Here is a 57,671-nt window from a genome sequence, read left to right as displayed (position 1 = left end):
GCAAACCATCTTCGTTTCCCACTTCCTTCAAGTATAGCACTGCAGGCGGTAGAAGTAAGGAAACAAATTGAAGGGGAATGCTGGCCGAACACTCCCCCTTTATTATTCTCTTCCTAGATCGGCAAAACCTGCACAGCCGCCTGTTTGCCGCTGACTTGGATGCCCGACTGCTTCTTGCCGCTTTCCGCCAAATCCTTCAGCATACGCTCTAGAAGCTCCTTCGCCTTCGGTCCTTCCTTGCCCTTCAAACGGACGACAAGCTGCACGGCGTTGCCGGAGCCAAGAAGCTTCGCTGCTTGCCGCAGCTTCGTATCGTAGTCATGCTCCTCAATATGTGGAGTGAGACGCAGCTCCTTCACCTTACTTGGCTGCTCCTGCACTTTCGCGCCTTTCTTCTCTTGGCCCGCCTGCTGCTTGGCCTGCCCTTTGGCTACAAGCTTGCAAGGCGGCGGGCTGCTCATCAGCGAAGTGCAGACCAAATCCACCTTCAGCTCACGTGCCTTAGCCAGCGCTTCATCGCGCGAGACAATGCCTAGATCCTCGCCTCGCAATCCCGTCAAATGCACCTCGGAGGCGCGTATCTTTTCGTTCATAACAACCAATGCTGCCATTCCAGTATCGCTCCCTTACCCCAAATACGGAAAACAGCAGCCTCTACTAACTAAGCCGCTGTCTTTTCCTATTTCTATTATACGCTTTTCTCTAGCATCAAGCTCGAATTCTAAACATTTCTTACACTTCCAGCGCAGTTTTCTTATGAAGTGCTCCACCGTTATTCTCGGAGGATGCCTTGGCTTTGGCTTCATCCTCGATTCGTTCCGCTTTGCGCAGAAACTTCTGGCCTTTCCACCGGATAAGCGACAGCGTGCCACGTATATACTCATCCAGGATCATGCAGGCATAAATGCCGATCAACCCCCAGCCGAGCTCAATGCCAACCCAATACGCAAGGGCTGTTGCGACCAGCCACATCGAGAATACCGAGGTCCACATAGTAAAACGGGTATCGCCCACCGCATTTAGCGCATTCCCTAGCGCCATATTGATCATTTTGCCCGGCTGCAGAATCAAGTTCATGCCAAGCAACGATACGCCCAGCGCCACGATTTCTTTGTTTTCCGTGAACATACCTAGCAATTGCTTGCCGAATAGGAAGATGATAAAAGCATTCACCGTGACCACGCCCAATCCAATCAACATCGCGCGGTAAGCGAGCCCGTAAGCCTCCTTGACACGGCCTGCACCGTATAGATGCGCAATCTGTATTTGGACCGCTAGCGCAATCGAATAACCAAGCAGGAAGCAGAATGACTCGAGCGTATTCATATAGGTTCGCGCCGCCAGTTCATTCGAGCCGAGCATCGCCAGAAAGCTGAAGATAATCAGCTGCGTAAATACCCAGCAGGACATATTCACGCCAAGCGGCCAGCCGATGCGAATGACTTCACCGAACAGCTTGCGATTGAACACATTGAGATCGCGCAAGCCAATGGTCCGCTCGAAGGAGCTGAGAAACATAATGAACAGCACAACCGTTGCCAGCAAGCGGCATACGACTGTCGAGATCGCTACGCCCATCAAGCCCCATTTTGGAAAACCGAATGCCCCGAAAATAAACGCATAGTTGAGCAATACGTGTACGACATTCATGCCGATCGCGGTATACATCGGCCCCTTCGTGTTGCCTGTGTTCCGAATAGAGGTGCTAAGCGCCGACATCAAGGCAATCAACACCATGCCGCCGCCTACAATAGAAATGTACGTTTTGGCTAGCGGCAGCAAATCCTCAGGCAATTGCAGCAAAGCCGCAATCTGCTCGGGAATTAGAATCAGCAGCGCGCTGAGCGCAAGGCCGATTACCGCACTTACATTGACCGCCATAATGGCGATGGTGCGGGCGTCCTCGCCGTTGCGCGAGCCGATTTTTTGGGCGATGAGAATCCCCGCCCCGCTCGCCACAGTAATAAATAGTGTCGTTAATGCTTGAAACAGCTGATTGGAGAATCCGACCACCGCAACCGCGTCGTCCGAAATTCGGCTTACCATTAAGGTGTCCGCCGCCCCCAGCAAAAACTGCAAGAAAAGCTCAATAAATATCGGCCATGCCAACATCCAGAGCGATAATTTTTTGTTAGCTAAAGCCATCCCCATGTCCCCCTGCGCAGACCGCCTTAACGCTGCCTGCATCCGTTGTTTGATCATCCATCGTCATTTCAAATTATAGATGCTATACTGAGCTTGATGTATCACTTTTACAACCGAAACTATAACGATACAAACTTCAATAGAGCAAGGGGCAAACCAGGCCATGACGATCATTCATATGACGATTCCTCCGCTCCCCCACTATATAATCGGAGGTTATACGGTTGCTCCCTCGGGGCGGAAACATCCAAGCAGACGCAATATCGAAGTATTTGACCTGCTTGTGGTTACGCGCGGCTGCTTGTACATGGGCGAGGAAGAGCAGCATTACGAAGTGCGAGCGGGGCATTCGCTTATTTTGCGGCCGGATGCCCATCACTACGCCACTCTTGCCTGCCAAGAACAGACCACTTATTATTGGGTTCACTTTCAGACCACAGGTACCTGGAGCGTATCTGACCAAGCTGCTGTACCAGAGCAAGCGGAGCCGTCCAAAGAGAAAGCGCTTTCTGCTAGTTTTTACACAACACAAACCTTCACGAAACAACTGCCCCAGTTCGCCAAGCTGCTGCAGCCCTCCAAGCTGGACAGCCTGCTGCGGCAGCTCGTCCAGCTCAATATGAATGATCATATCCCAAGCGTGAAATGGAAGCAGCAGCTCGTATTTCAGGAGGTGATTGAACAGCTGTCCGCTTCGATGGAGATGCAGGGACCCTCGCCCTCCGCCCTCTGCGCGGAACAGGCAGCCTCCTATTTGCGGGAGCATTACCGTGAAAATATAACCGCTCAGGAGCTGGGCGAGAGCATTAACTTCCATCCCGTCTATATCGCAAGGTGCATGCAAAAGGAGTTCGGCTGCGCCCCATTCGACTATTTGATGAGGTTCCGCATCGAGCGCGCCAAGCTGCTGCTCCTTCAGACGGATCTTCCTATCGCCCGGATTGGGGAAGAGGTCGGCTTTAACCACGCTGCCTACTTCACCTCCTGCTTCGCAAAATACGAGAGCATCTCACCGCGCAAATACCGTCAGCGCTTCTCGCACGGTTGAGGCTGATTATAATATAAATGGGCCATTCCATAATATCGCAGCCAAAACAGCCCCACCGAGTGAACGGTGAGGCTGATTGGGCTGCGAACGCTCTAGCGCCCGTCAAGCTTGGCACATTTGGCTGCTTAACGGAAGCACACCTCCCAGCGCTGATGATGTACCTGGGCGAGAACCTCCGAATAGCTTACCTTTTTATTTTTGTAGCGAATACTTTAAGTGAACAATTTTGCTATTAGATTGGCTGCCATTCCATTCCGTATAAGCCAGCGCTTTGCCGGAAGGACTCCAAGAGGTTACTGCATTTTCGACGTCTGCTGCTAATTGAGTAGACTTGCCTGTTAACATATCATAGACATAAATCCCTTTAACGGTTATTCCGTTTGCATCGCCCTTCTCGTTGTATGCAATCATCCGCTGATCCGGCGACCATGAAACACCGCCAAGCTCCGTCCCTTCTGCAATCGTTTTCGAATTCCCCCCATCCGCGTCACAAAGAATCATCACGCTTTTGGAGCCGTTGGTTTGCATGACCAGCATTTGATTCCCATCCGGCGAGGGTACTACCTTGTAAACATGGTCAAACTTTAATTTAGTCTTTTCCTTGGTAGTGAGGTTCAGCGCCATTAAGGATTCATCGGAATTGGTATTGTAATAAACCGTATCCTTCATTTTTTCAACGATAAACAAAGCTTCCTCACTCAATTCGGCTAATGGAGCAATGCTCCCACCCGTACTTGCCGTATAGGCGCCACCGCTGTAAGCTGCGCCAATAATCGTATCTTCATCCGCCCATTTGGCACTGACCGCTCCGCCAATATTATTGCCGATGATACCGAAGGATTGGAGCGTTTCCAGGTTCAACACATAATAAACAGGGTCGCCTAAATCGAATTCATGATACAGCAAATGCTTTTTATCCGAAGATAAGGCTGCGCCTCCCAAAAACACATTATCCTGTTCTTTTAGCAGCTTGTATTGTTTGGTATTGATGTTGTACAAATACAGGCTTCTAGGATATGAATCCGACAATTCTGCCAGCTTCATTTTGTCTAATGACGTATTTTCTTTGGACACAATAACAGTTTCCTCATCCAGCCAATCCGTCATTTCTACCTTCTCATACGATTCTACTTTTTCCACGGATACATTTGGGTCGCCGGCTTCCTTGCCTGCATTATCAATGACCGTTATCGTTTCACCGGGCTCTTTGATGGTCACCTTGTCAACATTCTCTCCCGAGCTACAAGCTGTGACAAATACAAGCATTGCTGCAATAGACCCCTTAATCACCATTTTTGTTTTCTTCATATTGCTCGCCTCCTCGATACCTACAATATCAAGAAATTGTTCCAGAAATACAAACGGATGTTTCCAAGATGTAAACAAAAGCATCGAAATTGTTCATCATGCACTCGTCTCCACTGGCTTATAAGTTGGAAAAGAGATTCGGAATACAGTTCCTGCCGCATCTGTGCTTACAAGAGCGATAGAACCCCCTTGCGTTTCCGCATACTGCTTAGCTAGAGAAAGCCCAAGCCCTGCGCCGCCGTTTTCTCGGGATCTGTTTTTATCAACCGTATAGAACGGATCAAAAATCTTGTGAACGACTTCTTCCGGGATGCCAATGCCCGTATCGGCAATTTCAATCGTAACCAGGCCATCCTTCACATCATTTTTCACAAAAATATGGCCCTGCGCTTTGTTATACTTAATGGCATTATCCATGAGATTCACAAGCACAATGGTCAAAATATCTTTATCGGCTTCCACATAAGCCTCGGTTAAATCGGTCTCCAGCTGTATCCCGAACTTGTCCATTTTACCTTTCAGGCTGTTCAGCACCAATTGGATAGCCGGCTGCACATCGACCTTTTCCTTATTAAATTCAAAATCATATTTTTCCAAGGAAGCGAGTTGCAGCACCTTTTCAACCATTTCATACAGCCGCTGGGTTTCACTTTGAATATTGATTTTGGCTGTTTCCAGCAGCTTCTCATCATCTGGATACATGTCAAGCAAGTCGATATAGGCTTTGATTGATGTTAACGGCGTTTTAAATTCGTGGGTGACGTTGCCAATAAACTGCTTTTGCTGCTGATCTAGCAGGGATAGCTTATGAACCGCCAGTGTTAGCTTTTCCCGTTCTTGATCCTTATCCCGCATCGTTCTCATCATTTGCTCGCTCATCTCGCGAATGCCTTTGCTTAGTTCACCGATTTCATCCTTACGCGAGAGCGTTTCTGTCTTAAAATGCCCTTCCCGAATCCTGCCCACCGATTGGTTAAGCCTGATGATGCCGCTGGCAAACGCATTAAAATATAAATAAGCCAGAACAAAGCTGAGTAAAAATACACCCGTGCCTATATAGATAAACAACTGCTTGATCTGATTGTAAAAGGCAAGGTTTTTCGATAGCGAGTAATTGAACTGTACAACGCCCACTTGCTCATTGCCTGTTCTTAATGGCGTCATGTAAAATAACGAATCTTTAGCCGTCAAATAGGCCGTTTTATTATTTAGCGCAAAGGCTAACGTTTTTTTCATGCTGTCGGAGGTAGCAGGCGATCTATCCTTATTCACGACGGTTCCTTGCTGATCATACAGCACGACCGATTGTCCGCTGATTAATTCCAATTGCCCGGCAAACTCCTTACCTTTGGATGCCAGGAACGTTTGAGGCACCTTATTAGACTCAGCCATAAGGGTCTGAATAAAATAGACGTTTGCAGTTGTCGCTTGCTGGGCCAAGTATTGCTCAACCTCTGCTTGTTGATTTTGCTTAATTCCCTCGAGCACCAGCAAGCTTAGGACAAATACAGTAAGAAGCAATAGCGCAGCCAAAAAAATACTGAATTTAATTTTTATGCTGATTCTCACCGTAACCTCCCAAGACTTTATATCCGATACCGTGAACGGTTTGTATCATTTCACTGATGTCCGGCCCCAGCTTTTTTCTCAGCCGCTGAACATGAATATCCACGGTGCGCGTACCGCCTATATACTCCATTCCCCAGACCAAATCGAGGAGCTGCTCCCTGGTATATACCCTATCGGGGCTGGATATTAACAAAGCCAACAGATCGTATTCTTTAGGCGTCAAGTCAAGCTTCTCATCGCCTGCCCAAGCCGTACGTTTATTTATATGCAGCACGATTGCACCCAGCCTAATCTCATCAAGCTCTGGCTTTTCTTCCGCAGCCTGCATTCTTCTTAGCAATGACTTTAAACGCGCAAGCAGCTCCCGCATATCAAAAGGCTTTGTGATATAATCGTCGGCTCCCAGCTCGAGCCCTAAAATTTTATTAACAATATCTTCTTTGGCAGTCAGCATAATGACGCCGATGCGCCCTTTATCCTGAAGCTTCTTTAAAATGTCATAGCCATCCATGCCGGGAAGCATCACATCCAAAATAATCGCATCTGGACGAAACGCATAAAACCTTTCGATAGCTAAAGCTCCATGATCGACAACCTCGACGGTATATCCTTCTCTTCTTAAGGCATAAGCGATTGCATCCGCAATTTTTCGTTCATCTTCAATGACCATAATTTTTCCGTTCATCGATTCACCAACCTATTCTTTCTGCCTCTATTCAGTTTATCATCCTTGGATGGAAAGCCAAAGTAGCCATGTTTAAAATGGGGGCTTGTACAAAGGTTTAAATAAACAACGACAGCCATGGACGTTACTTTCCCGTCCATGGCTGTCGTTGCTTTCATGCCGCGATATAAAGCTTCCTATTCATCGAGTACCCCGTTTATGAGCTCTCCGAAACAACTCTTTCCCCGCCACTCGCGGCTGCCAATGCTGGTTTCTTCCTAAATCCGGTCAGCCATTTGCCCAAACGAATCGATGGCAGCTCAACAAAATAATAGCTGAGCGCCCCCGCTCCGAACGAAGCGGCAAAGGCAATTACCACGATAAACGTCTTATCCATTTCACCATTGAGCAAGTGGATAAGAGACAATAAAACGATCATATGGTATAGATACAAGCTATATGAGATTTTGCCCAGAAACAGCAGCGGTCTGCGCTGCAGTTGACGTGATAAACGAACGGACGATAACGCAGCTATAATGAAGATCGATGCGCCGAGCGCCGTCATCCAATCCCCGCCATGGGGCATGAACATATCATGGAAATCTTCACCGTAGCCAATCCACTTGAAGCTGTAGCAGCACAGCGCAACGATCAGAAGCAGCGCTCCCCACCAGCTGTTCATGCGAGCGAAGATGGCTCTCAGCTTGCCCTGATACTTCGCCAGAAGCGCTCCCACAATAAAGAAGGAAGCGTAGTGCAGCGACACGATAAAATTGGTCATGAAGCGCGTCTCGAAGATATCCAGCATTACCGTTGCGCCTACGGATAGGGCGATTGCGAGCGGGAGTCCGATTTTCCAGCCGCCTTTGACAATCGCTAGCATAACAAACGGAAACAATAACGAAATGCGCATCTCATGAACAAGTGTCCATAGAATGGGATCATACCTCGTCGTATTATAATTGCCTACAAACAACAAATGATGAAGGATCGACTTCATATCCGGCGGAGCTACCCATAGGTTATTGTAGTAAGTTGTTAAATCCGTCAGCTTCGAAACGAAGAGAATTTCCCGCAGCGCAATCGCAATGAACAACGCAACGATGAACGGAATGTAAATCCGGCAAATTCGCTTGATGACATACTTGGTATAGTTCTGCTGGCGATCGCTGAAGAACGGCAGCGAGAGCACGAAGCCGCTAAGCAGAAAGAACATAATAACGGCTTCATGGCCGCCCCAAATCGCATGCAATGGCGTATATTTTAACAAATTAAGTGGGTAATCCAGCAAGCCGAGGCCTGATGTATTTTGTACGATTGGCGTAAATACCATCAAAAAATGACCAACCATAACCGCAAGAGCGGCCAAACCTCTTAGTGAATCCAATTCCTCATAGCGCTGCACGCCGCGACTCCCCCACATTTACCGAATCTTTAAAGTAACAAAACGATTATAAGGGATAGCGGCCTGCTTTGTCCGCAACTATTTTTTGAGACGGTTCGAAGGCCGTACGCGCCTCCAGAGCTTCACCAATCCAAGCAAGCACAAGCACACAAGCAAGCCCGTACAGCCCCCGATAAAATCAAGCAAAACATCCGTCGCATTGCCCGTCCGCTCATCCGAGCTAAGCTGATTCCATTCGTCCAAAGCGGGAATCGCAACAGCCGCAAGCAGCGTGATTACAATTGAAATGAACCACCGGCCGCGGCTAAGCGCGCGCAGGAACATAAACAGCATCGCAGCAAACGTGGCATATACGAAGAAATGTGCCCCTTTGCGAAAGAAAAATTCAATAAAGGCATACGGCCGCTCATGTGCGTTGATAACGCTCGTCCGATATTTAACCGTAACGTCCGGCAGCCATCGCACAAGCTGGTCAGCACTAAAGTGGCTGCGCAGGAAAGGCTGAATGCTCTGCTGATCATACGTCTGAGAAGAAAATACGAACAAGAGCGTCAGCCATCCCGCAAACAATAGTCCCCATACAAGGGTTGAGATCCAAGTTGATGAACGATTCACTGCATCTTGCGCCTCCTGCCAAACAAACTGTGATCCCTCTATCATACTTGAAACAAAACTCGCAAACAAAATTGGCGTATAACCTAGAGTGGAGGCCAGCAAACAAATGAGGTCCCGAAAGGAACGAGGAGTAAACGAGTAAATGCAGAAATAAGAACAATAAGGACCTTAGTCCAATTCTCTGAATGAGGGAATACAGTATATAAGTCCCATTTTTATATAGTCAATAAGTCTTAAGTTTGGTATTATATTTAAAAGGAACACAAATAAGGAGGTTGCCATGTCTAGCTATTTAATGTTTACCGAGCTCTCCACTCCTCTCAAAATATTCGGCATCCGATTATTTAAAGACGAGGACGGACATTTTTGGTATAAATTTAAAAGTAATAAACGCAAACGAATGTTTAAATAAGCATATAGTCCGCTGGCGAGCATACAAGCGATTCACAGCTCAGCTTCTTGTCGCATGCTCTCTCATAACGCAAGCAGTCATAGCAGTTCAACACGCGATCCAAAGCCTGACTCGCCCCCAATACATCGTCGGATTGATAGGATTGGCTCATTAATAGCTTCTCAACCATCTCTTGACGCAGCAGCTCGATTTTTTGCTCCAGCTTTATTTTATGCAACGCGATATCCCTATTAATGTAACTTCTCCCCTCTCTCAACCAGAATCTAATCCACCCGGCGACGCTATCGCAGCAGTACTCAGTTATTTTACCGACGACGAAACGACATGCTTACAGAATAACTGAGTAGCTGCTTCCCTTAAACATATATTAAGCTCGGCACTGATGGCCAAGCCTCTTCTACTTCCAAATATATATACCTTTGAATAGAAAATTAAACAGCAAATGCTAATAAATCAATTAATAGAGACTTAAGTCCCTCCTATCTCCTACAGATGTATGTTTTTAGGAATACACCTCTAGATATTGTAAAGTAAAACTCTGTGCTAGGGTAGGTCAATTTTTTGCAGTATAGATTTTTTAGGTTTTTCGAGTAGAAAAACGAACAAAAAAAGACAGGTTTTCGCCACATTCTTCCTTCTTCATCATGAAATTAAGGTATATTCTACTATTCGATTAATGTAAATTCTGGTACTATGGTAGGGGTCCTGAGATAATATATACATTTCAAGAAGATTCAACCATTTGAAGCAAGGAGAGGCTAACATTGCAAAATAAAACGTTCAAACGCAGCTTTTTGCTGCTAATGACCCTGTTACTAGCGCTAGGCCATGCTTTCACCGCTATGGCCGCTACAACAGTGGACATTGTATCTACAGTTAACCAGCAGAACGGTTCAAAAGATGTTATTTTGAAAAGCGTCATTGATGTCGAAAAAGAGGATTATGCTTACCTTATGGGTGGTAAATCAATTGAATTCACACTCGTCGATGCCAACAATACAATAGTCGCCCCTGCCATCCAGAAGCAAATCGAAGAACATAAGGTTAGTGTTACCGGATCTACATACTCCATTCCGTTTACAGACCTTGCCTTTGAAGGCTTGAAGCCTGGTACGGCCTATAAGCTAAAAGCAGCCTTCCATAGTGAGACTCGACCGCTTCAATGGGAACAAACGGTTAATATCTTGCCAACCGCATATACCTTCAAAGTTGAACGTACGGCGAAAGAAGGCGGAAATGCTACCCTCGTTACGAACGCAACCATTCGTACAGATGACAAGAACATTACTGTTACAGTACTTGATGAATATGGCAAACCAGCCGTAGGCAAGTCCATCAGCATGGTTTATTACAATTACCTAAACAGCATTAAGCTGACTACAAATGAAAACGGACAAATCGAGCTGAATGGTCAGAACGGAGTTCCTATTCATAACAGCTGGAATCCCGTGTTGTTTCTTCAGGTAGATGAGAACCTACCTTCTTATACGGTTGAAACTCTCTATGTTCAGGATATTCTCGAAAGCCGTTATGAAAACCACAGAACGGTCGAGCTGCACTATTTGGATAAAGACAGCAGACTGCTCTCAGAAGTCATGAATACTTCCTTTGAGAATAATGAAGGCAACTACGAATCCTTTAAAACAGCTGGCGTGGGCGTCTACTTAACCAATGGCAGCTTTGGCACGCTCAGATCTACCATTAAGTCATCAATCAGCAATGAAACTTATCTTTATGAACTGAGCGCCGAAGAGCTTGCGCCTACATTAGATGGGCAACCTAAACAACTAATTCTGAATGCAGCGGAATATAGCAAAGTCTCCTTTCAATATAAGTGGGATGATCAGCCTGTCCGTGTGAAGTCTCTCATACTGAATAATAATAGCGGCAGCAGACAAATTTTCAAGAATGAGAACGCAAAGCTAGAAAATGTAGAAACACTATATATGGCTAAAGGAAAAACTTTTCAATTTGCGGCTGAACTTGAGCTGCCAAATGGAGATAAAGCGGTTGTAAGCAATGTCATTGACACAATGCAACCAACCCTTACCTTCTCTGACAACCTTAACTCTGGTCATTTTTCGGCCATTAGCATGGATGCGGACTATAGAAATGCCAAAGGAGACGCTACTCTTCTGGTCTCGTACGTAAATAACAAATACAACTACTATCAACTATCTACTCAGCTTGCAGCGGATAAGCGTGTTTTTGTGGAAACGAATAAAACCATTTACAAAATGAATGCCACAATTAATGCTGCAGGGGATCAAGCGATTATTGCCGCTGATTTTCTTCCAATAAAAAGCAGCTATACCTTTAAATCCGGCAAATCAGTAGTTACTACTGTCGAGGTAGGGGTAGAAAAGCAAGGTCAGCTAGAACAAAGAAATGAGCTGATTTTGGGAGAATCCATTAAACTGAATGCCAGATATAAAGACGAGAACGGTCACGCTCTTGATCCTAACAGCGCTACTAAGTTAGTTATTTATAAAAACAATGAAGTCTATTCTGACAATAACTACTTATACAGTTCTTACAGTAGTGAGAGCGGGATTTTAGATCAATACTACTATTACAGTTTCCTGCCAACAGAAGTAGGTAGTTATTCGATTAAGCTTTTGCAAATGAATGATAAGTACCAATGGGCTGAGCAAAACAGCACCAGCTTCATTGTCGCTCCCAAACGTGAATTGGATGTCGAGATTCGTGATCAAAACGGTAATCTTATTGATCTAGTAAACAAGCCATATATTACAGACTTCAACTCTAATCAATTAAAAATCACAGTCAAAGAGCATGTCACAGGCCAAACAGGTAATCCAGTCGCAGGCGTTACCCTCCTAGAATACGATGGGATTGCTACACGCTCCGATGACAATGGACAAATAACGCTAGCAAATGTTTATTTAAACGGTCATAACCAGTTCACATTTAGTAAATCGGGATATTTGGACAAAAGCATTCATTTCTATGGAATCGATCCACAGACTGAAGCTATTGTCAGGGTTTCTGGACTTGATAAACCTGAATTAAGCGATCAGTCGAATGTTCCTGGCGGCATACCTATGCAAAACGCCTCCGTGTATGCCACTATTCAAGAAGGCACTACAACGACATGGCAGCAGAGCTCTATGTACAATAATGATACCGTGAGCTATATGATTGTTCCATCGCCTTCTAAAGTGAAAATCGATCTTATTCGCAGCAATGATTGGTATAACAATAGCAGCAGCTCACCTTTTGGTTATTACATGATAGGTAATGTAAACACAGAACCTGGTAAAAATTACAACCTAGTTTTAGATGCACGCCAGCCTTTACAGCAAGTTTCTACCGTTAACGTAAGCCAAAGAGTAAGCCAGGTTTCCATTATCGGTAAAGACCTCGCTGGTGTATACGACAGTAGCAATATTCTTTCTGGCTATCGTGAAGACCAGAACAAATTTTACGCAACAAAGGGCATTTACAATGTACTCGCAAGAACAATAGAAGGAAATCTCATTTACTTAGAAAATATTGAATTAAATCAAGATGTGAATGCGCTGGATATCCCTAACAACTCCAATTCGCTTGCTACTATTAAAGTAGTTGGGGATGCCTACATTAATTCCATCACTTACGTGACAGATAACCAATCTCATCTGCGCGGTTCTACTAATTACCAAAGCAAGCTTGTTAACGTAACGCCAGGAAATATTCGGGTATCTTTAAGCGCCTTTGACGGCTCAAGGCAATACTATTATGAGATGCTATTGACCAAGGATGAGCTTAAGGCGGGCCAGCAAACCGATATCGCTTTGTCACCGCTGAAAGGAATTGACATATTAAATCTAGATTCATCCGGCAAGCTTACGCTCCCTCCTGACAGAAGATGGATTCAGCTAGGACTTGTCAATGAACATGGCGATAGCATTACTCAATATGCGACGCCTAAGCTGCTCGTATTCAACAGATCATGGGGCATTGGATCTCAAGACATCCTACCCGAGAGCGTTAAAATAACCATTAAAGATAGTAAAGGCAATGTTATAGAAGAAAGAGATCAACTGTATTATTTCCCTGAATATTTCTATGTGGAACAAAGCGGAGAATATACGGTAACAGCAACGCTTACTCTAGACGGAAAAACTTTTACTCTGAATAAAAAAATTAAAGTTGTCTTCTCCGAAGAGGAAGGTACTGATCCTGGAACAAACCCAGGTGCGACACCAAGTCCAACGCCTTCCCCAACCCCTGCACCAGGCACAGGCACGGGTCCGGTAACTGGCGGCGGCGGCCCTACTCCAACTCCAACAGCTGCTGCGGCTGACAAAGGCCTGCAAGAGCTATTAGAGAACAGTAACTCAGACAAAGAGAAAGCTGACAAAGCTGCAGGTCTCATTAACAGCGTGCTAGCAACAGTGAAAGAGATCAAAGATGCGAAGGAAGCCGAGAAGTCTGTACAAAATGTATCGTCAACGCTTGCGGCTGCTTCCAAGCTGCTTGAATCTATGAAAACCGCAGATGAGAAGGCAAAGATTACTGCCTCCATTACGCAAATGGTAAACAACACAAAATATGCATTCGAGCAAATTGAAGATGGGCCGAAAGCGATCGAGCTTGCGAAATCCATCATCAAAGATACAACAGCAGTATTGCAAAGCCTAGGCACCGCAGATTCTGTTCAATTAAATGAATTAAAAAATTCGCTTGTTCTGCTTAGCAAACAAGCAGTCGAGAAAGCAGCTTCCATAACACTTGATAGCAAGAACATCAAAGTTGAAGGCAATGCCTTAACAACTACACTTGACGCACAACAAATTGCTCAACAGCTGGAAACAACAAAAATAGCTTTGAGTGAAACGGTAAAAGAGTTAAGTGCAGCAGTTGGAGCGGATAAAGCTGCTAGCATTAACCCAGTTATTACAATTCATATTCCTAAACAAAGCGAGAATGTGACGAAGCTGGCAGCCGACTTACCTTCCGAGATCTATCAGGCTGTTCAAGCCAGCGGTCTCGCAGGCTTGAAGCTTAGCATGGGCAATATTGGCTTTATCGTTGAGCCAGATACATTCGGAAACGTGACAAGCGGCCAAACGATTACGCTTGCAGCTGAGACGGTCCATAATCTAACCGTTACAGCGCCGGCTTCTGCATCACAAGTAGCGAACATTCCAGTCATGGAATTCCAAGCAACCATAGGCGGTAAGAGGGTTGAGGCGTTCCAAAAACCGATGCCGGTGACCTTTGACGTGTCAGCTATCGATACTTCCAAGTACACTGAGGCTGATCTAGCTAACCTTACTGTATATCTGTTGAATGAAAAAACATTGACATGGGAGCCGGTAGGCGGGCTTTATGATCCGGTAACGAAGACCGTAAACGTCAAACGTGGCCATTTTAGCAAATACACCATAATGAAATCAACGGTAAGCTTCAAGGATATTGCAGCTACACACTGGGCGGCTACTGCCGTAAACACCCTTCTTGCCAAGGGCGTGCTTGATCAAACAGCATCGTTTGGCCCAAGCTTGAAAGTGACGCGTGAACAATTTGCAGCTTGGCTCGTTCGCTCTTACGGTCTGGATGGTACTGGCCTTAGCCTACCATTTACAGATGTAGAGAAGAACAGCGAATATTATGATGAAATAGCTGTTGCCTATGAGCAAGGCCTAATCCAAGGAAAATCAGCAGCAGCATTCGAGCCAAAGGCTGAGATTACTCGCCAAGAAATTGCTACGCTTCTCTCAAGAGCATTACAAGCGTACAATAGCAAGAAACTATCAGCAACGACTAGGGATAATCAGCTGAAAGGCTTTAAGGATGCTTCCTCCATTGCCGTATGGGCCAAAGATGGCGTTGCCCTACTCAAACAAGAGAACCTGATTACAGGCTACGAGGATGGTACCTACAAGCCAAAACAAACAACAACGAAAGCCGAAGCGGCTGCACTCATTTACCGCATTTATAGCGGCCATTAAACGAAATAGAACAAAAAAAGGGAGAGCAGGAAGTCATGATGACTTCCTGCTCTCCCTTTGACTTTATGGAATTAGGCCATGCTCTCTGCCAAAGCTCTTCCATCAGCAAGCTCTTTTTGGAATGCCTCGCGATAAGTAGCGATAATATCGGTCTTGAATCCGTTCGCTGTCAGCTTGCTCGTTGTGTCGGACATGATCGTCTCGAACTTCGCTGAGCAATTATCCACTTCTTGAATGCCTTTCGCCTTCAGCTTCACCTTATCCGCATCGCTCGCCAGCACATACTTCATGCCGATATCTAGCAGCGTCGTCTTGCAGCTCTCTCTTAGCGCCGCAAGCTTGGCTTCTGCTTCAGCCGTAATTTGCTCATATGTTAGCGTTACTGTACCTCCGCCGGTACCGCCTGTATTGCCTCCGCCCGTATTTCCAGTGCCGCCGCCTGTTCCTGGAAGAACAACGCCGCCACCGCCCTGCTCCGCCCGGTAAGCTGCTGATTCACCGCTAACCGTCTTCGTCACGGCATCATAGCCGATTTGTGTGCCAACCGACTCCGACAAGAAACGGATCGGCGCATAGATCGAGCCTTTGTAACCATAGAGTGATTGCCCAGCCGGCAGAACTGCCGCTTTCCCATCAAATACGAGCTTAGCCTTTACAGGCTGAATCGTGATCTCTACGCTTGCCTGAGGCTTCTGTGTCCCAGAAGTTGCGGACTGTAGGTGCTTCTTAAGCGCCTCTAGCTCCTTATCTGTTGGCTCTGATACTGTTGCTGTCGCGCCATCCCAATTCACAGTCTTTTGAAGTGCGTAGGAGATATAACGAATAGGTACGTAGGTACGACCTTCATAGATAAAAGCATATTGACCATCCGGCAGCTTAAGTGACTGCCCGTCAAATTTCAGTTGAACCGGTTGAGTCTTGGTCTTAATCGTTGTCGTTGCTGCCGAAGCGGCAGCCGTCCATAAAGAAGAAAGCATCATCATGGCTAGAAAAACAGATAATACAGGTGACTTTTTCATAAATCCTCCTTGATATCGTAGAGCTGATTACTTAATCGATTCTGCAATAACAGCCAGTGCATCGGCTCTGGCCTGGGCCTTCGCGCTCTCGTATTGCGAGCTCCAATCAGGGAAAGCTTGATCCCCAAGGTCGGCGGCCTTATACTCGCTCTTGGCATTACTTATTAATTCATTAAACTTAGCATCACAATCTGACTCCGCAGAAAAAACCTTATTCAGGTATTTGCTCTGAATATCCGCAAGTGTAGTATCCTTATTACTGCTCAATTCACCTGCGATCTGCTTCACTAGACTATTGCTTGTTGCTTGGCAGGAAGATTTCAGACTGCCCAGCTTGGCCGTGACTGAAGCATCAATTTTCTTCTTCTTCCGGGACTTTTCTTCCGAATTGGTAGATTCACCCTTGGAATTATCGTCCTTCTCTACGTTATCAGACGTTGGTCCTGGTGTCAAAGTTGCAATCGGGCTAGAAGTAGCATCCCCGGGCTGAGTAGAAGGCACTATCTCCGGAGTCTGTGTCGGCTCATTAATCATAGACGCTTCCGGTTGATCATCGTTAGATGCTGTTGGAGACAGCGATGGCGATGGAGAAACGATTCCCGTATTCCCCTCCGCGGATTCCTCCAACTGCCCATTCAACTCTTCTACTTGATTTATCTTGGAAAACAAGCTCATACTGCCATAAATAATGACTCCAATGATTACGAGTGCGCCTGCTAAAATAAACAGATACTTATTTCGATTTTTCATAGTGTTGGTTTCATAAGGACGATTGCACGAACAATGGCCTCTTATGATTCTCCTTTTTGGACTAGAATAAAATAATTACCCCAAAATTCTCTCATTCGAAATAAGTATCCATTTCGAGGCTTAGTACCCTATCTCGCTTCTTGAGATAATCCCTAAACATAGAATAGCTGGATTTAACTTCATGGAGCTGGTCAAAACCGTTACCTATTAAATATAATGTTGTAGGATATTGAGTCATATATTATTCTGCCCCCTACTTATCAATCTATTTACTTTTGTTCAAAGTTATGATTAATATGTAATCTCAGTTAGTTTACATAAGTAAATTAATGCATTGAAGTATAAAGACGAAAAAGTACAAGCCAAGCTTTCAAATAATACAGCCCAGTGGGTAATATAATAAAAAACACTACTCCCCATATCCCTTTTCAAATCGCCAAGCATCCCGACACATAGCAATAATGTCACGCTTTGCTGTCCAGCCTAGTTCCTGCTTTGCTGTTGAAGCATCTGCATAGCATGAAGCAATATCCCCAGGTCTTCGATCCACGATTTCATAAGGGACTTCAATATCATTAGCTTCTTCAAAAGCTTTCACTAATTCTAGTACACTAGTACCTTTTCCGGTTCCCAAATTATAAACATGGACACCTTCAGTTAGGTTTTCCAATGCAGCAACATGCCCTTCAGCCAGATCCACTACATGGATATAATCACGAACTCCTGTACCGTCTACTGTTGGATAGTCATTTCCAAACACACGTAATTTCTCAAGTCTACCTTTCGCCACTTGAGTTACATACGGCATAAGATTATTTGGAATTCCATTAGGAGCTTCACCAATTAAACCGCTCTCATGGGCTCCTACTGGATTAAAGTATCGTAGGAGTGAAACTGAGAAAGCAGGATTTGCTTTGACTATGTCAGTTAAGATTCGCTCAATCATTGCTTTCGTTTCACCATAAGGATTAGTCGTTGGTAGAAGATCCATAGTCTCGACAAATGGAACTTTATTATCCCCGTAAACTGTTGCAGATGAGCTAAAAACAAATCTAGTTACACCATATTTTTGACAAGCTTTTGTAAGAACCATTGTACTTACGATGTTATTGTAATAATATTCCAGAGGCTTCTCTGTTGATTCACCTACTGCCTTAAGGCCAGCAAAATGAATAACTCCATCAATCTTGTAATTTCTGAATATAATATCAACAGCTTCTGCATCTGTTACATCAATCTCGTAAAAAGTAACTTCTCTATCAGCTATATCCATGATTTTCATTATAGTCTCATGCTTACTATTGCAAAGATTATCGGCAATAATCACTGAATGTCCTGCTTCAAAAAGAGCAATACAGGTATGTGACCCTATATATCCGGCGCCGCCGGTTACTAATATATTCATGAAATTATCCCCCCGTTCAAAAAACTTACTGCTTAGCACTTTAATACGTTATTGTACCAAGGGCCCAGAATTCCCATAGCAAATAAAGCACCTAGTCATTTACGCTTCCCGTCTAGTATCTAATTTCAAAGCTTAACATCAAAAGTTACACGATGGTGTCCAAGACTCGCTATGAGTTATTTGTTAAACATTTTTCAGCGGGAATCTCACCTACTTTATGACACGGCAATATCACGGCAAACCTCATGTCAACGATGACCTCTTAATCTGGTCCCAGCAACTATTTTTTTTATCGCCTTTTTAAATGCGTAAGTTATTCCATTATATTTACATTGTGCAATGAAATGAGCCATATAACCAGAAAAACGTTTCGGTAATATTTTCGGAATTTTCTTTTTCAAATCAAAAGCATATGTCTCTACAGGAGAATACCATGAAGAATCGTAGTGATGAATCGTATGCGTATTAGCAGTAATAGTTAATTTCCCCGTTTCAAAATCTTGTGGACAAAAATATTCACTAGGGAATACTGTTAGTTCTCCACAATTAAACACACCCTCCTTATAGTTATATCCTAAGGAGTACAATGCTTTTGTATTAATTTTAGGGGCTGGAGTCAAATCAGGCTCCCCATCCTTAATAAAACTCATCGTGTTATATGCATCCAACATACATTTTAGTGTCTTATTCCCAATGGTACCACCAAAACCAAGTCCAAGCGCAACATATTTAGAATTTTGTTCTACTCCACAAAACGCGTCCAATTTCAGCAAGTCATCAAACGGTTTTAATAATTCAACATCCGTATCTAAATAAATACCTCCATGGGTGTAGACTATATCTAATCTTGCATAATCCGGAACAAATCCGTACTTCTTATTTTGATAAGCTTCATACATATATCTGTTTTTGGTAACATCATAATTTGTCTCATTCCATTGAATGATTTCATAATCCGGGCAATATTTCTTCCAACTCTCGATACATTTTAAGGCACTTTCTGGCAATGGATTTCCACCAAACCAGCAATAATGTATTATCTTAGGTATCAATTTCTCTCCTCCGAATCATTTTCCCGCCATTTTTGTAAAGAGCACTCAACTATCAAAACACATCAAAACTAATAGAATAATCTTCGTATATTATTATTACAACTATATCCTAGTCTTAAAATCACTAATTTTACAGTTGAAATACTCCAAATTCTTTCCTAACACTTCAATATCATCAAACCACCAATTCGTTTGCATGATTTTATTGCGCTCAAATTCAGTAAATCTCCAACCAATGTGCTTAGATGGTACTCCACCTACAATTTCATACGGCTCAACATCCTTAGTTACAACTGCGCCTGCTGCTATTACCGCTCCATTACCAATGTTTACTCCTTCTAACACAATTGCATTAAGACTAATCAGCACATCGTGTCCTATTTTAACTTTATTTCTTTTTTCTGTAGGTCCCCCAGCAAAAGGATGCGTTGTTCTTTTATAAAGATCATGTTCAAAGGGATTAATATATACACCACTGGAAATTGAACAGTAGTTACCTATTTCACAGTTTTCTAAACTTGAATTTTTATTTATATAACTATTCATTCCTATTGATACATCATCAGTAACTATAGAATTTTCTGCTATCAATACTCCTTTTCCGTATGTTGCTTTAAGACTAGCTTTAGTACTATAAATCTTTGTTCCTGCTTTTCTGTTATATATTGAAAGTAAAAAAACCTTTATAATATATTTCATCATTTTTTTAATATCTCTTAACATATTTTACTCCCCCCTTTTATTGGGTAAAATCAAATTTTTAATATATTTGAAGTATTCACGCATACTGAAAACAAACATTAATATAATAATGAGAATTACTACTATTATTTCTACATTTGAATCTAACAAGAAGAATGCCAATGTTGAAATAGCAATTACCGAAAGTAGCGATGCTAATTTTACTACTTTCAGATTTATATCATACATCCTTTTTAGTTTAGTCAATCTAAGAACCATAAGTATAACAAAACTTAAAGCTAACACCACGGCAGCTCCATAAACGCCATAATACTTGGTAGCAAAATAACCTAATATAATATTAACCAAACTTGAAAGTAGTGTACTTATGAGGATGTAGTTGGTTTTTTTTTCTGTCATAAATAATGTTCCTAAAAAACCTGCCAAAGAATTTGCACCTACTCCTATCACAGTTGCAGGAACTAGATATATAGCCTCGTGATATTGATCGCTTATCACATACGGAAAAATAACTTTAGATACAAGGATAAACACTGCGACTCCATATGCCACACCCGTTGTCATAATATCTATAAATATAGGATAATTTTTTTTTCGTTCACTTTCATTTGTCATTAAATACGCAGTTTCATTCCAGGCAAATTGCAAAACGGATACAAGCAGTGTAATCATAGATGAAAACTTATTTGCTATTGCATATATACCATTTGCAGAATCTCCATTAAAATTTATGACTAAAAACTTTGTATATCCGCTCAAAAGCCAGTATGAAATCGTTGCAATACAAAGGGGGAATGAAAACTTAATCATTTGCACTATTAGTGCATAATCCGTTTTGCTTATTCTAAAATGGCGCAGTACTCCAACTTTCAATTCTATTATGAGTAATTGAATAATAATACCAATGATTGATGAAACATAAATAGATTTAATATCCCAACCTAAGCCAACAATAAACGCTATGTTCAGCAAGGCTGTTGTTAATGTTCCAATAACACCTGAAAACACAAATAGCTTATTTGCCAAGAATATTCTTGCTGTGTATGTGTACAAATAATTTAGAGCATACAACAAACCATAAATAATAATATACTCAAAATACTGAAATTCAAAAAAATATTGTACCAAAGAAAATAAAGCAAAATAGATAACACAACCGAATAAGCATACGACAATTGAATTAGTAATTACATTTTGTTTATCTTGTTTCTTGTCGTAATCAAACGCATATCTATACATCCCATCCCATATTTGAAAGAAAGCGATAGGTGCAATCAAATTGATAATGGTCATTACAAAATCATAGGATCCAAACTGATCAGGACTTAAATTATTTGTATATAACGGCAATAACAAAAATGAAACAAGCTTAATAAGAACATTACCAGTTAAAAAAACCAATGCGGTTTTTATAAATCGTTTAAGCCTCAATATTTTACCTACCTTTCCCTTTAGCTTGTTTCAGTAGAATCTATAACTTAGACTATTAATGTGATCTAAATGCTCATAATGGAATCTAAACATAATGTTTACTATTTTTTCTGGACAGTGGGAAGTTCTCATAGAAAAATAACCCAATCAAGCGAAGACATGATAACCTAAGGTTCCCACACCAAAAAACGAGATCAATCGCCGAAAAGATTACATTTAGTAGTTCACCTGATTCTTAAGCGATTCACCAAACCGTGTTAAAATATATCGATTCTATCTTGCATCAATTTCGCCCTTGCTGCTACAGAGGAACTGCTTACCTATGATTTGTTGTTACCACCATCGGCCTCATGTTGCGCTCAGATCGTCTGGGTATGACCTCCTTAATCCGTGATTTGTCTTTGCAGCCCCATTACTGTGAGAGCCTTATCCATTTCTTTTGTTCTTCAGCGTGGTCTTTGGAGTCTCTTCGGTTAACTTGGCTTCAGGTCGTGATGCAAATGGCCTCACTCCTTTATATTAACGAAACGGCTGTACTTATCGGCGATGGGATGAAGCAGACAAAGGAAGCTCGGCGGATGCCTGGTGTCAAGAAACTTCATCAGGAATCTGAGAATTTCTCCAAGGCGGAATACATCTTTGGTCATCTGTTTGGCGCTGTTGGCATTCTTATGGGAACACCACAAAAGTGGTTTTGCTTGCCGTTGTTCATTAATCTGCAAAATGACGTGAAAACCATATTCAGCTAGAACGAACCCTCTGAGTCCCAGCATTCGCTTGTTGTACAGATGATCGAACAGGGCTTTTCGGCTGCCAAGACACTCGGGAAAGCCCTGTTCCTGTTGGATCGCTATTTCCTGTCCGTTCCTGCGCTGGAGCGCTTGAACGAGCTAAACGCGCCTGGAGACTCGGACGCACATCGTTTCGAAAAACAAGTCAAACGCAGTCGCGTATGAGCATCCTTCAAAAGAGAAGAAAGAACGAGGCAGCTCACGAAAAAAGGGAGCTGCCGTCCAACTGAAGTCCCTGTTTCAGAGCCGTGCTGCAGAGTTTCAAACAGCTACAGTGACGATTTATGGGAAGGAAGAAACCATCCAATACATGTGTCTAGATATGCTGTGGGGACAGCGGCTGCACCAGGAACTGCGTTTTGTCCTGGTTCGGTTTGGTGACCAGTTGTCCATCCTCGTGAGTACCGACCTGACTTTGGAAGGGACGGACATCATTCGCTTGTACGGATACCGCTTCAGGATCGAATGCACATTCCGTGAAATGAAACAGGTAATCAGCGGATTCAGCTACCAGTTCTGGAGCAAATTTATGCCGAAGCTGATGCGCTACTTGAGAAAGGGAGAACCTCATCCTCTGGAGTCCGTAACCGATGAGCGGGATAAGGAAAACTTTCGATTAACGGTCAAAGCTATTAAATGCTACGTCATGTGCAGTTGCATTGCCATGGGTCTGTTGCAACTGGTGACAGTACGTTATTCGTCCCTCGTTCCAAGCCTATTTTTCCGATATCTGAGAACGCCTTCCAACACCATTGTTTCCGAAGCAATAGTCATGGTTTATTTGCGCAAATCTATTTTTCGTTTGTTTGCTCGCAACCCGCATTTATCCATATTCCAAATAATTCAAGCATAGCAGGAAATCACTGATAGCCACGCTGATTCGCTAGCCTCTTAATGCTTAGAACTTTTGACTGTCCAGTATCATTTGATTTCACATACACATAACTATTCGCTAACGCTATTGTGAGAACAACTAATATATGATTATTAATTGATTCTGTTAATCCATTAACAAGTACCATTACGACAGCTAATAAAACATATTTCCCTTTTAAATCTTTTATATTGATATGGCTTATAGCTTTAAAAAATCCAAGGATATACAAAAGGAAAGCCAATATTCCGCCTTCTAAAAAAATTTCCACAACAAAATTATGGGCCTCCGTAACAATATTATATCCGCCATAAGCATTCGGAAATATAATTTCCGCACCTCTTCCATACCCAAATAATGGGTTGTTACCTAGATAATCAAAAACACCTTGCCAAATAACTGTCCTATAAGTTAGGTTGCTATCTTTGCCCAAAAACGTAGTAAACTCAATCCAGTATTGATTCTGAGCTAAAATACTAGTAAACACTAGCAATAGAAAATAAAAAGAAAAAGTACCGTATAATACAATCATTTTATTTACTCTAAATCTATAAAAAAGTAAGGCTAAGATAACAGCTACTGCTGCTACAACTATTCCTGTTCCACTTCCTGCAATAATTACTGAAAGTGCCGCCAAAATAAAGAGTATTATAGTGAAATGGTTAATCTTACCATACTTGTTTATTGAGTAGACAACCCGAAGAAGCATCGCGGGAATCAGAACCATAGAAAGTCTATTCTTTGTACCAACAAAATACATTGCATAATCGTCTCTACCAATTTGTAGAACTGAAATAAAATTTATAATAACTATTACAGCAGTAATAGCAGAAATAGCTTTTAATATGTGTTCCCAATCCCTAATCATTAAAAACACAAATAACGAAGCAGCCAGGCACGACGTCATAACTCCGAAGCTAAAACCCTGATTGTATGTTGTTACCATAAATATTTCCATTTGATATAACGCAAAACAGATTGTAAAGAAGTCAAACTTTATAATTCCCTTGCGAAACAGTAATATAATAGAAATAAAAACTGATAATACTTTAAATCCATCTAAAATAGCACTGCTAAATAAAATATTTATTCCGCCAATTCCAATAAAAGGTGTAATGATAAGAATGTACATAATTATTATACCTATACTTTTATCTGTTTTCATAATTGAATCAACCTTTTGGATTATTGTCCAGATTACATGCAAGATCACTGGCGAATTAAACCGCAAAACAAATCGTGGCTATTATTTTAATTAGTAATTTTAAGTAACCAATAATTTCGCATTATTTATTTAAGATTGTCATAATTATCCTTCTAGTTTTAAACAATATAATTCCATTTATTAATTTTAAGTAACCAATATTCAAAGTTTTACAAATTTCACCATTTGAGTTACCACTGGCCTTTGCCACTTCTTCAAACTGACCTATTTTTATCAAATTATAAGGAAAACTAGCAGTTTTTAGTGATAACTGAGTACAATAAATAAATCCCTGATAGTTATTGACATACATTTCAACATTGTTTTTTTGGGTTAATCCGTCATCTAAATAATTACACTTACAAATCACATGATTATACCAGCGTATCTTATATCCGTCCAAAGCAATTCGATCCCATGATGCGGATTCTCTCAAAAAATTTTCCCCCTGAAACTCAGGAAATGGATACTCTATTAAAATGTCTCTCTTATACACTTCTGCTTTATCACCTTCTAGTCCTTTTTTTGTTCTTTCTATGTTAGTAGCATCTATAAAAGTATCATCATTATCTTGATCGCCAATTACCCTAGGACTATTACTCCAGCCTTTTAACCCAGAAATCCCCGCGAAATCGTTACTAGCAACCTCTTTTAAATGACTTGAAACAAATGCAATTGCATCAGAAGTAAGATAATCATCGCTATCTAGTATTAATATATATTCTCCTTTGGCTTTTGAAACCCCAAAATTAACAGCCCTATGCTTTCCACCATTAGGTTGCTTAAAATAATGAATTTTAAAATCAAGTGTTTGTTTTATCCAAGTTTCTACTAATTGTGAAGTTTCATCGGTTGATCCATCATCCACAATCACCCACTCAAAGTCATTATTTGTTTGGCTACATAAAGACTCATAAGCATTCTTCAGGATATAGCCTCTATTGTACGTTGGAGTCAATACTGTTATCATATATTATTTACCTCGTCAATAATCATTCTGTTATATAAATGTTTGCCTTTCAGCATCAACGACAAACACTTATAAAATCCTAATTCGCTAGTTTTGGATTTGTGACGAATTACGAACTGAAAAATCCACAAGTAACAAAATCCAGGAGACATAGCTGCATAAACAGCTCCTAGATCGATAAAATATTTTTCCGTATAGCCTGTAAACCAACTTGAATTTCCATCCCCATCATCTATATCCGCAACATATTCAGGCGATGAATGTGCAATTATTCCTCTTTGTAAACAATCATGTAAAAACAAAGAGTCTTCACCGCACGAAATATTGGCGCCAGCCCCAAAATTTGGTGCAAAACATATCCTTCTATTAATAATTGACGAACGTCTAAAGGCTATTCTTGCAGATCCGTATCTCATAATATTGAAGAAACGCAATCTTTTCCTTTGCTTATTAATATACCGCTTACTCACATTACCTATTGATTTAAGATTAAAGGTAAATAGTCCGACCATCGGATTTTTTTCAAACTCGGATAATATAATATCAGCATACCCATCTTTCAATATTTCATCATCGTCAACTAAAAGACAAATATCTCCCGTTGCTTTTGACAGTGCCACATTTCTACTACGAGAAAGTCCCCTTTCTGCCACATCAAACCACTTAATTGTAAAATTGTCTTTTTTAAGTTCATGATACTCATAGTGATCACATTGGTTAATAATTATTGCATCAGTTTGTATATTCATATTCTCAATCAACGAAAAGTCTTTTTGTCTCATCGTTGATACCAATATTTGAATTGATAGCATATGCACCTCCAAATTTTTCCCTTATTTTACCTTCAGATAAATAAGTTGAAATTTTTTTCACCCTCACATCTATTCAACGCTTTTTTCTGATATCTGGTGCCTTCTATAAGTATCTAGTTTCATCATTATCCAAGGACTTACACAACCACCAAGCAACATCATTTTTCTATAAAGTGATATTTCCCTTTTTGTCATGAGTCTAAAGGTATTGCGTCTTAAGTAGGAGCTCCATCTTTTATAATCTTTCTGATGTTTCTTCTCCAAATCGTATTTCTTAATTTTCACTATAGCCCCTAAGTAAAAAAGACAGAGGTGCAAATCTTGCATTGTCTTGACTTTCGAACTGTTTAATATAACTTGCTTTCTAATGTTGACTAATGCTTTTTCACCGTTATATAACTTATTGATATCGAACTTTGTTGTTGCTGATGCTTCGTTGTTTCGTCTGTAATAGTAAACTTTGCGATTTCCTACACCAACAAATTTAGATATTTGTGATACAGTGGTAATAAAGGTCAGTCCTTCTCCATAAAATAAATTAGTCGAAAACCATAAATTGTTGTTAACTATTAAACTTCGTTTAAAAATTTTATTCCAACACCCCACAATAACATCTGGTGATATAAGTAGTGCTGTCGCATCTTCTGATTGTAATTTCTTTATATATTCGCTTTCAGTTTGCTTTTCACCACTCTTGGTATAGCAACATTTTGAAAGGCAGAATTCCGAGCCTGTATTTTCAATTATACTAAGCATGTACTCAACATAATCCTGTGCAATATAATCATCTCCATCCACAAAAACCAAATAATCTCCCGTCGATATTTCAATGCCACTATTTCTTGCAGCACTAACCCCGGCATTTTTTTTGTGTATAACACGAACTCTGCTGTCTTGTTGCGAAACACAATCTATAAGTTGTCCTGTTTTGTCTGTTGATCCATCATCCACAACAATTACTTCAATATTTGTATAGCTTTGATCTAATACGGATAAAAGACACTTTTCTATATACTTCCCCACATTATATGCTGGAATGATTATTGAAACCAGGAACTTTGAAGTTTCATTATCATGATTACCTACCATTTTCCCCCTCCATCTACCGTAGAGCATTTACAAGGAACTCCACAGATTTCATCCTTTCTTTCTCAAGGACAACTTTACTATTACTGAAATCAATCGGTGAATCTAATAACTCCATGGTTGGATTAAATCGCTCATCTAATGACACCAATTTCAGAAATGAAACCAATCGGGATGATTGTTTTCCAGCAGAGCCATATTGTCTTTCAAATGTGTAAAAAGGTACTCTATAATTAACGGCAAATGCTGTCCCGTGAAACGAATCCGTGCAAACGTAAGAGGCATTTTTAACATACTGGACGAATTCAACAGGTCCGGCATCCGGTGCAATATCGAACCAATCGGTCATTTCTCTTTGATAAGGAAGGGCTATTACCTTCAGTTTATTATTTTGGGTTAATTTCTTGATACACTCTATTGCGTAATCAGATGGTTCATTTAAAAAGTACGCTAATATATACTGTTCACTGTCTGACACGTCTTCATTTAATTCCAAATATTTATCCCACTTTGTTCCATCTAGCAACAACGTAGGATCAATCAAATGAGCAGCATCCTTATTAGTCAATTCCTTAATTATAGAAACACCAGATTCTTCTCGCACTGAAAGATTCGGGATATCTGAAATGTATTTTGTGATTATACTCTTATTGTAATCAGCAATTTTATCTCTTCCAAAACTTGGAGAAAATGCAATTCTTTTCTCTTTTGGCGCAAATCTTAAGTAATACTGAGGATCTACATATAATGCTTCTGCATTCCAAATCTGATCACTTCCGCACAAAAACGCCTTAAAATCATTACTCTTTGCAAGGCGCTTTAATTGATTCCATGTACAGTAATATGGTTGAATTTTTTTAAGTCTAAAAGTTTTGAATAACTCTTTTGAGTGTTCAGAATAGGGTTTACTCATGTTATCACTATAAACGTTAACTCTTTTTTTAATATTATGAGGTTGTTTCAAAAGCCTAATAGCGATAACAGCGACTTTCTTTAGTCTTACATCCCTACCTTTGATAAGACTACCTATTAATGAAATATTGATTCCCTGATATCCCAGTTCATTCAAGATCACCTTACTTGCATATGCCTGCAATGCCGAACCATAATTAAATCCAGTGTGTACAGTAGATATTCCAATTTTTTTCATAACGTTCTCCTCTTGACAATCAATTCAACAAAAAAATTATTTGCATTTAATAGCTGATTATTGCCCTCTATTTTTCCATCTCTGCATGATAGAGCACCCTCGCCTGTATGCACTATCTCATTCCGGAAGATAAGAGAATTCGCCTCTGTCTCTATAGCCTTTAACATTAAATCAAATTTCACCTCAACGTCAATTGCATCTAATCCATCATTTTCCGTATGATACTTTTTAAAAATAACATAGTATCTGTTTCGGTCGTATGATGCATTACTTAATATTCAGCAATTCAACAGAATACGCTAATTTCAAGTTTTACAAGTGGAGAAAGTTGTGTTACTAAATGATATTTAGCGTACCTTCGCTATTTCCTATTTATAAATAGATTTATAAGTTTTGTAGGGGAAAATATCAAAGAAAGACTTAAGTTTTTAATCATATAAAAATACCTTTTCCTTCGGAGCTCCGCAAAAGCTAATACAGCATAATGTCTCATTTTTATATACCTTTGTTCTTTTTGTGTTAGTCTATCAAAGTATTTCTTTTTATATTCATAAAGTTGATTCTCGCCTTTTATTTTCCCATCCCCACTAGATAACCCGTCTGTTTCACTGTGTACATAAGCTTTAACCTCACATCCAGGCAAATAACTAAAAATCCCTTTCCCGTCTATTGCCTTCTGCATTAAATAGAACTCATCTCCAACATTAATTTGAGAAAACAGCCCAATATCTATCAGATATTTCTTTTTAAACATCATGACATCTGTTCCTGTCATATGATACATTAGATGATATCTCGTCAAACTTTCTGATGAAAAATCTTTAATATAGTCTCTAATACGTTTTTCAATCAGCTTATCTTTTTCATCATAGAGCCATAAGTCTGTGAGTGAAAAGTCTGCACCTTCTTTAGACATATGCTCAACTTGTTTCCTTAATTTGTCGGGTAAATAAATATCATCATCATCTAAAAAAGTTACATACTCGCCTGTAGCTACCTTAATTCCTATATTTCTAGTTTCTGCAGACCCTTTATTATTCTTGTTCTGGATATATATAATTTCCACATTGTCTGAGATCTTCATACTGTTAACAATATTATCGATTTCAGTATTCCATTCAACATCAGCATTGTCATCAACCACGATAATTTCAAAATTAGAGTACGACTGTGTAATTAAAGATTGTAAAGCTTTTTTCAGTGCTTCTTTTCGTCTATATGTTGCTACAATAATTGATACCTTAGGAGAGTTATGCGATGACATATCTTTCTCTTTATGAATCATAGTTGTAATGTTCATTTTTAGATCTCCACGTATTGTTTCACTGACTCTATATCAGTTTTTTTCGTTCCAGTTCCACCTTCAACAACCCCATCACTCTTCAAAACACTTACAATGGTCAAAAAGAAACACTTAACATCCATCCAAAGGCTAAACTTCTCAACATAATCGCCGTCTAACTTTGCCTTAAACTCGATAGGAAGCTCATCCCTTCCATTAATCTGAGCCCAACCAGTTAAACCGGGGGGGATATCATTGGCACCATACTTATCCCGTTCAGCGATCAGGTCATACTGATTCCATAGTGCTGGTCTTGGCCCAATAATACTCATATGTCCCACAAATATATTCCAAATCTGAGGAAGCTCATCAAGTGAGGTTTTTCTTAGGAATTTCCCCATCTTTGTGATATACTGCTCTGGGTTATCTAATAAATGAGTTGGAGTGTCCTTCGGTGTATCTATTCTCATGGTTCGAAATTTCAATATATTGAAATGTGTCTTGTTGATGCCAATACGTTTTTGCCTAAACAGCACCGGGCCTCTTGAATCTAGCTTAATAGCAACAATTAGAAATAAATAAATTGATGACAATACTATAAGTCCAATTAAAGAAAGAATAACATCTATCAATCTTTTCATTTTCATATACATGCCTGTAACACTCCTTGAAAGTTATTTAGTAAGTTAGAACTTAATTGGAAATCATTCACCTTTCCAACCAACTACTAAACCACTAAAATTGTATCCACTTCTCATAGCCACTTCCGAATATCTATTCAATCTAACAACCAAATGCGGAATAAATATTCTTGATTTAATTACCCTATACAGAATTTCTTCCTATCATATAAACCTTTCAATCAATCTATAAATCTCACTAAAAAGACCTCAAATCCCTTTCCCACAATGTATCTAGCGTACCTTCTAACTACGATATACAGTTCTCCCTATTATCCAATTAGATTCATTGATTATTTCTATATTAATTTAACTTGTAACTGTTCATTCCCCGCAAGTTCATTTAATTAACAAAACAAGTATTAGAGAATTAATATTTTTCAATTAATTTAATACCTAAAAAAATAAAACCCAAAAGACGCACTCATTAATAGTATTAATGAGTTCGACCCTTTTTTCATCCATCGGTAAAAAGAGCAGGGCTGGAATAAAAAGACACGCCTCGCTCACCTGCGACCTACCACACATACATCAAAGGACTATTGTATTCGGTTTTCCCGCAACGAAGGTTTATATTTGGGGCAGCAACTTATCAAATCTTAATTAGGACGTGGTAACTAAACTTAATAAAAATTAACATTTAAACCAATTCATATGTAAGCTTTTAGAGTTAAACTGTATTGAATTTCCTAGTCAGCTTAGTTGCTTATGATTTTACTATCAAACTATCTAATCACTACAAAAGCAGCATCTTATCTGTATAATATTCTTTAAATGAAATAGAACCTACGTTATCTATTTTTCTATTTTATTTTTTTCAATAATTTCCTCTAAAAATGCGAATAATTCAAATTTCAATTCATTATTTTGCAGCGCCATTTCAATCGTTGTTTTAATAAACCCGAGCTTCTCACCGACATCATATCTTACACCTTTAAAGTCATAAGCATACACCGCTTCTACTCGATTCAATTCCGCAATGGCATCTGTTAATTGAACCTCTCCGCCAGCACCTGGTTTTTGATTCTCAAGAATGCCAAAAATCTTTGAACTTAGAATATAGCGTCCCATTATTGCAACATTTGAAGGTGCTTCTTCCTTCTTAGGCTTCTCTACTAAATTATTCACACTATAAAGACGATTATGGATCTCTTTCCCGTCTATAATTCCATATCTAGATACTTCGTTCATCGGAACACTCTGCACACCTATAATTGATGACTTATACCGGTCATACTGCTCAATCATCTGTTTCAAACAAGGTTTTTCAGCTTGCACGATATCATCACCTAGCAACACTGCAAATGGTTCATTTCCAATAAACTTCCTTGCACACCAAATCGCATGTCCGAGCCCTCTCGCCTCTTTTTGACGAATATAATGTATATCCACCATTTTTGATGACTTCTGCACTTCGTTTAACAGTTCAAACTTCCCTTTTTCGAATAAATTCTGTTCTAATTCAAATGAGTTATCAAAATGATCCTCAATTGCTCTTTTTCCTTTACCAGTGACAATTATTATGTCTTCAATCCCAGACGCAATTGCTTCTTCAACAATATATTGAATCGTAGGTTTATCAACAATTGGAAGCATTTCCTTAGGCATTGCTTTAGTTGCTGGTAGAAATCTTGTTCCTAACCCTGCAGCTGGAATAATAGCTTTTCGAACAATCATTATTATCTCCCCCTATTTCGTCACATAAGCTATATACAATGTTAATTTCATTTTTTTACTACTTGTTCGTATGATCTACCCTGACTTAATCCATACTTCTTAGCAATCTGAATGAGTTCATCATATTGTTCAGGCGATAATTTATCCAAAATGATACTTCTCGCCTTTTTCTTATCTTCGACACTGAGCCCACCACTTGCTAAGCCCTGTAGTTCCTTAATATCAGACATACTTAATTCCTTTAAGAACACAGATGTAAGCTGAGCTTTCTCGCCAACCGTAATTTTTTCCTGAACATCTTTCGCTTTATCGATACTAACTTCTGCTTTATAACCTCCGTCAGACGGTTTAGCAACCTCACCTGTAGAAGTACCGTTGTTTGTATCTGGTGTTTTTTCAGGGCTCGTAGATGGTTCCCCTGCTGTATCCGTTTCCTGAGTGCCTTCATCTGTTACAGGGGCATCCGTTGCCCCTGCTACTGGATCAGTTCCTTCCGTAACTGCACCATCCACAGTCTCATTCATCGTTTCATTTAGGATCTCATTCTCAAGGCTCTCCGATAATGAAGAAATAAGCTTATCCACAGCATAGTTTGCTGCAAATAAGCCCCCGACTCCCAATATCACAATAATTGATGCAACCCAAATCAATACCTTTTTCCACTTTTTCATCTTATTCGCCTCCGCTAAGATAGACTGTTTGCTTACGATACATGGGAATAAAAAGGAACAAGATGCTCGATAACATCCTTGATCGAATGCTGATCTTCACTTATGACTTTCTCAATTCGCTTAAATTGCAGCTCTAACTCTACTCTATTGATATGTATTGGTTTGCCTATGTAAATTCGTTCATGTTGAGTCGATGTTACCGCTTCCTCATCGGTTAGCAGCTCCTCGAACAATTTCTCACCCTCGCGTATACCGCTGAAGTTAATCTCAATATCCACATTCGGTTCATAGCCGGAGAGTCTAATAAGATCCTGTGCCAGATCGAGTATACGTACCGGCTTGCCCATATCCAGTACGAAGATCTCTCCTCCCTTGGCGAAAGCACCGGCCTGAATGACCAACTGTACGGCTTCTGGTATCGTCATAAAATACCTAACCATATCCGGATGGGTAACGGTGACTGGACCGCCTGCTGCAATCTGCTCCTTGAATCTTGGGATTACGCTGCCACGGCTGCCAAGTACATTGCCGAACCGGACCGCTACGAACTGGGTTTCACTAATCGTGTTAATGCTTTGTATGTACATCTCTGCAATTCTCTTCGTTGCTCCCATAATGCTGGATGGATTAACTGCCTTATCGGAGGAAATCATTACGAATCGTTCTGCTTTGTATTTATCTGCACAATCGGCTACGTTACGGGTACCGAATACATTGTTCTTCACAGCTTCCGATGGATTACGCTCCATGAGGGGCACATGCTTATGGGCCGCTGCATGGAAGACCACCTGGGGCCGGAACTTACGGAACACATCATCCATTCGGCTGCGATCCTGAATATCGGCGATAACGGTTTCCAGTTTCAGATGCGGGAACTTGGTTCTAAGCTCCATCTCTATCGTATAAATGCTGTTCTCCCCATGTCCCAGAAGCAGAAGACAGGTGGGCTGGAAAGAAGAGATTTGCCGGCATAGCTCCGAGCCAATCGAGCCGCCTGCCCCGGTAACGAGAACCACCTTATCCGATACGTAATTCGCGATGCCTTCCAGATCGGTCATCACCGCTTCCCTGCCCAGAAGATCCTCGACCTCTACATTTCGTAACGATCGAACGGCCAGCTTGCCCTTGATGAAATCGTTAATGGAAGGAATGATCTTCACCTTTGCCCCGGAAAGCTTGCAAATATTGATAATATCGCTGATATGCACCCGCTTAGCGGAAGGCATGGCGATAATGATGTCATGGATTTGATATTTATGTACAACCTCTTCAATGTTCATCCGTGTACCTAGTACCGGCAAGCCTACGACCTGCATATTTCGTTTATGTGGATCATCGTCAATAAAGCCAATAATTCGATTGCCTAAGAAGCTGTTGCTTGTCATGATTTCCTTTGCGATCAATGCTCCACAGTCGCCTGCGCCTACAACTAATACATTATTTGTTAATTCTGTCTTTTTTGTTCTGTTTACTCGGATTAAGCGCCAAAGGAAGCGTGAGCCCCCCATAAATATAATCATAAGCTCCAGTGTTCGGGATGCGATCGAGAGCGGAACGCGATTCCCAAACAATACATAAGTCACAACATAAGAAAGAACAAGTCCAATAATAATGGCTTTCGCCAACTCTATGATTTCCCCAATGCTCGCATACTGCCACATTCGTCTGTACATACGAAAAAAAGCTAGACTGCTGCCGCAGATCAAGGTGGTAGATAACGCAAATACTAGCATCTGGTTCTCATAGAAGGGAGGGATACTTCCATCAAACCGAAACATATAGGATATCGCAATCGCTACCCATATAATGCAAATATCGACCACCAAAATAACTAGCATTCTATTTCTGTTGCTCACTTTATTCATCCCTCCACTAAAACGAACCTCTTTGAATTGGGTTACTTGTCTTGCACACCGTAATAATAATAGTAGGCCTCTTCATTGGCCTTGCGCTTCACATTATTAAGGACAACACCTAAAATTTTTGCATTTACGCTCTCCAGGTTCTTCACAGCTTTGCTTGCAATCTCGCGTTTCACCTTGCCTTGATCAACCACCAGAATGACGCCATCGCTCTTGGTGGCCACAATCTGCGCATCGGTTACCGCAAGCAGCGGCGGCGTATCAATGAGGATAATGTCGTACATCTGCCTTAGCTTCTCAATGATTAGCGTCATTCGCTTGGAATTCATCATCTCAGCCGGATTTGGTGGAATCGCGCCGGATGTAATGACATCTAAGTTAGGAATATCTGACATCTGAATCGCTTCTTCCAGCGAGCACTGCTGAGAGATCACGGAAGAAAGTCCATAACGATTCGAAATAGAGAAGGTATGATGAGCCGTAGGCTTGCGAAGATCGGCGTCTATCAGCACCACTCTCTTCTCGGATTGCGCGAACGTCACCGCTAGATTCGTTATGGTTGTCGACTTGCCCTCACCGGGACCCGCCGAGGAAACCATTAATACCTGCAGCTGTTCGTCAATGGATGAAAATTCAATGTTGGTGCGCAGCGCGCGATAAGATTCTGAGATAGGCGACCGCGGATTTGTAACGGTAATGATCTGACGCTTATTTTTCAATCGAGACACGCTCTAATTCACCTGCCTTGTAGGTTTGGTTGGCTTTGCTGCTATGGCTAGAATTAGCATCCTCCGTATTCATTCTTGAGATCATGGCTAGCGTAGGCTGGCCTAAAAATTGCAATACATCCGCTTCGGTCTTGATCGTATCATCCATGTACTCGAGCAGAAACGTAATGCCGATGGCTATCATTAATGAAACGACAAAAGCGATAGCGATATTAAGTGGAATGTTAGGCGATACCGGACTTGGCTGTGCGTCAATGACCGCTTCATTCAGAATCGATACATTCTCCACCTTGAAGATATGCTGAATCTCTTCTTGGAACACCTTAGACACTGCATTCACAATCTGAGCCGCTTGCTTATAATCCACGTCCTGCACGATCAAGGTCATGACTTGCGTATTATTCACAGAGCTTACCTGAATCTTGCGTGAAAGCTCGGTTGTCGTTAATCCCAGCTCTGAATATTTCGAAGCTACTTTATCCAAGATAGCCGGTGTCTTAATAATTTCCTTGTATGTATCAATCATCTTGATATTGGAATTGATCTGATTAATATCCAGCTGTCCGGTCGCCATCTGTGCTGTCGTCTGATTTACGATAATCTTCGTGGATGCCTCATAAACCGGATCTTTGAAAAACATGCTTACTACAGCTGCTGCTGCCGTACAGATGATTACGAACACAATGATTAAGGCTAAGCGTTTCTTGATGATCGCCATATACTGTCGCAAATCTAGTTCGTTAGACACTCAATTCTCCTCCATCGAATATAGTCATATAGAATCATCTTATAATCCTAAAGAACTACATTCTAATACATAATAATCTATATTATTACAATACACCAGATTTTTCACAAAAAATCTTCCTCCCATCTACATGAGAGGAAGATATTTACATTATTGTTTGATTAATTGTCGAAATTTAGTGCTCGGTAAATAATGACAGCCGCTTCTGCGCGAGTCGCATTGTTATTCGGCAAGAACTTGCCTGCATCGCCAATTACGATTTTGTGAGTCGCTGCAAATGCTACGCCCTCTTTCAAGGTCGCGTTAATCTTAGCTGCGTCCGCAAAGCCTTTAAGAGCTGCGTTCACATCCGTTACATCAGCTGCTCCTTGTACTTTCAAAGCACGAGAGATCATCGTAGCCATCTCAGCACGAGTGATCGTTGCATTAGGATCAAACTTCGAAGCCGAACGGCCGTTGATGATCTTCAGGTCTGCCGCGGCAGCCACATAAGGAGCAAACCAGTCAGAAGAATTAACATCATCAAAGCTCTCTACTGCCGAACCATTCTCAAGATCAAGAGCACGGATCAGCATCTTCGCGAATTCAGCGCGAGTAACTTTATCCTTCGGTACGAATTTGCCTTCTGCCTTGCCCTCAATAGCGCCTTTGGCAGCTACCACTTGAATCTCGCGGCCAGCCCATGCTTCTACGGAAGCAATATCGCTGAACGAAACTTTGTTCTCAACGACAACATAAGAAGAGAAGGAATCACGCGATTCGATAATCGAGCTGCCTGATACGCGTCCACCATGGAATACTAGCTTGCCGTCTACGATTTTCGCTACGGAAAGAAGCTCTTTATCCAGGCCAGTCGTATCGCCAAGCGGAATGCTAATTACGATCGAACGGTTAAACGATGTTGTTGCTGTACCGCCAACGGTCAGGTTGAAATCATAAATCTCCGAAGCCGATTTCAAAGCTCCAACTACTTCTGCAGTAGCATCGCTTTTCTTGATCGTTAGGGCAATAGCTGACGAGAATGTGCCGCCAACTGGAATCGTTATTTCAAATTTATCAACAACGAAGGTAGCGCCAGAAACGCTTCCAGCTGCCGCTAGTTTCACAGCTGCATCAGAAAGGTTAAGTACGACATCTTTCTGCGTAACTGCTCCCAGGTTGATAATCAAAGCTGTTTTTGCAAGCGCCGAAGCCGGAGCCACTTCTTTCACTTTATCGGAAACGGCACTAATACCTGCAATGGCAGAGAGCAAGCTCGTTTCGTTCAGTTGAAGAACTGCTTGTCCGTTAACATTGCTTACATTAGTTGAAGCACTGATTGCAGCAAGCGTCGCGATTTCTGCTTTCGCATCGGTGACAAATTTCGTAATAATAGCTGCTTTCTCTGCTTCCGTCGCTTTATCAAGCGCCGCTTTCAAATCATTCAGCAATTTATCCGTGGATACCGGTAGCGGAACGACTGGCGTTACCGTACCCGGATTAGTGCCAGGGTTTGTCGTTGGTGGATTAAGAGATTCATAGGCCGTAAACAATGCAACGGCTGCTTCCGTAAACAAGCTGTCTTTGTTTACTGCCGTTCTTGAGCGAGTTAGCACTTCAAGCACGTCAGCCGTCTTCACTTCGTAATGAGTGAACACTTGTTGCACCGCATAATTTTTCCCCGACAATGCATTCAACACATCGCTCATAAGTTGCTTAACGCTGTCTTTGTTCTGCATTAGATCAAGCAGCGCGGATAAGCTCTTGTTCTTCACTTGCGCAACAAGCTCTTTCTGAATATCGAAGAAATATTCGGCAACATCGTCAACCGTCAGATCTTCTACTCCAGCTTCAGTAGCAAATGATTGAAGAAGAGGCCCGTATTGGATACGCAGGTTGTCAAGGCCTTCAACTGAAGGGTTGTAGGACAACGATACAGCCGCGAAGAACAAACCTTCCAATTGCGTTTCTTCTGCATCGGTTGGATTGAAACGGTCGACGATCGGATCAACGATATCGCCTTTCACATGGATATCAAGACCATCCAGAGCAGTTTGAAGAGCTTGTACTTTCGGCCATCCTCCTGTAGCAACCAAAGCGTCGTAAAGCTTCTTCGCTTCGGTTACCAGAGCAGAGTCAGTCAAAGCTGAGGAGGCATAAGTTACCCCATTTAGTCCTAGCTTGTCCGCAAGACCCTTGTTGCTTAGCGGAATTCCAGCGAAAGCCGTAAGGGCTACGCTCGCAGCAATCGTAGATACTGCAATTTTTTTTCTTAATGTCACTCTCATTCACTCCTATATAAGAAATAGTTGCACCCATCTAATAGATGAATGACTAATAACGCCAATCGTTCTACCATTATGTATGTAGCTATTTACTATTGCTCCCACCGAAGCTAGCATCCCCTATTTTTTATAAAAATAGGAAAGAAAACGACGCACAGCCCCCTCTGAAGCAGAGGCAAGCGGTGGTTGATTATGAAATGGAGAATCATGAATAACAGCTTCTGCATTGCTCTTGAAATAGTTCACCCACTGTTCTCCCATCCGCCTCTCAATGAACGAATAGGCTTCGCCCATGCGAAATCCGCGGCGCTCCACATGGTGTGCGTCGGAAGAAACAATATGAATGTGCCCACTCTTCATAAGTGACCAGGCATGCTGCTCGATGCGCTTCCCAAACCCTCCTAACAAGGAGTGCGTAGTCATCTGGGCATAAGCCCCCGCGTCGATCAGTTCAGCCAAACGTTCCGGATGCTGCGTAACCTCCGCGTTTCTCTCCGGATGAGCAATAATAGGTTTGAGATTCAAGACATTGAACTCGTGAATAAGCTCAATCATCGTCTTCGGAATACGAGAGGATGGCATCTCAATCAATACATAGCTAGAATCCGCCAAAGTCAGCAGTTCCCTCCTATACCAGGCATCAAGGAGACCATCATGGACACGGATTTCCTGACCGGTCCTAATAGTAACAGGCACACCCGCAGCGATTAACTGTTCGTTAATGGCGTGAGTGTGCTCGGCTACGTCTACTGCTGCATTAGTATAAGTCCCGTTGGCGTGATGAGGAGTTGCAATGATGGTTGTAATTCCCTCTGATACGGCTGCCCGGGCCATATTCAAAGCATCATTCCAATTCGCTGCACCATCGTCCAAGCCGGGTAAAATATGTGTATGGATGTCTATCATGCTGATCTCACTTTCTGGTAGATTTTGATCAATCGCCCTTGATAGGCACTTCTGATCTCAATTCTATCACATGAAGCTGCAAGAATCAGCACTTCTCGCTATATTTCGACAGTTTCTAACTCATAACTTTCTTCATTATATCCTACAATTACCAAAAGTGTTAGTTAAAAAATGTCAAATATAAGGCTTTTTTCAGAAATTGTTCAGTGCTACAGAAGCTCTTTGCGAAGCTCTGCTGCAGATTTTGGCGAAAGATAACCAAATGGAATGTCGAAAACCGTTTTCGCACCAGCTTGGCCTTCGCGAGCCAGCTTGTAAGCTGCTCTAGCATAAGCAACCAAAACGCTGGCTGTGAATTCCGGATTGCTGTCCAGCTTCAAGCCAAACTCGATGATTTGCGTGCTGTTCTCGCCCGTCTTGCCGCTGCGTAGCACCATGCCGCCATGCGGCATCGAGGAATGCTCAGCTTTCATCGTCGCTTCATCTATAAAGTGCACAGTTGTATTATAATCGGCAAAATAGTTTGGCATCGTACGGATTTCCTCCGCAATTGCCTCTTGGTCTGCCCCGTCTTCCGCTACGATGTAACAGTCACGGACATGCTTCTCGCGCGTAGTAAGCTCCGGATTCTCTCCCGCACGCACGCGGCCTACTGCCTCGTCGCTCGGAATCGTGTATTGTACGCCATGCTTAACACCCTTGACGCGGCGAATCGCATCGGAGTGGCCTTGGCTCACGCCTTTGCCCCAGAACGTATACTCTTTGCCTTCCGGCAAAATCGATTCAGCCAGCAGGCGGTTCAGCGAGAACAAGCCCGGGTCCCAGCCTGTAGAAATAACGCTAACTTTGCCACTTGCTTGCGCAATAGCATCCACTTGCTCAAAAAATTCAGGAATGCGCGCATGCGTGTCAAAGCTGTCTACCGTATGGAACAAGCGTGCGAAAGCAGGCACTTGCTCCGGTAGGTCCGTTGCAGAACCGCCGCACAAAATCATTACGTCGATGTCACCCACAAAACGTTCTGCATCTTCAATGGAGTAGGCTTTCACCTCAGACGGAATGGAAGCCGGGTCTCTGCGGGTAAAGATAGCGTCTAGTTTCATATCTGGGTTTTGCTTAACCGCAAGCTCTACCCCGCGGCCCAAATTGCCGTAACCAACGATACCGATACGAATTTGTTCAGTCATGATGCCGCCACCTCTTCCTTTAAAATGGTTTCAAGCTTAGATCCAGCCTCTAGCGTCCATGGCTGCTGCGATGCGCTTAATCGAAATCATGTAAGCAGCCGTACGAAGGTCTACGTCATGTTCTTTAGCAAGGTCGCGAACCGCTACATAAGAAAGGACCATGTTCGTTTCAAGCTTCTCAAGCACTTCCGCTTCGCTCCAGTAGTAGTTCGCAAGGTTTTGTACCCACTCGAAGTACGAAACCGTTACGCCGCCTGCATTTGCAAGTACGTCTGGAATAACCGTAATGCCTTTGCCGAACAATACGCGGTCCGCTTCAGGCGTTGTAGGGCCGTTAGCAGCTTCTGCAATAATCTTCGCTTTGATACGGTCTGCGTTAGCCGCTGTAATGACATTCTCAAGCGCAGCAGGCACCAAAATATCAACATTCAACTCAAGCAGCGCCTCGTTCGAGATTACGAACGACTCGCCGTACTCGCGGATGGAAGATGTATCCTTTAGTGTGGAGATTTTTTCAATATCTATTCCGTTCGCGTCAAAAATGCCACATTTGGAGTCGCTGACAGCAACGATTTTACAGCCTGCTTCGCTAAGCAAACGAGCTGCGATACGACCTGCATTACCAAAGCCTTGTACAGCTACGGTAGCGTCTTGAACGGGGATGTCCAGATCCTTAAGCGCTTCTAGAATGGTATATACACAGCCTTGAGCTGTTGCTTCATTACGGCCTTTCGATCCGCCTAGGATAAGCGGTTTGCCTGTAATAACGCCTGGGGAGTTAACGCCCTTCAGTCTGCTGTACGTATCCATCATCCAACCCATAATTTGCGGAGTCGTGTATACGTCTGGAGCTGGAATATCTTTGTCCGGTCCTACGAAATCAGCGATTGCTTCCATGAAAGCACGGCTGACACGCTCAAGCTCGCCTTTGCTAAGAAGATGCGGATCACAAATAACGCCGCCTTTACCGCCGCCATATGGCAGTCCTACTACGCCGCATTTGAAGCTCATCCACATGGAAAGTGCTTTAACCTCGTCAAGTGTTACATCCGGGTGGAAGCGAATGCCGCCCTTAGTGGGTCCAATCGCGTCGTTATGCTGGGAACGGTATCCCTCAAATACACGAACGCTTCCATCGTCCATACGAACGGGAAAGTTAACCGATAGCACACGTTTTGGCTGCTTCAAGATTTGCGTAACATGCTCAGGCAATTGCAAATGCGCTGCTGCCGTATCAATTTGTTGCTGTGCGATTTGGTACGGATTTAACGTTTCTTCCACTGTACTCACTGTCATTTCGGGTTCATTCCTTCTTCGTAGAGTTCGACTCCCAATCCATTGAAAAGCCGCTTTTTTGATTTTACCTTTTTCAATAGTATTTTAAAAGAAATTTTTCGCTAAAAAGTACAAATATTCAGCGATTTTATCCATTGTCATGTTAGGTTTCATTGAATGATAGTAACAGTGACATAGATTTGAGGATTAAAGCGACTTACAGCTGTCATTGACCGCAAAAAAACAACAAAAAAAGAGAATTGACGGGAGTCTAGCTCCCATCAATTCTCTTTCGCCATTCTTGTTCTTAATCGCGCACAGCGATGTAACTATTTCCCAAGCTCATTTTGTCATCGCATAAAACTCCTTTAAAGCACTGTAGCTATCTACAATGCTTTGATGAATGTCATGCTTGTGAGGAATCCCCATATGGGAGGTAATCACATCATGGATGCCTGTGTGGCGGATTGCCGTTTGCAGCAAAACTGCCTCTTCATCCTTCTCGTAATCGAACAGCAGCGCCGCCGCTATCGCCGATGTAAGGTGCGGAATTGGAATACCCAGCTTGTGCGCCTGCAAGGCAGGCCTCACCAGCCTATCATTTAACGAAAGCTTGCGGATCGGCGAGCGCCCTACCCGAATCACGTTGTCCGTCAGCCTCGGATTCGTGAACCTCAGCAGCATTTTTTGAATATAGCGATTATGCTTCTTCTCGTCCCAGTGGTATTTAGAGGTTAGGATACTGCCCGTCTCTCCAAGCACCTTCGACAGCTCCTCCTTGATCTTATCATCCTCCATCGCTTCTTGAATCGTTGCATATCCTTCGAGGTAACCATGATACGCAGCCGTGCAATGGCCTGTATTCACAGTAAACAGCTTACGTTCAATGTAAGGTTCCAAGGAATCGACATACTTTGCGCCATCAATTTCCGGAAAGCCTTCGAGCATGGCTGAGCGATCAATAATCCATTCAAAATACGGCTCTACGGTCACTTTCAGCGGGTCATCATGCTCCTGCGCGGGAACGATCCGGTCTACCGCCGTATCGGGAAAAGCGATGCAGCGATCCGCCGCCTCATGCCACTCTACAGCCAAATGCTCATACACCCGCCGCTTCAGCTGCGAGCTTCCGGATATTGCATTCTCGCACGCAATAATATGCAGAGGCTTGTAATTGCGTGCCTTCAGCCTCTTCTCAAGCCCGCTCGCGATAGACTCAGCGATATGCTTGAGTGCCGTTACGCCGACCGCCGTGGTGATCAGCTCCGCTGTTGCCACCGCCTCAGTCACGGCCGTTTTATTTTTTCCACTGATGGCCGATATGTTTCTCACAATTTCCGTGTCTCTAGCTTCGTTCGCCAGCGTCACTGCATATTTCTTCTGCTGCTGAAGCAGCTCAACCTTCCTCTCATTGCGGGCAATGAACGTAACCTCATAACCCGCATTGGACAGAAGAAGACCAATAAAGCCTCTACCTATATTGCCTGCGCCAAAATGAACAGCCTTCATCGTCCGAACCCCCTTAATTTGGATGGTGTCGTCTTTAATTAGACAGAATATTCTGACTTATTGTGTTATAAAAAGCTTCTGCTTTACGTTTCACATTGTATCCGAATTTAACGCCGTATCACTTGCCTATTACAGCCCACCTGCAACCATCTCATGAAAATCAATATGAGCCAGCGATTCCGCATGATACGAACGCTCGCACTTGTCGAAGGACAGGCTTCTTGTAATGGTATTGGGAACGACGATACACGACATGCCAGCTGCCGATGCCGCCCGTGCACCGTTAGGCGAATCCTCAATGGCCATCGCTTCACCGGCTTCTACGCCGAGACCAGCTAGCGTCTGCGTATAGAGCTCAGGGTCCGGCTTCACCTTGGCCACATCATCCGCCGTCCTAATGCATTCGAAATAATGTCCGATTTCAAGCTGCTCCAAATACTTATCAATCCAGGCGCGAGCCGAGCTCGAGGCAAGGCCAATCTTCAAGCCGGAGTCCTGCGCATAGTTCAAATAATCTAGAATGCCCGTGCGTACCTGCTCGCTTTGCATCAGCTCTGAATGCTGCTGATGAACTAGCTCGCGGAACGCCTGCTTATCGATGGGAAGATTCAAATCCGTCATCAAATACTCGTAAGGGTTAAAGGTATGAAGACTCGTGCCAATACAGCCTGAGTACTGTTCCAATGTGAGGTCTACACCATGTTCCTTGTATGCATCACGAAAAGCGTTGTACCAAGCCGTTTCAGTGTCAATAATCGTACCGTCAAAATCAAAAATTATCGCTTTAATCATTCATCCTTCTCCTCTCAAGAGCTTAAATGTTAGATTTACTAACAAAACCGTAACATTTTTTAAAAGTTTACGTCAAGGCGAGCAAGCGACCAAATGGCGTTATACGGGCCTGTCCCCTCTTTCTGCCAAAACCGAGGAATCCCTTGCAGCGACTGGGTTTATCGCTATTTTTGCAAACGCTTTGATTTCTTGCGAAAAAAAATTTCCACCTTTTTTAATGAACCGCTTACATTTCTTCCTCTCTCTAATCTGCACAAAAAAAGAGTTATCCGCCGGAGCCTCTTCCGCTCTTTTGGACAACTCCATCCTGGTCACTCCTGTAGCCTAGCCGTTCGCGCATGTCTTCTATGGGCAGCATCGACACGATGCTCCTATTGATTATACTAAGTGTCCGCCCGCGTTCGCCGCCGCCACAGGCTCCTCACGCCGCTTGCGCTCGATGCTGATCCAGATCAGCCCCGCCGCCATACAGCCTGCGCCGCACATTTGCAGCAGCGTGATTTTCTCGCCAAACATAAAGTAACCGGCGATAACCGCCGCAGCAGGAACCGCATAACGGAAAAAATTTGACCTCGTCGCTCCCACCTTGAACATGCACGCATTCCACACGACAAAAGCCATAACCGTACAGATCAGCACATTGTAGCCAATCGATAGATAATGCCCGGCTTGCAGCGCAGACCAGTCGGTTTGCCCCCAAGAGCCGAAGGACAGAGGAAGCATGAACAACGCACCGAAGGCGATCGTCCATGTACTAACGCGCAGCGCGGAATATTTCTTCATCAGCGACATTGAGCTTAGGTTAAAGAGCGGCCCGATGATGCTGACGCCAAACGCCATAGCGTTGCCGAGCATATTTTCAGAAGAGAGACTGAAGCCCTCACCCCCGCCAAGAATGACGAAGCATACGCCTACAATTGAGATAGCGCCGCCAACGATCAGCCGAAGCGTTATCGATTCCTTCATGAACAAAGGCGCGAACAAAGCAGCGAAGATGGGCCAAGGGGCTACATTCAGCAGCGATGCGTTCGCCAGTGTCGTGTACTTGATCGAGTACATTACCGTGATTTCAAGCAGTGTAATCCCGATCAAGCCAATGAGCGCAAGCCTCGGCACGATACGCCAAGGAATGCCCACGCTGCCCTCAGTCAGCTTTAGAATAACAAAGAAAAACGGAATAGCCAGGCCAAACCTCAAAAACGAAAACACTACCGGGTTAAACGACTCCATCGCGAGCCGGGAGATGCCGAAATTGGCTCCCCACACGACTGCGATTAGGATTAGCCCGCCGTAATTCATCCACTTGTTATTCAATCTCTTCGCCCCATCTATTCGCAGTTATTGCCTAGCCTCAATTCAACTCAACCCCGCATAGGTGGATTATTTCCTATGCATTTTGAACTCCAGGAAAAGCTCATTGTAGTGAGCCAGCATTCTTTTGCCGAGATTGTCGTACACCTCAAGCCTGCTGGTCAACTCCTCATCCGGGTAAAAACGCTCGTCGCTTGAAATCTCTTCCGGCAGCAAAGCCATCGCCGCTTGGTTAGGCGAGGAATAACCGACATATTCCGTATTTTGCGCCGCTACCTCGGGATCGAGCATGAAATTAATGAATTGATGCGCGCCTTCGATATTTTTCGCCGTCTTCGGAATGACCATATTATCGAACCACAGGTTCGAGCCTTCCTCCGGCACGACGTAATCAAGCTTCTCATTCTCGCCCATAATTTCCGAGGCATCTCCTGACCATACCAAGCCGACAGCCGCTTCTTCATTCGCAAGCAGCAGCTTAATCTCGTCGCCTACGATCGCTTTCACATTCGGCGTCAATTGCTGCAGCTTCGCTTTCGCCTCTTGCAGATGCGCCTCCTCCGTGTCATTGAGAGAGTAGCCAAGACTGTTCAATCCCATACCCATCACCTCGCGCGCGCCGTCGAGCAGCAAGATTTGATTGCGCAGGCTCTGATCCCACAGCTCATTCCAGCTGGCAAACGTCAGGTCACCGACCAGCTCTGGATTGTAGACAATGCCGACCGTGCCCCAGAAGTAAGGGATCGAATAAGCATTATCCGGATCGAAGGACAAATTCATGAACCGCGGATCGATATTTTTCAAATTCGGAATCTTCGAGTGGTCAAGCTTGAGCAGCAAATTCTCCTCTTTCATCTTGCTGATGGCATACTCGGAAGGGATGCTGACATCGAACGTCGTGCCCCCCTGCTCAATCTTGGTCATCATGGCTTCATTGGAATCAAAGGTCTGATAGATCACCTTAATGCCTGTCTCCTCTTCAAACCTTGTCAGCAGCTCAGGGTCAACGTAATCGCCCCAATTATAGATCGTGAGCGTATTGTCACCGCTGTACCCTGCGCTAGAATTCAGGTAGGAAATGAAGTACATCAGCCCTAGCGAGACGATCATCACGACAGCAAACATTCGCACTAGCTGCTTCATTAGCGCCCCTCCTTAGCCGACGGCTTTGCGTTCCGCTGGTTAATGAAGTAATACCCTACGACCAAAATAATCGTAAACAGGAAGATAAGCGTAGACAGCGCATTGATCGATAGCGATACCCCTTGGCGCGCCCGCGAATAAATCTCGACCGATAGCGTCGAGAAGCCGTTGCCCGTCACGAAGAACGTCACCGCAAAATCATCGAGCGAATAGGTAAGCGCCATGAAAAAGCCTGCGAATATGCCTGGCTTAATAAATGGCAGCACGACTCTCGTCAGCACCTGCCAGGAGCTTGCGCCTAGGTCGCGCGCCGCATCAATTAGTGTCGAGCTCATTTCCTGCAGCTTCGGCAGCACCATAATAACGACGATCGGCACGCTGAACGCGATATGCGAGAGCAGCACCGATACGAAGCCCAGCTTGATGCCGATAATGGTGAACAGAATGAGGAAAGATGCGCCAATAATGACATCCGGGCTGACAATGAGCACATTATTCAGCGTGAGCAGCGTCTGCTTCGGACGATGGCTGCGGATATGGTGAATCGCAATCGCGCCCATCACGCCCAGAATCGTCGAGATGGCCGCTGACAGCAGCGCTATGACGAACGTATTCAGCACAATGATGAGCAAGCGCGTGTCCTCGAATACTTCCTTGTAGTAATCCAGCGTGAAGCTCTCAAAATTGCGCATCGAGCCGCCGCTATTGAATGAATAGAACATTAAATAAAAGATAGGCGCATAGAGTACAACGAATACGAGCACCAGATAAAGATTGGACCATTTATTTTTTGCGCGCATCGGCTGCACCTCGCTTTCGGTTGCCGGTAACGAGCATCATCGCTGCCATCGCCAGAATGAGAAACACAGCGATCGTCGAGCCCATGCCCCAGTCCTGCGTGACCAGAAAATGCTGCTCTATCGCGGTCCCTAGCGTGATAACGCGATTCCCTGCAATGAGCCTTGTAATCATGAACAGCGATAGCGCAGGGATAAACACCGCCATACAGCCTGCCTTCACTCCGCTGATGGTAAGCGGAAAGATGACGCGGCGGAAAGTCGTCCAAGCCGACGCCCCCAGATCGCGCGCCGCATACACCAGCGAAGGATTCATCTCCTCCAGCGCATTAAAGATCGGCAGGATCATAAATGGAATGAAAATATAGACGGATACAAAAATAAAGCTAAAGTCAGTGAACAAAATTTGCTGCTTCCCGATTCCGATCGCTTCCAGCACCGAGTTGGTTAGGCCATATGTACCGAATAAGCCGATAAAGGCGTAAGCTTTCAATAGCAAATTGATCCAGCTTGGCAAAATAATAAGCAGCAGCCACAGCTGCTTGTGCTTAGTCCTCGTCAGCAAGTAGGCCGTAGGATAAGCAACGAGCAACGAAATGGCCGTAATCAGAAATGCGTACCAGAAGGAGCTGAGCGTCATCCGCATGTACACTGGCGTGAAGAACTTCACGTAATTCTCAAACGTAAAGCTGCCTTCCACATTAAATAACGAATAGTAAGCGACCAATAGGATCGGCGCGACAACGAATAGGACGACCCAAGCTAAATAAGGGATGAGATAAAAGCTGCGCGATTTATTTAACATCGCCGGCCTCGCTATAGGCTTCCAGACGCTTGTCGAATTCCTCTTCCGTCTCGCCTAGACGCATGACATGAATCGCTTCCGAATCAAAGGTCAGCCCGATCTGCTCGCCGACCGTCGCTTTGCGTGTGGAATGGACAAGCCACTCATTGCCAGCCTCGTCGTAACCGCAAATCTCGTAGTGAACGCCGCGGAACAGCTGCGAATCCACGCGCACCTGCAGCTTGCCGTTCTCAGGGGAGGTAATCTCCAAATCCTCCGGCCTAATAACGATGTCTACCGCTTCATTCGGGGTTAATCCTTGGTCAACGCATACAAAGGAGCGGCCAGCGAACTCTACCTCGAAATCGCGCGCCATCCGGCCCGGCACAATATTGGATTCACCAATGAAATCGGCAACAAACCGGTTGATCGGCTCATCGTAAATATCGGTTGGCGTACCGCTCTGTTGAATTTTTCCTTCATTAATAACAAAAATTTCGTCGGACATCGCAAGCGCTTCCTCTTGATCATGGGTGACAAAAATAAATGTGATCCCCAGTCGCCGCTGCAGCTCGCGAAGCTCATACTGCATTTCCGTCCGCAGCTTCAGATCAAGCGCGGAGAGCGGCTCGTCCAGCAAAATAATTTCCGGTTCATTCACAATCGCGCGCGCAATGGCGACGCGCTGGCGTTGTCCGCCGGACATTTCCGTAATTTCCCGCTTGTCATAGCCGTTCAAATTGACAAAACGAAGCGCCTCCATCACTTTAGCCGTGATTTCGGCGTTTTTCAGCTTCTTGATTCGCAAGCCGAAGGCCACATTTTCGAACACGTTTAGATGAGGAAACAAAGCATAATCTTGGAATACCGTATTCACCTGGCGCTCATTGGCAGGCACGCGGTTAATCACTTTTCCATTAAAATAAATCTGCCCCTCGGACGGCTCGGTAAAGCCCGCAATTAAACGAAGAATCGTCGTCTTCCCGCACCCGGAAGGACCAAGCAGCGTATAAAACTTGCCTCGCTCTATCGTAAAACTGACATCCCTAAGGACAGGAGCGTCGTTATGATCATATTGTTTGGTTACATGCTCAAAGCGAATGATCGTCTGCTCTTGCATCTCACATCCCCCTTTGCCTATTTAGAAGAAACAATAGTGATTATACATCATCCCCGAAAAACGGCAATAGTAAAAGGAAAAATGATGGCAACAACGCTCATGACGCAACCTGCTTTTCATTTCATTGAATATGAAAGCGCTATACATTACGATTATTTCAAGTTCAGTTCGTGAACATTATGATTATTGGAGGTTGAAGCATGAGTAAACTGGCATCCGAAAGCCCGGTCTCCGGCGGTGTTAAAGTTTCCGTTCAACGATTCGGTCGTTTTCTCAGCGGCATGGTTATGCCGAATATTGGCGCTTTTATCGCATGGGGGCTCATAACGGCTTTATTTATACCGACAGGCTGGTATCCGAACGAAAGTCTTGCGACGCTTGTCGGACCTATGATCACCTACTTGCTCCCGATCCTTATCGGATATACAGGCGGTCAAATGGTTCACGGCGTTCGCGGCGGCGTTATCGGCGCAATCGTCACGCTTGGCGTTATCGCAGGGGCGGATATCCCAATGTTCCTTGGCGCGATGATCGTCGGTCCGTCTGCGGCATGGGTATTGAAGAAGTTTGACCGCTCCATTGAAGGGAAAATCCCTTCCGGCTTCGAAATGCTAATCAACAACTTCTCGTCCGGCATCATCGGCGGCGGCCTTGCGGTCATTGCATTCAAAGGTGTCGGCCCCATAGTTGAAGCTTTAAGCAAAGTACTCAGCACCGGCGTGGAATGGCTGATTGACACGGGACTTCTGCCACTGGTGAACGTGCTGATCGAGCCGGCCAAAGTGCTGTTCCTCAACAATGCCATCAACCACGGCATCTTGGGACCGCTAGCGCTGGATCAAGCAACGCAAACCGGCAAATCCATCATTTATATGCTGGAGTCCAACCCAGGCCCTGGCCTTGGCATCTTGCTTGCTTATTGGCTGTTCGGCAAAGGCATGGTAAAGCAATCCGCACCAGGCGCTGTAGTCATTCACTTCTTCGGCGGGATTCACGAAATTTATTTCCCTTATATTCTGATGAATCCGCGTCTTATTCTTGCAGCTATCGCCGGCGGCGTATCCAGTACCTTCACCTTCTCCCTATTCGGAGCAGGACTGGTTGCCGCACCGTCACCCGGCAGTATTCTCGCGTATTTCTCGATGACGCCAAAAGGCGGCATGCTCGCTATGCTCAGCGGCGTCCTAGTCGCAACCGTCGTGTCCTTCCTTGTCTCTGCCGTGCTGCTTAAGACAACGAAGCAAACCGAGGATGCAGACAACGAGCTTGAACAGGCAGCCCAGAAGGTTCAGCAAATGAAAGCCGAATCCAAAGGCACCGCTGCCGCGCCAGCACCTTCTGCTCCAACAGGCCAATTGACGAAGGAGCAGGTGAACAAGATCGTATTCTCCTGCGACGCCGGCATGGGCTCCAGCGCGATGGGTGCTTCGATTCTGCGCAAAAAAATAAACGCAGCCGAGCTGCCAATCACCGTCATCAACACGGCAATCAACGATATTCCGGGCGATGCCGATATCGTCATTACCCATAAGACACTAACTGATCGGGCACGGCAGAAGGCGCCAAACGCCGAGCATATCTCGATTGATAATTTTCTTAAGAGTCCGGAGTATGACTTGCTCGTTCAAAGACTAAGTTAAGACTACGCAAATAAGAAGCTCATGAAACCATACTTAACGCTGACAGAGATCTGTCGGCGTTAAGTCCATTCTTCTGTAAAGGAGGATAACCTATCAAAGCCTCGACTAGGCAACGACGAATTATAGAGCTGCTGCTGGACCAAAAGCAGGAGATTACAGCTGCGGATATCGCTGCCTTCGCAGGAACCAGCACCCGAACGATCCATCGGGAGCTTGGCGATATCGAGCCTTTCCTTGCCGCGAGCGGCATCTCGCTCCATCGCACCGCCGGGCTCGGCATTCGCATCGAAGCCGACGATCAGACACTCGAGCGTTTCAAGCAGAGCCTCGACCTTGCTGATGCCTTCGAATATTCGGCGGAGGAGCGTAAAATTCTTATTTTTTGCCGGCTGCTTGAGCATGATGAGCCTTTAAAGCTCTTCTCGCTTGCTCACGAGCTGCGCGTAACGATGCCGACGATCAGCCACGACCTTGATGAGCTTGAGGCAACGATGCAGAGGCAAGGACTGACGCTTGTGCGCAGAAGAGGTTATGGCGTCGAGATTATCGGTTCCGAGGAAGCAAAGCGCCATTCCATCAGCTTGCTCGCCCTCAACCATTTGGATGATTCCGATCTGTTCGGGCAGTTCCAAGACCAGACCGTAACCCACCCGATTACTGCCCAGCTGCTGGATATGATCGGCAAAGACAATTTCAAGAAGCTGGAGCAAGCGCTATGGGAACTGAATGACGATTGGCCAAACACGCTGTCCGAATCGGATTACACCCGAATGCTAATCAAGCTATCCGTGGCGCTGACCCGTATCGGGAATCATTGCCTCGTAGCTGCAAACACCTATGACCATAGCAAGGTCATCCCTTTGCTGCAGAGCCTGATGGACGCGCTTGACCTCCAACTGCCTTTGGAAGAACAACGCTATCTCTCGCAACTGCTGGACAATGAAGCTTTTCCCGAGAGCAGTCTTCTGATCCACCATGAGGATATGCCAACGCTGGAAGGCGTCAAGCAGCTCATTCAATATGTCGAGAAGCATCTGAATCTCACACTGACGGAAGACCACTCGCTCGAAGAAGGATTAATCCAGCATATCAAGCCAGCCTTTCAGCGCATACTTGATGGCATTGCAATCCGAAATCCCATGCTGGTTCAGATCAAAAAGGATTACAGCTCCTTGTTTTCAATCGTGCGGGGCGGTGTACAAGAGGTATATGCGCACATAAAAGTGCCAGACGAGGAAATCGGCTATATTGCGATGCATTTCGGAGCCTCGCTCGAGCGCCTGAAGCCTTTTCCGAGAAAAATTAGAGCGGTGCTCGTATGCACGAGCGGCATCGGGTCTTCGAAGCTGCTAGCTGTCAAAATAGCCAAGGAGCTGCCGCAAATCGAATTGATTGGCCATTATTCCTGGTACGAGGCAACCAGGCTCCCGGCCAGCCGCTATGATCTGATTATTTCCACCGTTGATCTGCCGCTGAAGCCTGACCGCTACATCAAGCTAAGCCCGATGCTATCGCCTGAAGAGACCAATAAGCTGCGCGCTTATATCGAGGGCACGACGCTCAAAAAAGTCAATCCTGCCATCGCGGCAGAAGCAGAGGCCTCTGGCCAATCGCCCATGGACCGCTTGCTGCTGCTTCAGCTTTATTCCGGCGTCGTTCTGCGGCTGCTGGACGGCTTTCACGTCCACGACCTCGCCATGCAGCACGGCCTAGTTGATCTGGCCGAGCAGTTGCCAAGGATGCTGTCTTTATTCGACAAACCGTACATCGATAGGCATAACGATAAAATTACAGAGCAGTTGCTCGCAAGGGAGCGCCAAGGCAGTCTGGTTATTCCCGATACGGAGCTCGCCTTGCTTCACACGCGCAGCGAATGGATCGAGGAGCCGCTGCTCGCCCTATATCGCTTTGATAGGCCGCTTATCCTGAGCGAGGACGGCGAAATGAAGGCCAAACAAGCTTTAATGATGCTCGGTCCCATGAAGCTCGATCCTTACAGCCTGGAGCTGCTTAGCGAAATTAGCGCCATGCTGCTGCTCCCAGAACTGCTTACCGTCTTAGCTCACGGCCATGCAGCCAGCATAAAGCTGTTTATCTCTAAAAAACTGGAAGCCTATATAAAAACAAAATTGGATTGGAGAGAATCATAATGACCATTCTATCTACAGACAAAGTGAAACTAAACGTTAGCGTCAAAGACAAATACGAGGCGATCCGCCTCGTCGGGCAAATGCTCGTGGATGCCGGCCATGCGCCGCAAGCCTACATCGAGAAAATGATCGAACGCGAAGATGCGCTATCCACTTACATTGGCGGAGGGCTTGCGATGCCTCACGGCACCAATGACTCCAAAGCGCTGATTCAATCCACCGGAATGGCGATTATCATCGTGCCAAGCGGAGTCGATTTTGGCGGCGAGGAGCCCGCACAGCTCATTATCGGCCTTGCGGCGATTGGCGACGATCACCTTGATATTTTGACCAACGTAGCCGTACTCGTATCCGAGGAAGAAGACATGCAGCGTATCTTGAATGCCGCTTCTGAGCAAGAGCTGATCGCGATCTTCGAGTCGGGGATGGCATCATGAAGGCCGTCCACTTCGGCGCCGGCAATATCGGCCGCGGCTTCATCGGATTACTGCTGCATAACGCCGGCTACGAGATTACCTTCGTCGATGTGAACGATTCGCTCGTCGCCGAGCTGCAAGCCAAAGGGCAATACGCTGTGCGGCTTGCCAACGAGCAAGGTGATACCTACCTCGTTGACCATGTCACCGCAATCGATGGGAAAAATATCGCACTCGTCGCAGAAGCAATTGCGGAAGCCGATATCGTAACGACGGCCGTCGGGGTTACGGTATTAAAGCATATCGCAGCAGCGGTTGCTAAAGGAATAGAGCTTAGGCTTGCTAGAGAAAACACGGCTCTGCCAGTGATTGCTTGCGAGAATGCGCTCGGCGGCAGCACTGTACTCAAGCAGCTTGTTTATGAGCATTTGCCGGAAGAGTTGAAAGCGAAGGCTGAACTTCATGTAGCTTTTCCCGATGCAGCCGTCGATCGGATCGTTCCGCTTCAACAGCATGAAGATCCGCTCTTAGTCGTAGTAGAACCCTTTTACGAGTGGACGGTCGAGCGTTCGCCTTTGCTCGCATCGCTGCCCGAAATCGAGGGCATCCATTACGTTGACCAGCTCGAGCCTTACATTGAGCGCAAGCTGTTCACCGTTAATACCGGCCACTGCGTCGCGGCTTATCACGGTTACTTGCGCGGATATGAGACGATTCAGGAAGCGATGAAGGATAGCGAAGTCATTGCCGAAGTGAAAGGCGCTTTGCAGGAGACGGGAGCAGTACTGATCGAGCGTTACTCGTTCAACGAGAAGGACCACGGCCAATATATCGGGCAAATTCTTGAGCGTTTCACCAACCCTCATTTGCTGGATGAGGTTTCTAGAATCGGCCGCTCGCCGATCCGCAAGCTGTCGCCTAATGACCGCTTGGTTAGGCCGGCCTTATTAGCATACGAATATGGGATATCGGCAGACCATTTAACGACCGCTATGGCTGCGGCTTTACATTTTCATAACGAGGAAGATCCTGAGGCCGTAGAGCTTCAGCTAGCCATTCAAGAAATTGGACTTATACCTGCAGTCACCAAATATACAGGCATAGATGAGCAGCACTCGCTCCATCAGGAAGTGGTCCGGCACTATCGAGAGCTGGGACTTGCAGCTAACTCGGCAGGGAAAGGAATGAGCAAATGATGACAACTTTATTAAAAGGGATAGCCGCTTCGCCCGGCATTGCCATCGCGCGCGTATTTCATCTAGCAGCCGAACGGTTCGTCCCGGTTCAGCAAGCGATTAGCGACACGGCTGCAGAGGTTGAGCGCTTCCATTCCGCCGTCGCTTTGTCCCGCGACGAGGTCGAGGCCATTCGCGCCTCAGCCGAGGCTCGGCTTGGCGCGGACAAAGCGGAAATTTTCGAAGGCCATCTCATGATTCTGGAGGACCCGGACCTGATTGAAGCGGTTGAACAGAAGATTGCCGATGAAGCGATTTGCGCGGAATTTGCGCTGCACGAGATTGCGCAGTCCTTTATCGAGCTGCTGCAGTCCATGTCCGATGAGCTGCTGCGCGGCCGGGCTGTCGATATTGAGGACGTCTCCGGCCGTATCATGAGCCACCTGCGCGGCGTACCGCACAGAGAGCTGGCAGGCATGACGGAGGAGTGCATTATCGCAGCACGCGATCTGACCCCCTCAGACACGGCACAGCTCAATTTAGACTATGTACGCGGCTTTGTAACCGAGGTGGGCAGCCGTACGTCCCATTCGGCCATTATGGCGCGCTCGCTTGAGATTCCAGCCATCGTTGGGGCGGGAGCAGCCGTGCATGACATCCCTGCCGATGCTTTTATCGTCATGGATGCCAATCAAGGCGTTGTTCTCATCGCTCCGACAGAAGAGGAGCTCGCGACTTATCAGGACATGAAGCAGAAGGATGACCTTCGCAGAGTTGAGCTAAGCAAGCTGAAGGATTTGCCGAGCTTGTCCAAGGATGGCAAACGGGTCGAGCTGGCAGCCAACATTGGCAAGCTGGAGGATATCCAGCGGGCGATCGACAACGGCGCCGAAGGGATCGGCCTTTTCCGCACCGAATTCCTCTATATGGGACGCAGCTCACTCCCTACGGAGGAGGAGCAGTTCACCAGCTACAAATACGCGCTTGAAAAAATGAATCCGAAGCCTGTCGTTATACGGACACTCGACATCGGCGGCGACAAGGAGCTTCCTTATATGGAGCTGCCGAAGGAAAGCAACCCTTTCCTCGGCCAGCGTGCGCTGCGCCTGTGCCTAGACCGGCAGGATCTGTTCCGCACGCAGCTGCGGGCACTGCTTCGCGCCAGCCGTTACGGCAACCTTAAGATTATGTTCCCCATGATCGCCGTGCTGGAAGAGCTTCTCGAAGCCAAGCGTTTGCTTGAGGAAGAGAAGCAGAAGCTGATAGCCGAGGGCGTCCAGCTCGCCGAGCATATCGAGATCGGGATGATGGTCGAGATTCCGGCAGCGGCAGTAGCCGCGGACCTATTTGCGCCAGAAGTCGATTTCTTCAGCATCGGCACGAATGACCTGATTCAATATACGATGGCGGCAGACCGCATGAACGAAACCGTCTCCTACCTGTATCAGCCTTGGCATCCATCGCTGCTCCGCTTAATTCGTTTCGTTATTCAAGCAGCGGAGAAGGAAGGCAAATGGGTCGGCATGTGCGGCGAAATGGCCGGGGACAGCACGGCCATCCCTCTGCTGCTCGGCCTTGGGCTTCATGAATTCAGCATGAGCGCAGGCTCGATTTTGCCGGCAAGAGAGTTAATAAGCAGCCTCGACCAGTCGAGCTGGTCAGGCCACGCTAACCAGGCACTCACGATGCGCAGCACCGATGAAATTACACAATTCGTAGAACGCACAAGAAATGGAGTGATTCAGCATGATTAGCAAAACCTTCACGATACTCAACCCTACGGGCTTTCATGTTCGTCCAACCAAAACCTTCGTCCAAACCGCCAGCACCTTCCCTTGCAAGATTACGGTCTTGAACAAAGGCAAAAAGGTTAACGGCAAAAGCTCGCTGAGCATGCTCACGCTCGGCATCGCCGTCAACGAGGAAGTCACGCTGGAGATCGACGGCGAGCAGGAAGAGCAAGCGCTCGAAGCGCTGGGCAAGCTGCTTACTGATATTCACGAATAACGACAGCTGTTATGGCATATTTAGCTTTCTAGCTGAAAAAGCTAATTAATAGATCTCACCCCAAAGCTTCTGAGCTTGAGAAAGGATCAAATCCCTTTTTCTTGCTCAGTCGTTTTTTTGCTTGTCATACGCACAACATATTTTGCGAGTTTTACGAGTCCTTTCCCCTTCTCACTCATCCGGCATCCTTCGGTTCCAACGCCTCAAAACATGCACCCTATACAGCAACATCTCTCCCAAACCGCTGCACCAATGCATTCCCGAACCAATCACAGTAATCAAACCAGTTACCTTTCCATCGGTCCTCCCCTTTTCACTCATCCGGCATGCTGTTGCGTCACTGCATCACAACACGCTCCATATGCAGCAACGTTTCCCCCAAACTGCTGCACCAATGCATTCCCGAAACAATCTCAGTAATCAAACCAGTTACCTTTCCATCGGTCCTCCCCTTTTCACTCATCCGGCATGCTGTTGCGTCACTGCATCACAACACGCCCCATATGCAGCAACGTTTCCCCCAAACTGCTGCACCAATGCATTCCCGAAACAATCACAGTAATCAAACCAGTTACCTTTCCATCGGTCCTCCCCTTTTCACTCATCCGGCATGCTGTTGCGTCACTGCATCACAACACGCTCCATATGCAGCAACGTTTCCCCCAAACTGCTGCACCAATGCATTCCCGAAACAATCTCAGTAATCAAACCAGTTACCTTTCCATCGGTCCTCCCCTTTTCACTCATCCGGCATGCTGTTGCGTCACTGCATCACAACACGCCCCAAATGCAGCAACGTTTCCCCCAAACTGCTGCACCAATGCATTCCCGAAACAATCACAGTAATCAAACCAGTTACCTCTCCATCCGTCCTCTCCTTCTCACTCATCCGATATACTCCGGTTTTTACGTATCACGACATACACTAGCCGCAGCAGCACCGTCCTCCCCCTAAACTAATCACAGCAAATCACGTCAGACTCATCTCCATTTAATTTAGATGGAATTTTTCCATATAATTCAATGCATTTTAGGCTATTTATACATTTAGAGGGAATTCCTCCTGTTAATTTCAAAGAAATCGGTTCGGCCCCTTAATTATGGAGTCTATCTGCTTCATACTCACGTTCTCATCGTTTTTCATTTTTCAATAAAGTAAGCATTTTACTAGACCG

51 protein-coding genes are annotated in these 57,671 nt (G+C 44.4%); 9 read left to right on the top strand and 42 right to left on the bottom strand.

Annotated features, from left to right (window positions below; genetic code table 11):
- Nucleotides 1-113 precede the first annotated feature (113 nt).
- Nucleotides 114-602, bottom strand: coding sequence for a translation initiation factor IF-3 (gene infC / locus FJQ58_RS03735; protein ID WP_139991112.1), 489 nt, complete (start codon nucleotides 600-602; stop codon nucleotides 114-116).
- A 130-nt stretch (nucleotides 603-732) separates the two neighbouring features.
- Nucleotides 733-2,145: an MATE family efflux transporter gene (locus FJQ58_RS03730; protein WP_139991092.1), complete on the bottom strand. Its 1,413-nt coding sequence runs from the start codon at nucleotides 2,143-2,145 to the stop codon at nucleotides 733-735.
- A gap of 163 nt (nucleotides 2,146-2,308) precedes the next feature.
- Between FJQ58_RS03730 and FJQ58_RS03725 the strand changes: the two genes are divergently transcribed.
- Entirely contained in the window at nucleotides 2,309-3,193 is an 885-nt protein-coding gene (locus tag FJQ58_RS03725) for a helix-turn-helix domain-containing protein (protein WP_139991091.1), read from the top strand.
- Between the two features lie 192 nt (nucleotides 3,194-3,385).
- Here the strand turns inward: FJQ58_RS03725 and FJQ58_RS03720 are convergent, their stop codons facing one another.
- From FJQ58_RS03720 to FJQ58_RS03695, 6 genes are all read right to left on the bottom strand, one after another.
- The gene (locus tag FJQ58_RS03720) at nucleotides 3,386-4,501 is read right to left on the bottom strand and encodes a TolB family protein (protein WP_139991090.1); all 1,116 of its coding nucleotides are present in this window, start codon (nucleotides 4,499-4,501) and stop codon (nucleotides 3,386-3,388) included.
- Nucleotides 4,502-4,597: 96 nt separating this feature from the next.
- Complete coding sequence (locus FJQ58_RS03715) at nucleotides 4,598-6,070, bottom strand: sensor histidine kinase (protein ID WP_139991089.1); 1,473 nt, start codon at nucleotides 6,068-6,070, stop codon at nucleotides 4,598-4,600.
- The gene (locus FJQ58_RS03710) at nucleotides 6,048-6,755 is read right to left on the bottom strand and encodes a response regulator transcription factor (RefSeq protein WP_139991088.1); all 708 of its coding nucleotides are present in this window, start codon (nucleotides 6,753-6,755) and stop codon (nucleotides 6,048-6,050) included. The genes FJQ58_RS03715 and FJQ58_RS03710 overlap by 23 nt, the downstream gene beginning before the upstream one ends.
- Nucleotides 6,756-6,951: 196 nt before the next feature.
- Nucleotides 6,952-8,139, bottom strand: coding sequence for an acyltransferase family protein (locus tag FJQ58_RS03705; RefSeq protein WP_162341286.1), 1,188 nt, complete (start codon nucleotides 8,137-8,139; stop codon nucleotides 6,952-6,954).
- A gap of 78 nt (nucleotides 8,140-8,217) precedes the next feature.
- A complete protein-coding gene (locus tag FJQ58_RS03700; protein ID WP_162341284.1) occupies nucleotides 8,218-8,754 on the bottom strand; it encodes a VanZ family protein in 537 nt (178 codons plus the stop codon).
- Nucleotides 8,755-9,158: 404 nt separating this feature from the next.
- Complete coding sequence (locus FJQ58_RS03695) at nucleotides 9,159-9,383, bottom strand: aspartyl-phosphate phosphatase Spo0E family protein (RefSeq protein ID WP_139991085.1); 225 nt, start codon at nucleotides 9,381-9,383, stop codon at nucleotides 9,159-9,161.
- Between the two features lie 547 nt (nucleotides 9,384-9,930).
- Between FJQ58_RS03695 and FJQ58_RS03690 the strand changes: the two genes are divergently transcribed.
- Nucleotides 9,931-15,126, top strand: coding sequence for an S-layer homology domain-containing protein (locus FJQ58_RS03690; protein ID WP_139991084.1), 5,196 nt, complete (start codon nucleotides 9,931-9,933; stop codon nucleotides 15,124-15,126).
- Nucleotides 15,127-15,197: 71 nt separating this feature from the next.
- On the opposite strand, the gene FJQ58_RS03685 is transcribed toward FJQ58_RS03690, so the two are convergent.
- The 7 genes from FJQ58_RS03685 to FJQ58_RS03655 all read right to left on the bottom strand — a co-directional run bounded on the left by FJQ58_RS03685 (nucleotide 15,198) and on the right by FJQ58_RS03655 (nucleotide 21,485).
- Complete coding sequence (locus FJQ58_RS03685; protein ID WP_139991083.1) at nucleotides 15,198-16,145, bottom strand: copper amine oxidase N-terminal domain-containing protein; 948 nt, start codon at nucleotides 16,143-16,145, stop codon at nucleotides 15,198-15,200.
- 27 nt (nucleotides 16,146-16,172) lie between these two features.
- Nucleotides 16,173-16,895: a hypothetical protein gene (locus FJQ58_RS03680; RefSeq protein WP_139991082.1), complete on the bottom strand. Its 723-nt coding sequence runs from the start codon at nucleotides 16,893-16,895 to the stop codon at nucleotides 16,173-16,175.
- Between the two features lie 91 nt (nucleotides 16,896-16,986).
- Nucleotides 16,987-17,133 (bottom strand): AbiH family protein, encoded by a 147-nt coding sequence (locus FJQ58_RS33375; protein ID WP_139991081.1) that lies wholly within the window; start codon nucleotides 17,131-17,133, stop codon nucleotides 16,987-16,989.
- 171 nt (nucleotides 17,134-17,304) lie between these two features.
- Complete coding sequence (gene galE / locus FJQ58_RS03670) at nucleotides 17,305-18,300, bottom strand: UDP-glucose 4-epimerase GalE (RefSeq protein ID WP_139991080.1); 996 nt, start codon at nucleotides 18,298-18,300, stop codon at nucleotides 17,305-17,307.
- 248 nt (nucleotides 18,301-18,548) lie between these two features.
- Nucleotides 18,549-19,352 carry a glycosyltransferase family 32 protein gene (locus tag FJQ58_RS03665; RefSeq protein ID WP_139991079.1) on the bottom strand — a complete coding sequence of 268 codons (804 nt, stop codon included), beginning with the start codon at nucleotides 19,350-19,352 and terminating at the stop codon, nucleotides 18,549-18,551.
- A 102-nt stretch (nucleotides 19,353-19,454) separates the two neighbouring features.
- On the bottom strand, nucleotides 19,455-20,075 hold the full coding sequence (locus tag FJQ58_RS03660; protein ID WP_139991078.1) for a CatB-related O-acetyltransferase: 621 nt from the start codon (nucleotides 20,073-20,075) through the stop codon (nucleotides 19,455-19,457).
- 3 nt (nucleotides 20,076-20,078) lie between these two features.
- Nucleotides 20,079-21,485 carry a lipopolysaccharide biosynthesis protein gene (locus tag FJQ58_RS03655; protein WP_139991077.1) on the bottom strand — a complete coding sequence of 469 codons (1,407 nt, stop codon included), beginning with the start codon at nucleotides 21,483-21,485 and terminating at the stop codon, nucleotides 20,079-20,081.
- Between the two features lie 500 nt (nucleotides 21,486-21,985).
- Between FJQ58_RS03655 and FJQ58_RS32520 the strand changes: the two genes are divergently transcribed.
- Complete coding sequence (locus tag FJQ58_RS32520) at nucleotides 21,986-22,234, top strand: hypothetical protein (RefSeq protein ID WP_238403771.1); 249 nt, start codon at nucleotides 21,986-21,988, stop codon at nucleotides 22,232-22,234.
- A 358-nt stretch (nucleotides 22,235-22,592) separates the two neighbouring features.
- Here FJQ58_RS32520 and FJQ58_RS32835 read toward each other — a convergent pair whose 3' ends face one another.
- From FJQ58_RS32835 to FJQ58_RS03530, 25 genes are all read right to left on the bottom strand, one after another.
- The gene (locus FJQ58_RS32835; RefSeq protein WP_238403769.1) at nucleotides 22,593-22,847 is read right to left on the bottom strand and encodes a hypothetical protein; all 255 of its coding nucleotides are present in this window, start codon (nucleotides 22,845-22,847) and stop codon (nucleotides 22,593-22,595) included.
- Nucleotides 22,848-23,136: 289 nt separating this feature from the next.
- On the bottom strand, nucleotides 23,137-24,315 hold the full coding sequence (locus FJQ58_RS03645) for an O-antigen ligase family protein (protein ID WP_139991076.1): 1,179 nt from the start codon (nucleotides 24,313-24,315) through the stop codon (nucleotides 23,137-23,139).
- 121 nt (nucleotides 24,316-24,436) lie between these two features.
- Complete coding sequence (locus FJQ58_RS03640) at nucleotides 24,437-25,324, bottom strand: glycosyltransferase family 2 protein (RefSeq protein ID WP_139991075.1); 888 nt, start codon at nucleotides 25,322-25,324, stop codon at nucleotides 24,437-24,439.
- Nucleotides 25,321-26,136, bottom strand: a complete 816-nt coding sequence (locus FJQ58_RS03635) for a glycosyltransferase (RefSeq protein ID WP_139991074.1) — start codon at nucleotides 26,134-26,136, stop codon at nucleotides 25,321-25,323. Before FJQ58_RS03635 ends, FJQ58_RS03640 begins: the two co-directional genes overlap by 4 nt.
- A 69-nt stretch (nucleotides 26,137-26,205) precedes the next feature.
- Nucleotides 26,206-27,225, bottom strand: a complete 1,020-nt coding sequence (locus tag FJQ58_RS03630) for a glycosyltransferase family 2 protein (RefSeq protein ID WP_162341282.1) — start codon at nucleotides 27,223-27,225, stop codon at nucleotides 26,206-26,208.
- A 13-nt stretch (nucleotides 27,226-27,238) separates the two neighbouring features.
- On the bottom strand, nucleotides 27,239-28,372 hold the full coding sequence (locus tag FJQ58_RS03625) for a polysaccharide pyruvyl transferase family protein (RefSeq protein WP_139991072.1): 1,134 nt from the start codon (nucleotides 28,370-28,372) through the stop codon (nucleotides 27,239-27,241).
- A 361-nt stretch (nucleotides 28,373-28,733) separates the two neighbouring features.
- A complete protein-coding gene (locus tag FJQ58_RS03620) occupies nucleotides 28,734-29,672 on the bottom strand; it encodes a glycosyltransferase family 2 protein (RefSeq protein WP_139991071.1) in 939 nt (312 codons plus the stop codon).
- Nucleotides 29,673-29,674: 2 nt separating this feature from the next.
- On the bottom strand, nucleotides 29,675-30,307 hold the full coding sequence (locus tag FJQ58_RS03615) for a sugar transferase (RefSeq protein ID WP_139991070.1): 633 nt from the start codon (nucleotides 30,305-30,307) through the stop codon (nucleotides 29,675-29,677).
- An 822-nt stretch (nucleotides 30,308-31,129) separates the two neighbouring features.
- Entirely contained in the window at nucleotides 31,130-32,011 is an 882-nt protein-coding gene (gene galU / locus FJQ58_RS03610; RefSeq protein WP_274382314.1) for a UTP--glucose-1-phosphate uridylyltransferase GalU, read from the bottom strand.
- Nucleotides 32,012-32,058: 47 nt separating this feature from the next.
- Nucleotides 32,059-32,682, bottom strand: coding sequence for an Asp23/Gls24 family envelope stress response protein (locus FJQ58_RS03605; RefSeq protein WP_139991068.1), 624 nt, complete (start codon nucleotides 32,680-32,682; stop codon nucleotides 32,059-32,061).
- 32 nt (nucleotides 32,683-32,714) lie between these two features.
- On the bottom strand, nucleotides 32,715-34,547 hold the full coding sequence (locus FJQ58_RS03600) for a polysaccharide biosynthesis protein (RefSeq protein WP_202915199.1): 1,833 nt from the start codon (nucleotides 34,545-34,547) through the stop codon (nucleotides 32,715-32,717).
- Nucleotides 34,548-34,579: 32 nt separating this feature from the next.
- Nucleotides 34,580-35,272: a CpsD/CapB family tyrosine-protein kinase gene (locus tag FJQ58_RS03595; RefSeq protein ID WP_139991067.1), complete on the bottom strand. Its 693-nt coding sequence runs from the start codon at nucleotides 35,270-35,272 to the stop codon at nucleotides 34,580-34,582.
- Nucleotides 35,253-36,020 (bottom strand): YveK family protein, encoded by a 768-nt coding sequence (locus FJQ58_RS03590; protein ID WP_139991066.1) that lies wholly within the window; start codon nucleotides 36,018-36,020, stop codon nucleotides 35,253-35,255. Before FJQ58_RS03590 ends, FJQ58_RS03595 begins: the two co-directional genes overlap by 20 nt.
- A 161-nt stretch (nucleotides 36,021-36,181) precedes the next feature.
- Nucleotides 36,182-38,281 (bottom strand): S-layer homology domain-containing protein, encoded by a 2,100-nt coding sequence (locus tag FJQ58_RS03585; RefSeq protein WP_162341280.1) that lies wholly within the window; start codon nucleotides 38,279-38,281, stop codon nucleotides 36,182-36,184.
- A 123-nt stretch (nucleotides 38,282-38,404) separates the two neighbouring features.
- Entirely contained in the window at nucleotides 38,405-39,190 is a 786-nt protein-coding gene (locus FJQ58_RS03580; RefSeq protein ID WP_139991064.1) for a tyrosine-protein phosphatase, read from the bottom strand.
- A 209-nt stretch (nucleotides 39,191-39,399) separates the two neighbouring features.
- A complete protein-coding gene (locus FJQ58_RS03575; protein WP_139991063.1) occupies nucleotides 39,400-40,377 on the bottom strand; it encodes a diaminopimelate dehydrogenase in 978 nt (325 codons plus the stop codon).
- 36 nt (nucleotides 40,378-40,413) lie between these two features.
- The gene (locus FJQ58_RS03570; protein ID WP_139991062.1) at nucleotides 40,414-41,673 is read right to left on the bottom strand and encodes a Glu/Leu/Phe/Val family dehydrogenase; all 1,260 of its coding nucleotides are present in this window, start codon (nucleotides 41,671-41,673) and stop codon (nucleotides 40,414-40,416) included.
- Between the two features lie 321 nt (nucleotides 41,674-41,994).
- On the bottom strand, nucleotides 41,995-43,161 hold the full coding sequence (locus FJQ58_RS03565) for a mannitol-1-phosphate 5-dehydrogenase (RefSeq protein WP_139991061.1): 1,167 nt from the start codon (nucleotides 43,159-43,161) through the stop codon (nucleotides 41,995-41,997).
- Between the two features lie 129 nt (nucleotides 43,162-43,290).
- Nucleotides 43,291-43,953: an HAD family hydrolase gene (locus FJQ58_RS03560; protein WP_139991060.1), complete on the bottom strand. Its 663-nt coding sequence runs from the start codon at nucleotides 43,951-43,953 to the stop codon at nucleotides 43,291-43,293.
- Nucleotides 43,954-44,052: 99 nt separating this feature from the next.
- Complete coding sequence (locus tag FJQ58_RS03555) at nucleotides 44,053-44,259, bottom strand: hypothetical protein (RefSeq protein WP_139991059.1); 207 nt, start codon at nucleotides 44,257-44,259, stop codon at nucleotides 44,053-44,055.
- A gap of 72 nt (nucleotides 44,260-44,331) precedes the next feature.
- Nucleotides 44,332-45,267 (bottom strand): DMT family transporter, encoded by a 936-nt coding sequence (locus FJQ58_RS03550; protein ID WP_238403767.1) that lies wholly within the window; start codon nucleotides 45,265-45,267, stop codon nucleotides 44,332-44,334.
- A gap of 66 nt (nucleotides 45,268-45,333) precedes the next feature.
- Nucleotides 45,334-46,407, bottom strand: coding sequence for an ABC transporter substrate-binding protein (locus tag FJQ58_RS03545; RefSeq protein ID WP_139991058.1), 1,074 nt, complete (start codon nucleotides 46,405-46,407; stop codon nucleotides 45,334-45,336).
- Nucleotides 46,407-47,207, bottom strand: coding sequence for an ABC transporter permease (locus FJQ58_RS03540; RefSeq protein WP_139991057.1), 801 nt, complete (start codon nucleotides 47,205-47,207; stop codon nucleotides 46,407-46,409). The genes FJQ58_RS03545 and FJQ58_RS03540 overlap by 1 nt, the downstream gene beginning before the upstream one ends.
- A complete protein-coding gene (locus tag FJQ58_RS03535; protein ID WP_139991056.1) occupies nucleotides 47,191-48,009 on the bottom strand; it encodes an ABC transporter permease in 819 nt (272 codons plus the stop codon). The genes FJQ58_RS03540 and FJQ58_RS03535 overlap by 17 nt, the downstream gene beginning before the upstream one ends.
- Nucleotides 47,999-49,108 (bottom strand): ABC transporter ATP-binding protein, encoded by a 1,110-nt coding sequence (locus tag FJQ58_RS03530; RefSeq protein WP_139991055.1) that lies wholly within the window; start codon nucleotides 49,106-49,108, stop codon nucleotides 47,999-48,001. The genes FJQ58_RS03535 and FJQ58_RS03530 overlap by 11 nt, the downstream gene beginning before the upstream one ends.
- 200 nt (nucleotides 49,109-49,308) lie before the next feature.
- Here FJQ58_RS03530 and FJQ58_RS03525 point away from each other — a divergent pair, with 200 nt between their 5' ends.
- A complete protein-coding gene (locus tag FJQ58_RS03525; protein ID WP_139991054.1) occupies nucleotides 49,309-50,748 on the top strand; it encodes a PTS mannitol transporter subunit IIBC in 1,440 nt (479 codons plus the stop codon).
- A 59-nt stretch (nucleotides 50,749-50,807) separates the two neighbouring features.
- On the opposite strand, the gene FJQ58_RS32830 is transcribed toward FJQ58_RS03525, so the two are convergent.
- Nucleotides 50,808-51,149, bottom strand: coding sequence for a hypothetical protein (locus tag FJQ58_RS32830; RefSeq protein ID WP_238403766.1), 342 nt, complete (start codon nucleotides 51,147-51,149; stop codon nucleotides 50,808-50,810).
- Between the two features lie 48 nt (nucleotides 51,150-51,197).
- On the opposite strand from FJQ58_RS32830, the gene FJQ58_RS03515 reads away from it, so the two are divergent.
- Genes FJQ58_RS03515 through FJQ58_RS03495 form a run of 5 tightly spaced genes read left to right on the top strand, consistent with a single transcriptional unit; the run spans nucleotide 51,198 to nucleotide 56,496 of the window.
- Nucleotides 51,198-52,898, top strand: coding sequence for a BglG family transcription antiterminator (locus FJQ58_RS03515; protein ID WP_139991053.1), 1,701 nt, complete (start codon nucleotides 51,198-51,200; stop codon nucleotides 52,896-52,898).
- Nucleotides 52,898-53,335, top strand: a complete 438-nt coding sequence (locus tag FJQ58_RS03510; protein ID WP_139991052.1) for a PTS mannitol transporter subunit IIA — start codon at nucleotides 52,898-52,900, stop codon at nucleotides 53,333-53,335. The genes FJQ58_RS03515 and FJQ58_RS03510 overlap by 1 nt, the downstream gene beginning before the upstream one ends.
- Nucleotides 53,332-54,510: a mannitol-1-phosphate 5-dehydrogenase gene (locus FJQ58_RS03505; RefSeq protein ID WP_139991051.1), complete on the top strand. Its 1,179-nt coding sequence runs from the start codon at nucleotides 53,332-53,334 to the stop codon at nucleotides 54,508-54,510. Before FJQ58_RS03510 ends, FJQ58_RS03505 begins: the two co-directional genes overlap by 4 nt.
- Nucleotides 54,510-56,243: a phosphoenolpyruvate--protein phosphotransferase gene (gene ptsP / locus FJQ58_RS03500; protein ID WP_139991050.1), complete on the top strand. Its 1,734-nt coding sequence runs from the start codon at nucleotides 54,510-54,512 to the stop codon at nucleotides 56,241-56,243. The genes FJQ58_RS03505 and ptsP overlap by 1 nt, the downstream gene beginning before the upstream one ends.
- A complete protein-coding gene (locus tag FJQ58_RS03495; RefSeq protein WP_139991049.1) occupies nucleotides 56,236-56,496 on the top strand; it encodes an HPr family phosphocarrier protein in 261 nt (86 codons plus the stop codon). Before ptsP ends, FJQ58_RS03495 begins: the two co-directional genes overlap by 8 nt.
- 763 nt (nucleotides 56,497-57,259) lie before the next feature.
- Here FJQ58_RS03495 and FJQ58_RS33150 read toward each other — a convergent pair.
- Nucleotides 57,260-57,385, bottom strand: coding sequence for a hypothetical protein (locus FJQ58_RS33150; protein WP_274382313.1), 126 nt, complete (start codon nucleotides 57,383-57,385; stop codon nucleotides 57,260-57,262).
- Nucleotides 57,386-57,671: the final 286 nt, after the last annotated feature.

Source organism: Paenibacillus paridis (assembly GCF_006345825.1).
Taxonomy (GTDB): Bacteria; Bacillota; Bacilli; order Paenibacillales; family Paenibacillaceae; genus Pristimantibacillus; species Pristimantibacillus paridis.
The sequence above is the reverse complement of the archived record's forward strand: the minus strand, read 5'-3'. Positions and strand labels throughout refer to the sequence as shown.

Bases quoted from the DNA above. Each gene is read 5' to 3' on its own strand.
- FJQ58_RS03730 (WP_139991092.1), bottom strand. From the start codon at position 2,145: ATGGCTTTAGCTAACAAAAAATTATCGCTCTGGATGTTGGCATGGCCG.
- FJQ58_RS03725 (WP_139991091.1), top strand. From the start codon at position 2,309: ATGACGATCATTCATATGACGATTCCTCCGCTCCCCCACTATATAATC.
- FJQ58_RS03720 (WP_139991090.1), bottom strand. From the start codon at position 4,501: ATGAAGAAAACAAAAATGGTGATTAAGGGGTCTATTGCAGCAATGCTT.
- FJQ58_RS03710 (WP_139991088.1), bottom strand. From the start codon at position 6,755: ATGAACGGAAAAATTATGGTCATTGAAGATGAACGAAAAATTGCGGAT.
- FJQ58_RS03685 (WP_139991083.1), bottom strand. From the start codon at position 16,145: ATGAAAAAGTCACCTGTATTATCTGTTTTTCTAGCCATGATGATGCTT.
- FJQ58_RS03680 (WP_139991082.1), bottom strand. From the start codon at position 16,895: ATGAAAAATCGAAATAAGTATCTGTTTATTTTAGCAGGCGCACTCGTA.
- FJQ58_RS33375 (WP_139991081.1), bottom strand. From the start codon at position 17,133: ATGACTCAATATCCTACAACATTATATTTAATAGGTAACGGTTTTGAC.
- galE (WP_139991080.1), bottom strand. From the start codon at position 18,300: ATGAATATATTAGTAACCGGCGGCGCCGGATATATAGGGTCACATACC.
- FJQ58_RS03660 (WP_139991078.1), bottom strand. From the start codon at position 20,075: ATGTTAAGAGATATTAAAAAAATGATGAAATATATTATAAAGGTTTTT.
- FJQ58_RS32520 (WP_238403771.1), top strand. From the start codon at position 21,986: ATGGCCTCACTCCTTTATATTAACGAAACGGCTGTACTTATCGGCGAT.
- FJQ58_RS32835 (WP_238403769.1), bottom strand. From the start codon at position 22,847: ATGAGGTTCTCCCTTTCTCAAGTAGCGCATCAGCTTCGGCATAAATTT.
- FJQ58_RS03645 (WP_139991076.1), bottom strand. From the start codon at position 24,315: ATGAAAACAGATAAAAGTATAGGTATAATAATTATGTACATTCTTATC.
- FJQ58_RS03640 (WP_139991075.1), bottom strand. From the start codon at position 25,324: ATGATAACAGTATTGACTCCAACGTACAATAGAGGCTATATCCTGAAG.
- FJQ58_RS03635 (WP_139991074.1), bottom strand. From the start codon at position 26,136: ATGCTATCAATTCAAATATTGGTATCAACGATGAGACAAAAAGACTTT.
- FJQ58_RS03630 (WP_162341282.1), bottom strand. From the start codon at position 27,225: ATGGTAGGTAATCATGATAATGAAACTTCAAAGTTCCTGGTTTCAATA.
- FJQ58_RS03625 (WP_139991072.1), bottom strand. From the start codon at position 28,372: ATGAAAAAAATTGGAATATCTACTGTACACACTGGATTTAATTATGGT.
- FJQ58_RS03620 (WP_139991071.1), bottom strand. From the start codon at position 29,672: ATGAACATTACAACTATGATTCATAAAGAGAAAGATATGTCATCGCAT.
- FJQ58_RS03615 (WP_139991070.1), bottom strand. From the start codon at position 30,307: ATGTATATGAAAATGAAAAGATTGATAGATGTTATTCTTTCTTTAATT.
- galU (WP_274382314.1), bottom strand. From the start codon at position 32,011: ATGATTGTTCGAAAAGCTATTATTCCAGCTGCAGGGTTAGGAACAAGA.
- FJQ58_RS03605 (WP_139991068.1), bottom strand. From the start codon at position 32,682: ATGAAAAAGTGGAAAAAGGTATTGATTTGGGTTGCATCAATTATTGTG.
- FJQ58_RS03600 (WP_202915199.1), bottom strand. From the start codon at position 34,547: ATGAATAAAGTGAGCAACAGAAATAGAATGCTAGTTATTTTGGTGGTC.
- FJQ58_RS03580 (WP_139991064.1), bottom strand. From the start codon at position 39,190: ATGATAGACATCCATACACATATTTTACCCGGCTTGGACGATGGTGCA.
- FJQ58_RS03575 (WP_139991063.1), bottom strand. From the start codon at position 40,377: ATGACTGAACAAATTCGTATCGGTATCGTTGGTTACGGCAATTTGGGC.
- FJQ58_RS03570 (WP_139991062.1), bottom strand. From the start codon at position 41,673: ATGACAGTGAGTACAGTGGAAGAAACGTTAAATCCGTACCAAATCGCA.
- FJQ58_RS03565 (WP_139991061.1), bottom strand. From the start codon at position 43,161: ATGAAGGCTGTTCATTTTGGCGCAGGCAATATAGGTAGAGGCTTTATT.
- FJQ58_RS03560 (WP_139991060.1), bottom strand. From the start codon at position 43,953: ATGATTAAAGCGATAATTTTTGATTTTGACGGTACGATTATTGACACT.
- FJQ58_RS03555 (WP_139991059.1), bottom strand. From the start codon at position 44,259: ATGGAGTTGTCCAAAAGAGCGGAAGAGGCTCCGGCGGATAACTCTTTT.
- FJQ58_RS03545 (WP_139991058.1), bottom strand. From the start codon at position 46,407: ATGAAGCAGCTAGTGCGAATGTTTGCTGTCGTGATGATCGTCTCGCTA.
- FJQ58_RS03540 (WP_139991057.1), bottom strand. From the start codon at position 47,207: ATGCGCGCAAAAAATAAATGGTCCAATCTTTATCTGGTGCTCGTATTC.
- FJQ58_RS03535 (WP_139991056.1), bottom strand. From the start codon at position 48,009: ATGTTAAATAAATCGCGCAGCTTTTATCTCATCCCTTATTTAGCTTGG.
- FJQ58_RS03530 (WP_139991055.1), bottom strand. From the start codon at position 49,108: ATGCAAGAGCAGACGATCATTCGCTTTGAGCATGTAACCAAACAATAT.
- FJQ58_RS03525 (WP_139991054.1), top strand. From the start codon at position 49,309: ATGAGTAAACTGGCATCCGAAAGCCCGGTCTCCGGCGGTGTTAAAGTT.
- FJQ58_RS32830 (WP_238403766.1), bottom strand. From the start codon at position 51,149: ATGCTCAAGCAGCCGGCAAAAAATAAGAATTTTACGCTCCTCCGCCGA.
- FJQ58_RS03515 (WP_139991053.1), top strand. From the start codon at position 51,198: ATGCCGACGATCAGCCACGACCTTGATGAGCTTGAGGCAACGATGCAG.
- FJQ58_RS03510 (WP_139991052.1), top strand. From the start codon at position 52,898: ATGACCATTCTATCTACAGACAAAGTGAAACTAAACGTTAGCGTCAAA.
- FJQ58_RS03505 (WP_139991051.1), top strand. From the start codon at position 53,332: ATGAAGGCCGTCCACTTCGGCGCCGGCAATATCGGCCGCGGCTTCATC.
- ptsP (WP_139991050.1), top strand. From the start codon at position 54,510: ATGACAACTTTATTAAAAGGGATAGCCGCTTCGCCCGGCATTGCCATC.
- FJQ58_RS03495 (WP_139991049.1), top strand. From the start codon at position 56,236: ATGATTAGCAAAACCTTCACGATACTCAACCCTACGGGCTTTCATGTT.
- FJQ58_RS33150 (WP_274382313.1), bottom strand. From the start codon at position 57,385: ATGAGTGAGAAGGAGAGGACGGATGGAGAGGTAACTGGTTTGATTACT.